The sequence below is a fragment of the Sedimenticola selenatireducens DSM 17993 genome (assembly GCF_000428045.1).
GTDB classification, from domain to species: Bacteria; Pseudomonadota; Gammaproteobacteria; order Chromatiales; family Chromatiaceae; genus Sedimenticola; species Sedimenticola selenatireducens.
The window spans coordinates 97,691-142,666 of sequence record NZ_KE386615.1; the positions used below are offsets into that span (position 1 = coordinate 97,691).

A 44,976-nucleotide genomic window follows, 5' to 3' on the forward strand; every position below is an offset into this window, starting at 1 on the left:
GCCGCTGCGTGAGCATCGGGAGGACGTGCCGGAGCTGCTGGCCTATTATGTGGACAGTTATGTGGCCCATGAAAAACTGCCCTATCGGCGGTTTGATGTGCGGGCGCAGAACTTTCTGCGCAATCACAGTTGGCACGGCAACGTGCGCGAGTTGAAAAACCTGGTGCAGCGCCTGCTGATCCTGGGGGCTGGCGACGAGATTACCCAGGACGAGGTGGAGGCGGCGCTGGGCAGTGTCGGTCTGGCGCTGGAGAGTGGGGCGCGTTTCCCGGTCTCCTTTGACCAGCCCCTGCGGCAGGCGCGGGAGGCGTTCGAGAAGGCCTACCTGGAATATCAACTGGAGAAACACGCCGGCAATGTCAGCCAGATCGCCCAGGCGTCAGGCATGGAGCGGACTCATCTCTACCGCAAACTGAAAACACTGGGCATTGATGTGAAGGACAAACGGTAATAAGCTCGCCGCTTTGCACCGGCTGGCTGCGCCGGCAGATCAGGGAGGGCACGTTTTTTGTGCCCATGTGGATGCGGCCGAACCGAGTGACAGCGTGGGCAGACACGACGTGCCCATCCTGCTGACTCTGTACCGGCCAGTGTTCAGGCGCGCCGTGGTGGCGGATCGACTCAACCCGGAAAGTAACAGAAAGAAATAATGAAAATAATCATCCTAGGCGCCGGGCAGGTGGGGACATCGGTGGCCAACAACCTTGCCTCCGAGGCAAACGATATTACGATTGTCGACCAGGACGCCGATCTGCTCAGGGAGCTGCAGGACCGGCTCGATCTGGGCACCGTGCAGGGACATGCGGCGCATCCGGATGTGCTGATGCGGGCCGGTGCCGAGGATGCCGATCTGATTCTTGCCGTGACCAACAGCGATGAGACCAACATGGTCGCCTGCCAGGTGGCCTACACCCTGTTTCGCACCCCCACCAAGATTGCCCGGGTACGCGCCCTCGGCTTCACCAAGTATCCTCAGCTGTTCTCTCCCGAGGCGATGCCGGTCGACGTGTTGATCAGCCCGGAGCAGCTGGTGACCGACTACATCATGCGCCTGGTCGAGAACCCCGGCGCCCTGCAGGTGCTGGACTTCGCTGGTGGCCGGGTGCGTCTGGTGGCGGTGCGCGCCTATTACGGCGGGCCGCTGGTGGGCAATGAGTTGCGTACCCTGTATGACCACATGCCCAACATCGAGGCGCGGGTAGCTGCCATCTACCGCCAGGGGCGGGCTATTCAGCCGGAAGGCGACACTATCATCGAGGCAGACGACGAGGTCTTCTTTATCGCGGCCAAGGAGAATATCCGGGCGGTGATGAGTGAGCTGCGGCGTCTGGACAAGCCGTTCAAGCGACTGATCTTCGCCGGTGGCGGCAACATCGGTATGCGCCTGGCACACGCCCTGGAGCGCGATTACCAGGTCAAGCTGATCGAGCGTAACCGCGAGCGGGCCCAGAAGGTGGCGGAGGAGTTGCCGAAGACCATCGTGCTGCACGGCGACGTGGCCGACGAAGATCTGCTGATGGAGGAGAACATTGAGGGCACCGACGTGTTCTGTGCCGTCACCAACGATGACGAGGCCAACATCCTCTCCGCCATGCTGGCCAAGCGGCTGGGGGCGCGCAAGGTGATGGCGCTGATCAACCGCGCCGCCTATGTCGACATGGTGCAGAGCGGACCCATTGATATCGCCATCTCGCCCCAGCAGGCCACCATCGGCAGTCTGTTGACCCATGTGCGCCGGGGCGATGTGGTGATGGTGCACTCGCTGCGGCGCGGCGCGGCGGAGGCGATTGAGGCGGTGGCGCACGGCGATCCCAGTTCATCGAAGGTGGTGGGCCGGGCGATCGAGGATATCAAGCTGCCGAAGGGGACCAATATCGGTGCCGTGGTGCGTGGTGACGCGGTACTGATCGCCCACCACGACACGGTCATCGAGTCGGAAGACCATGTCATCCTGTTCCTGGTGGACAAGCGGCAGATCCCGGATGTGGAGCGGCTGTTCCAGGTAGGCATTACTTTCTTATAAGGGGGCGGCTCGGGACGGGTGGCCGGCCGGGGGTCAGGCAGCGCGGTACCGGGATAGCTGAGCGATATGCAATTCAGTGCCATTCAACGCATACTCGGAATCCTGTTGATGGTGTTCAGCGTCACCATGTTGCCGCCGATGCTGGTCTCTATCTGGTATGACGACGGTGCCTACACCTCTTTTCTGATCGCCTTCATCATTATCCTGATGGTGGGTGCGGTCTGCTGGATCATGGTGCGGGACCAGACCCGGGAGCTGCGTCTGCGGGATGGTTTCATGGTGGTGGTAATGTTCTGGACCGTACTGGGCATCGCCGGTTCGCTGCCCTTTACGCTTGCCGTCGACCCCCACATGTCGCTCACCGATGCCGTGTTTGAATCGATCTCGGGTCTGACCACCACCGGTTCAACGGTGATCATGGGGCTGGATGAACTGCCGCGGTCGATTCTCTATTATCGGCAGCAGCTGCAGTGGTTGGGCGGCATGGGCATCATCGTACTGGCGGTCGCGGTGTTGCCGATGCTCGGCATCGGTGGCATGCAGCTGTACCGAGCCGAAACCCCCGGTCCGATGAAGGATACCAAGCTGACACCGCGCATTACCGAGACGGCCAAGGCGCTCTGGTACATTTATTTGGGCCTGACTATAGCCTGCATTCTGGCCTATTGGTTGGCCGGCATGTCGCTATTCGACGCCGTGAGTCACGCCTTTTCCACTGTCGCCATCGGTGGCTTCTCTACCCACGACGCCAGCATCGGCTATTTTGACAGTACCCTGATCGAGATGATCGCCGTTCTGTTTCTACTGCTTTCCGGGGTCAACTTCGCGCTGCATTTCATCGCCATTAACCGGCGTAATCCCCGGGTCTATCTTGTCGACAGCGAGTTCCGTTTCTATCTGCTGGTGCTGTTGTTTGTGGCTCTCGTGGTGAGCGTGACCCTGCACACCACCGGCACTTATGAAGACTGGGGCGAGGCCTTTACCAAGGGGCTGTTTCAGGCGGTCTCCATTGGCACCACCGCCGGCTTCACCACCGCTGATTACTCCCTCTGGCCCGGCTTCATTGCCATTGTGCTGCTGTTTACCAGCTTCATCGGCGGCTGTGCCGGATCGACTGGCGGCGGCATCAAGGTGATCCGCTTTCTGTTGCTGATTAAACAGGGCTTGCGGGAGATCACCCGACTGATCCATCCCAGCGCCCAGATTCCCATCCGGGTGGGCGCAAAGACCATAACCCCACGGGTGGTGGAGGCGGTGTGGGGCTTTTTCGCCCTTTATGTGGCCAGTTTCACCTTCATGTATCTGGCGCTGGCGCTCACCGGTCTGGATCTCATGACCTCCTTTTCAGCGGTCGCCGCCTCGATCAATAACCTCGGGCCGGGGCTGGCCTCGGTAGGGCTCAACTATGCAGGCCTGAACGATCCGGCCAAATGGATCCTCTGTTTTGCTATGCTGTTGGGACGACTGGAGATCTTTACTCTGCTGGTGCTGTTGTCACCGGCCTACTGGCGGAAGTAGTAACCCCCCATGAGCCATACCCCGAATATTGACAAACCCGCGCTGATCAGGGCGCTGCAGCAGCAGCTGCCCGCCGAGCTGATCCTGCATGAACAGGAGGCACTGCGCCCCTATGAGTGCGACGGACTCTCGGCCTATCGCCAGGTGCCCCTGCTGGTGGTGCTGCCGGAAAACGCCGAACAGGTACAACGGGTGATGCAGTGTTGTCACCGGCTTGGGGTGCCGGTGGTGGCCAGGGGCGCGGCGACCGGCCTGTCCGGTGGCGCCCTGCCGCTGGCCGACGGGGTGTTGATGAGCCTGGCCAAGCTGAATCGGATTCTGCACATCGATCCGCTCAACCGCACCGCACGGGTTCAGCCCGGTGTGCGCAATCTGGCCATCTCCGAGGCGGTGGCCGCCCAGGGGCTCTACTACGCTCCTGATCCCTCGTCCCAGATCGCCTGCACCATCGGGGGTAATGTGGCGGAAAATTCCGGAGGGGTGCACTGCCTCAAGTACGGGCTGACCGTACACAATGTGCTGCAACTTAAGTTGGTGACGGCCGATGGTGAGCTGATCACCCTGGGAGCCGAGGCGCTGGATGCCCCGGGTTTTGACCTGCTGGCGCTGCTGATCGGCTCTGAGGGGATGCTCGGTATTGTGGTCGAGGTGCTGGTGAAACTGCTGCCGACGCCCGAGCGCGCCCAGGTTCTGCTGGCCGCCTTCGACGACGTCAGCAAGGCGGCCAACGCGGTGGGCGACGTGATCGCCGCCGGGATCATCCCGGCCGGCCTGGAGATGATGGACGGGCTGGCGATCCGCGCCGCCGAGGATTTTGTCCATGCCGGTTATCCGGTGGATGCCCAGGCTATTCTGTTGTGCGAGCTCGACGGCGCCAATGAAGAGGTTTCGGCCCATCTGGCCCGGGTACGCCAACAGCTGCTGGATTCCGGCGCCACCGAGGTGCGCACGGCGCGTGATGAGGATGAGCGGACCCTGTTCTGGAAGGGGCGCAAGTCGGCCTTCCCGGCGGTGGGGCGGATCTCGCCCGATTATTACTGCATGGACGGCACGGTGCCACGCAAGCGGCTGGCCGAGGTGCTGCTGGAAACCAGCCGGCTGTCCGAGCGCTACCAGTTGCCGGTGGCCAATGTATTCCATGCCGGTGACGGCAACCTGCATCCGCTGATCCTATACGACGCAAACCAGCCGGGAGAGCTGAAGCGGGCCGAGGATCTGGGCGCCGAGATCCTGGAGTTGTGCGTGCGGGTGGGAGGCACCATCACCGGTGAGCACGGGGTGGGGCACGAGAAGATCCATCAGATGTGTGTTCAGTTCAGCAGTACCGAACTGAATCAGTTCCATGCGGTGAAGAAGGCCTTTGACCCCCAGGGGCTGCTCAATCCCGGCAAGGCGATTCCCCAGCCCCGGCACTGCTCCGAGTACAAGGCGTTGGGGTCGGATACCCTCACCGCCCCCAGCGCCCGGGATCAGGGTGCCAGGAAGGGGGTATAGCATGACGATGCCATCCAGTGATATCAGCCAGGCGTTGATCCAGGCCGTTACCGAGGCGGCCGATCGGCGGCAGCCGTTACAGCTTTGCGGTTCGGGCAGCAAGGACTTCCTGGGCCGCACGCCTTCCGGTGCGTCGCTGGATCTCACCGGGCACCGGGGTGTGATCAATTACGAACCACGCGAACTGGTGATCACCGTCCGGGCCGGTACCCGTCTGGCCGAATTGGAGGCCCTGCTGGCCGCCGAGGGCCAGATGCTGCCGTTCGAACCGCCCCATTTCGGTCCGGCCGCGACCCTGGGCGGAACTGCCGCCTGCGGCCTGTCGGGGCCACGCCGTCCCTATGCCGGAGCGCTGCGGGATTTCGTCCTGGGCGTCACCCTGATCAACGGCCGGGGGGAGCGGCTGCGCTTTGGCGGCGAGGTGATGAAGAATGTGGCCGGTTATGATCTTTCCCGTTTGATGGTGGGAGCAATGGGTACGCTTGGTGTGCTGCTGGATGTCAGCATGAAGGTGTTGCCGCTGCCCGAGGTGGAGCGCACTCTGGTGCAGGAGTGCGATGAGCTCCAGGCGATTGAGCGGATGAACCGGCTGGCTGGCAGCCCGCTGCCGCTCACCGCGGCCGCCTTTGATGGGCTGAAACTCTTTTTACGCCTCGCCGGGTCCGAGCAGGGTGTGGCTGCCGCCCAAACCCAGCTGGGCGGAGAGATTCTGCCGGATGGCGAACGATTCTGGCACCGGGTCCGGGAACTGGAACACCCCTTTTTCGGCAATGACCGACCACTCTGGCGGCTCTCGGTAGCGCCCGGATCACCGCCGCTGGCCCTCCCCGGCAAACAGTTTATCGATTGGGGAGGCGCCCAGCGCTGGCTGGTCACCGACCAGTCCGCCGAGCGGGTGCGGGAGCGCGCCATACAGCACGGTGGCCATGCCCAGCTGTTCCGGGGAGGTGAGCGCGCCGGGGAGGTCAATCACCCGTTGGCCGGGCCGCTGCTCCGACTGCACCAACAGCTGAAACAGGCCTTTGATCCGAAGGGGATTTTCAATCCTGGTCGGCTCTATGCGGGGTTCTGATGCAAACTAACCTGCCACGCGATTTTCTCAATACACCGCATGGCCAGGAGGCGGATGCCATCCTCAGAAGTTGCGTGCATTGTGGTTTCTGCACCGCCACCTGCCCCACTTATCAATTGCTGGGAGATGAGCTGGACAGTCCCCGGGGGCGTATCTACCTGATCAAGCAGGTGCTGGAAGGGGCGCCCGTAACCGAACGGACGCAGCGCCACCTGGATCGTTGTCTCACCTGCCGCGCCTGTGAGACCACCTGTCCATCCGGGGTACGTTATGCGCGACTGCTGGATATCGGTCGGGGCGTGGTGGAGCAGCAGGTGGGCCGTCCCCTGTTTGCCGGAGTGATGCGCTGGGGGCTGCGTCACGTGCTGCCCTATCCAAAACGCTTTGCCCTGGCGCTCGGGCTGGGGCAACTGTTTCGACCACTGCTGTCGGCCAGGCTGAAACAGAAGCTGCCTGCCAGGGGTGCCCCATCAGTCCGGCCAATTACCAAGCATGCGCGAACCCTGCTGGTGCTGGAGGGGTGCGCCCAGTCGGTAGCGACGCCCAATACCAACGCTGCCGCTGCCCGGGTGCTGGACCGGTTGGGGATTTCGCTGATCTCACCGACCGGTCAGGGCTGTTGTGGCGCCGTCAGCCAGCATCTGGCGGCGGAAGCCGAGGCAGCCGGGTTCATGCGCCGTAATATCGACGCCTGGTGGCCGCATATCGAATCCGGGGTTGAGGGCATCCTGATCACTGCCAGCGGTTGCGGCACCCAGGTTAAGGAGTATGGCGAGTTGTTGCAGCACGATCCGGCCTATGCCGCGAAGGCGCGGCGGGTCTCCGAGCTGGCCCGGGATCTGTGCGAGGTGCTGGAGACGGAGCCACTGGAGACATTGTCGATTGCCGGGGCTGGCCGGCAAATCGCCTACCACTCTCCCTGTTCGTTGCAGCACGGGCAACAGCTGGCCGGCCGCGTCGAGGCGGTTCTGCTTCGTCTCGGCTTCGAGCTGACGCCGGTGGTGGACAGCCATCTCTGTTGCGGCTCGGCCGGCACCTATTCGATTCTGCAGCCCGCACTCTCGCAGCGGCTGCTGGACAACAAGCTGGCGGCGCTGGAGGCGGCCGGTCCGGAGTGTATTGTTTCCGCCAATGTGGGTTGTCAGCTGCACCTGCAGGGCGGCGCGCAACGGCCGGTAAAACACTGGATCGAGCTGCTGGATGAGGCGATGGTCTGATCCGGGGTGCTCATAGGGCGGGTCGTACCCGCCGCATCGCCGATGGAACTTCGTTTAAAGTGTGTTACGCCCGCCGGGAGCTGTTTAGTCGACCGGCGTTGCAGCATACGACTGAAACAGTCGATGCAGTTTTTTGGCGCTGACCGGCTTGGGTTCAAAATGGCAGAGTGAGTGGTCGCACTCCTCCGCATTGAGATAGCCGCTGCTGAGAATGATCCGCATAGCCGGGTTGAGTGCCCGCAGCCGGCTGACCAGGTCCATCCCGCAGCCGTCCGGCAGATTGTAGTCCAGTAGTCCCAGGTCGACCTTTCCCGACCGGGCGGCCTCGATGGCCGCTGTGCAGCAGTCGGTGGCGGTGACCCGGTAACCCAGCTCTTCAAACTCCCAGGTGAGCATCTGCCGCAGGGCGCGGTTGTCTTCCACGATGAGCAGATGTTGAGTGTGATTCATTCGGTTCAGGCCACCAAGGCTTCCCTAAGTTTGTTGCGCGCCCGGAACAGCCGGGTGCCGACGCCTGCTGAGGTAATGCCCAGTTTTTCGGCGATCTCTTTCTGAGAATAGCCCCCAATCACCTGATGCACCAGCGGTTCCCGGTACTCGGCCGGCAGTTCCTCTATTGCCCGGCGCAATACGAAGGCCTCGGTGGAGGTGTCGTAGTAGTTGTCGTGCGACTCCAGGGTTTCCAGGGGGATGTCTGACTCCTGCAACTGTTTGCGCTCAAAACGGCGGGCATTTTCACGCCGCAGTATGGTGAACAGCCAACCCTTTGCCGCCTTCGGGTTTTGCAGATTATGCAGGGATTTCCAGGCCCGTAGCAGGGTCTCCTGTACCAGGTCCTCGGCGGTGTGCGGGTCGCCGGCAAGCCAGTGCGCGTAGCGTTGCAGGTCCTGGGCGTAGCCACTGACCAGTTCGTTGAATTGGCGATTATTGTCGTGGCCGGTTTCGGTGGCTGCTTCGTTCCAGTTCTGTACCAGGGCGAGATTACTCATCACTATTAATCCTTGCGTGTGTTGTAAGTGGGTGTTTGCAAGGAGATAGAGCAGGAGCTGTGCCAAGATTATAACTCATTGATTAACAATGAATTAATAGAATTATTGGAATGAGTATTGTAATGAAGTGTTGTAACGAAACGTTAAACGTAACGATCTGATGCGGGGCCGGCGGGAGCGGGCAGACACGGGGGCCTGCCCCTACAAGAACCAGAGATCAGGGGAGGGTCAGGTCGTATTTCTTGATCTTGCGATCCAGGGCGGGGCGGGAGATGCCCAGTATCTCGCAGCTGTTGCCCTTGTGTCCCCCGGTATGGTCAAGCACCCGCTGGATATGCTCGGCCTCCACTTCATCCAGCGTCCGTTCCACCGGGGTGGTGCCGGAGCCGGTGGTTGTGGGCGGGGAGCCGGTGGAGCCCTGTTGCCTGAACAGCAACAGATCAGGTGTCAGGACATTGCCCCGGGCATGCACCAGCGCCTGGGTCAGCAGATTCTCCAGTTCCCGTACATTACCCGGCCAGTCATAGCCCTTGAGTGCCGCCAGGGTGGCGTCGGTAAGCTGGGCGGCCGGTTTATGGATCTTGCGGGCGATGCGTGCCACCAGCGCCTCGGCCAGCAGTGGGATATCCTCCAGCCGCTCGCGCAGCGGCGGCAGATGGATGGAGATGACCTTCAGTCGGTAGGTCAGATCCTCGCGGAAACGGCCGGCGGCCGCCTCGGCGAAAAGGTCCCGGTGGGTGGCGGCGATAATGCGGGCGCTGGAGCGTATCTGCTGACTGCCGCCGACCCGCTCAAAGGTTTGCTCCTGCAGTACCCGCAGCAGTTTCGCCTGTAGCGGGGGAGCCAGTTCCCCAATCTCGTCCAGAAACAGAGTGCCGTCCTGGGCCAGTTCAAATTTTCCCTGCTTGCGTTCGCTGGCCCCGGTAAAGGCCCCCTTCTCGTGACCAAACAGCTCGCTTTCCAGCAGGGTGTCGACAATGGCCGCGCAGTTGATCGCCACAAAGGGACCCGCTACCCCGGAGTGGGTATGGATCAGTCGGGCGACCACCTCCTTGCCGGTGCCCGACTCCCCGGTGATCAGCACGGTGGCATTGCTGCCGGCGCTGAGTGCGATCTCCTTGCTGACCTGGAGCATCGCCTCGCCACGGCCGATCAAGTCCTGGTGTGCTTTGGGTTCCACGTCGCTGGATTGCAGCGCCTTGACCTCGCGCGACAGGCGTTGGTTCTCCAGCACCCGCTCCACCACATGCTGCAACTCTCCGAGTTTGACCGGCTTGTGGATGAAGTCGGCGGCCCCCAGCTTGATCGCCTCGATGGCCAGCTCCAGGTCGTGCTGGCCGGTCATCATGATCACACTCTGGTTCAGCGACTCTTCCCCGATGCTGTGCAGCAGATCGATGCCTTTGCCGTCCGGTAACTGCTGGTCCAGTAGCAGCAGGTCATAGGCGGATGCCCTGATCCGGTCGAGTCCCTCAGCGCAACGGTCGGTCCCTTCCACCAGAAAGCCCTGCTCCTCGAAGTGGAGTTGCAGCATCTGGTTCAGTGCGTCGTCGTCCTCGATAATCAGCAGTCGGGTGGTCATGGGTTAGCGTGTGCCTCCTGGCGCCTAGCATAGCGTAAACAGGCGGTGGCGATCTGGTACCTATGGGCCATTTGTTCGGGGTAGCCGGTAAAGGGCATAGCCGAGTGCGGTCCAGCCGGCCAGCAGGGAGAGGCCGCCAAACGGCGTAATGGCGCCGAGCATTGTGATCCCGGTAACGGCCATCAGGTAGAGACTGCCGGAGAACAGCAGTATGCCCAGCAGCATCAGCCAGCCGGCACGCTTTATCCAGCGGGCGTCCGGCAACTGGATGCTGAGCAGGCCAATCGCCAGCATGGCCAGTGTGTGCAGACCCTGGTATTGAATCCCGGTCTGCCAGACGGTCAGCATGTCACTGGTCAGGGTGTTGCGTAGAGCATGGGCGCCAAAGGCCCCCAGGGCAACCGTGACAAAGCCACTGATGGCGGCGCAGAGCAGCAGGCGGCGGCTTGCAGTGATGGCGTTCAATGGGCCTGCTTCCGGCCCAGTTCGCTGAGGATGTCGAGGACCAGCTGGCGGGTCTGCTCATTCATCCCCTTGCACAGTTTGTCTGCGTCCCGCTCACCGTTGATCAGCGGCCGGATCACCGCTGCCAGCCGGGACATCGGGCCGCCGGCGCGGCTCATCTGCTCGGCCATGTTGGAAATCAGGGTCAGGGCCTCCACGTTGCCGCTGGCGGCGGCCTGGATCATGCCGGCCAGCCCGGGGGCCGCGAGGGTCGGTTCCGGTCGTGCGTTGGGGTCGGGCAGGGTGGCCGGGTCCTGCAGGCCGCGCAGGATCGCCTCGGCGATCACCCGGTCCTCCTCATCCAGTCCGTGCAGGGCGCCGGTGTCGCGCTGACCGTCGGCGATTCGCCGCACGGCCCGCACCAGGGCACTCCAGCCGCTCGTGTCGGCCTGCTGCAACAGCGTTGCCAGTGCGGCCCGGTTGTGGGGCTGCTGGGCCAATTGCACAACCTGGCAGATAAAAGGGGCGTGCAGGGTGATGATCTGTTGATGCTTGGGTGGCAGATTTTTCATGGCAGTCAGTGCGTTAAATGGACATTCCCCACCATAACCGAGGCGCGGGCGGGAGGGAAGTCCGGCTACGGGCGGGGCGTGTCATCAGTTGCTTATCCAGCGAATAAACAGGGCTTATGCACCGCCCAAAACTATTGTTTGGCACTTTTATTAGCAAATCTTTATGTTGTCACTCCTGATTTCTGGAATGCTCCGCTGAAAGTTGCCTTCTCTGTTTGTCTTGCAGGGTTATCGAGAGAGTTACCAGAGTAAAAATCCGCAGGGTCAGCGATCCGAGAAAGGTCGCTACCTTCAGGGATAACACAGATTGAGATTCTTCCCGGCAATCCGGGTATCGACTCGAGAAAACGCCACTGAAGTCTGGTGGTGATTTTAACACTGCAGTGAAACTAGGAGAAAAAGTACCATGCCTACATTTGTGCGTACTGATAAGTGTGATGGCTGCAAGGGTCAGGACAAGACCGCTTGTATGTACATCTGCCCGCATAACCTGATGAAACTGGATATGGACGGTTCATTGACCGGTCATGCCATGAAATCGTTCAACCAGGAGCCCGATCAGTGCTGGGAGTGCTACTCCTGCATCAAGATCTGCCCGCAGCAGGCCATCGAAGCGCGTCCTTACGCCGATATCGTACCGCTGGGCGCGTCTGTTCAGCCACTGCGTGGTACCGACTCCATCATGTGGACCATCAAGTTCCGCAACGGCACCATGAAACGCTTCAAGTTCCCCATCCGTACCACCCCGGAAGGTTCTATCGATCCTTACGGTGGCAAGCCAGAGGCTGATATTTCCAAGATCGCTGAATCCGGCTTCTTCGTACAGGTCAACGGCTACCGTGCTGGCGACCCCAGCGAGCTGATCAAGAAGTAAGCTGCGGCATAGCCGAACTGTATTTGTAAAGTTTTTAGAATAAAGAGGAAATTCAAATGGCTGGTGAATTCGGAAATCCTGAAGTCATCGAGGAAGAGGTAGACATCCTCATTATCGGTGGTGGTATGGGCGCCTGTGGTGCAGCTTATGAGATCGGCCCCTGGGTCGACGCTGCCAAGAAACAGGGCGTGGATATCAAAGTCAAACTGGTCGACAAGGCCGCCATGGATCGCTCCGGTGCCGTGGCACAGGGTCTGTCCGCTATCAACACCTACATCGGTTCCGAGCAGGACCCCGCGGATTACGCCCGTATGGTCTCCAACGACCTGATGGGTATCACCCGTGACGATCTGACCTACGATCTGGGCCGCCACGTGGACGAGTCTGTGCACCTGTTCGAGGAGTGGGGTCTGCCGATCTGGAAGACCGACGAGAACGGCGAGCGTTTCGACGGATCCAAGGGCATGACCCCGTTGAAAGACGGTGGTAAGCCAGTACGTTCCGGTAAATGGCAGATCATGATCAACGGCGAATCCTACAAATGGATCGTTGCTGAGGCGGCCAAGAAAGCCCTGGGTATCGAAAACATCCAGGAGCGTGTCTTCATCGTCAAGCTGGTCAACGACAAGAACGACAAGAACCGCGTTGCCGGTGCTGTCGGTTTCTCTGTACGTGACCACAAGCTGTTCGTCTACAAGTTCAAGGCCTGTCTGCTGGTTGCCGGTGGTTGTGTCAACATCTTCCGTCCCCGTTCAGTCGGTGAGGGTCAGGGTCGTGCCTGGTATCCTGTATGGAATGCCGGTTCCACCTACTCCATGGCTGCAGAGGCTGGCGCTGAGCTGACTCTGATGGAAAACCGCTTCGTACCAACCCGCTTCAAAGACGGTTACGGTCCGGTCGGCGCCTGGTTCCTGCTGTTCAAATCCAAGGCCACCAATGCGTTTGGTGAAGTCTACATGGACCGCAACAAGGAGATGCTGGACGACTATCCTCCTTACGGTCAGGCGGCTGTTCCTGCTTCCTGTCTGCGTAACCACCTGATGCTGAAAGAGATGCGTGAAGGTCGTGGTCCGATCTGGATGGACACCGTCACCGCACTCGCCAACCTGCGTGAGACCCTGACCCCCCGTGAGGTCAAGCATCTCGAAGCAGAGGCCTGGGAAGACTTCCTGGATATGTGTATCGGTCAGTGTGGTATCTGGGCCGGTGAGAACATCGAGCCGGAGAAGAAAAACTCCGAGCTGATGCCGACCGAACCGTACCTGCTGGGTTCACACTCCGGTTGCTGCGGCATCTGGGTTTCTGGTCCTACCGATGTCGGCGCGCCGACTGACGAGGCCATGGACGGTGTGCCCGAGCATCTGCCGAAGGGCTGGAACTGGGGCTATCGTGGCATGACCACGGTACAGGGTCTGTTCACCGCTGCTGATGGCGTGGGTGCATCCGGTCACAAGTTCTCCTCCGGTTCACACGCCGAGGGTCGCATGTGTGCCAAGTCCATGGTGCAGTTCGTCATGGACAACAAGGACCACACCCCGGAGCTGGATACCAGTGTTGAGGACCTGGTGGCCGAGATCTATCGTCCGGTACGTAACTTCCTGGAATTCAAGGATTACACCACCGCGATCGACGTCAACCCCAACTACATCACTCCACGTATGCTGCAGTTCCGTCTGCAGAAGATCATGGATGAGTACGTTGCCGGTGTGGCCACCTACTACACCACCAATGAGCACATGCTGGAGCTGGCTGAAGCCAAGCTGGGTATGCTGAAGGAAGACTCCCTGAAGATGCGTGCGAAAGATCTGCACGAACTGCTTCGCGCCTGGGAGAACTACCACCGCATCCTGACTGCTGAAGCACACATGAAACACATTCAGTTCCGTGAAGAGTCCCGTTATCCCGGTTTCTACTACCGCATGGATAAGAACTTCGTGGACGAGGAGAACTGGAAGTGCTTCGTGAACTCCGTCTATGACAAAGAGACCAAGACCTGGACCTGCTTCAAGCGTGCCCATGTCGACCTGGTCGACAAGTCCAAGCTGTTCAAATAAGCTTTATTTGACAGCCTGATGGCAAGGAAGTCCGGGTGTCGCAAGGCGCCCGGACTTTTTTTGTCCAGGATGGACTTATGCCGCGGACGACTCCAGGGATGGCAGCCAGCGGCTCAAGGCCTCCCCACGGGGTGGCAAACCGGTTACTATCAGCGGTCTGTTGGTAGGCCGTAGGTTGGGGTGAGGAACGAACCCCAACAACATAGCTGAACACTGACGTAATGGTTTAGTATTACCGGAGAAATCAGGACGCATCGGCCCACTCCGTCCCCGCCGGTGGATTTCTTGTCCCTGTTGATTTACACGCTGCAAACCGAGGCTCCCATGAGCGAAAAATTCGATGTTCCATTTCAAAGTAACGTAGTGCCCACCATTCTGGAGCTGGGCTCCACCCTCCAGTTCAAGTGCCACAAGGGGATCTCCTGCTTCAACGCCTGCTGCCGCAATGCGGACATCACCCTGACCCCCTACGACATTATTCGCCTGAAACAGCATCTCGGAAAAAGCAGTACCGAGTTTCTCAAGGAGCACACCGTACCGTTCCAGATGGATCAGGACGGCTTGCCCGGCGTCAAGCTGCGTACCGATAATGACGGTGCCTGCCTGTTCATGACCGACGAAGGCTGCAGCGTCTACAAGGACCGCCCCACCGCCTGCCGTTACTACCCGCTGGGTAACATGATCCGCCTGGATACTGGTGCCAAGACCGAACACGTCGACTACGTTCTGATCAAAGAGGATCACTGCAAGGGGCATGAAGAGGATCGGAAACTGACTGTGCAGGAGTACCTGATTGAGCAGGAGACCGCCCAGTACGACGAGATGAACCGTGAGTGGCAACAGCTGATGCTGATGAAACGCTCTGGTGGCCCCAGTGTCGGCAAGCCGCCCGAGGCGACTCTGCAGATGTACTTCATGTGCTCATTTGATATGGAACGTTTCCGCCGCTTTGTGCTGAGTGACAACTTCAAGGCCACCTACGACCTGGAGGATTCGCTTTATGAAGTGCTGGCAAAAGAAGATGTCTCCCTGATGCAGTTCGGTACCCGGCTGATGAAACAGGTGTTCTTCGGGCTGCGTACCATCCCCGAAAAGAACGGGGTGTGGGAGAAACGCATGGATGAGCGCCAGGAGGTGTGGGAGGCGCGTCGCCAGGCCGAGATCCAGCGGCAGCAGCGGACTGAAGATGAGCGGTACAGTGGTGATGATTGATATGCAGGCCGCTATTTAAGCGATCTAGACGACCCCACAACAAACGGCCCTATTACGGGCCGTTTGTTGGTCTGGGCCGACATGTTCGGTGTTATGTGCGGTTTAAAGAGCGTAGGCCTAGTCTATAAGTTGCCAGTATTCCCCTTCTAATACCGGAGAACGAGCGTTTTATCAGCACGTCCGATACAGGTTCGAATCTCAATTCGCTACCACTCTTGTGGGGCACAGACCGGCAACCCTATTTTTTTCCTTTTTATAGTTGGTCCGTGAGTTGCCCTAGTATGGGAATTGTGCTGTTCAGCTAATATTCATATTCAATACGATATTCTGAACGCCGGAATCGGACGCAAACTTCAAAAGGAATAGTTATGGATAGAAGAGCCTATAATCCTGTATTGATCGCCACCCTGTTAACCTTGTGCTTTAGCTTAAATGCACAGGCATATGATCGGGATGACAATCCACCCGGATGGCGTGGCGGTCCTGGCACGAACTGGGAGAACCCGCCAGGGCGAACCGGTGGTCCCGGGGCAACACCTGATCGTAAAAGGTATAAAGAGTACGGTTACCAAAAGCCAAGAGTGATTCACCGTGGCCACGACTACAAAATACCGGCCAATCGGATAAGGCATTATCGTGATATTGTTATTGTTCGTCCCCATGGCCATCTATACCCCGGTTATGGGCACTTCTCCCGCGACAATGATGCTTTCAAATGGCTCGCGTTTACAGCCATTACTATAAAACTGCTTGATAACCTGAACGAAGCTCAGCAGCGAGAGCATGAAGCGGCTCAAGTCCGGGCGACGTCGGCTCCGATAGGTGAAACTATTTATTGGAAAGAGGGGGGTGCATCAGGAAGTGTGACTACAACGCGGGAGGGAACCAGCACTTCCGGGCGTTACTGCCGTGAATTTCAACATGAAGTTACCATTGGCGGAAAGAAAGAGCGAGCCTATGGCACAGCCTGCCAGCAACAGGACGGTAGCTGGGAAATAATCTCTACAGGGGACTAATCGGCCAGCATAAGGGAGTTGCTTGTAGTAGTCGCAACCTGATCTGACGGTCACCGATTTTTAGGGTGACTGTCAGGTCAGATTCAGCCTGTGAACTTTTCCTGACATATTTGTTTCCGTCTTTCAGCGTGGCCGACGGTGATCAATGTGGAGGACTCGATAGAAGCCATTTATATACTTTCAATAGAGTCCGACCCCTTCCATGACCCAAGGTATACTGGGTGACTTGCTTCTGGTCTATCCGGCCTTGATACTGGGATTCAGGAAATCAAGCAGAAAGGTAGGCCGGGTCAAAACTTCACGCCGCTATGCTGATTGGGTGGAGTATTGGCTGTTTCGGGGGGTTACAAGGAAAACAAGTTTGCGAATAGTGGATAACTTGAGGGAACTCGTGCGGCCCAGGGAGGCGAGCTGGTTCGAGTTGTATGTTCCCAGAAACCAGACTGTCTACGCAATCGAGTCGCTTGCCGCTACCGGTGAAGTGCAACTCGAACCCGGTGCGCGACAGGCGTCCCACCTTCATCTGGAGAATATTCGCCAGTCGCTGTCAGAACTGGATGAATTCTGCAAGACCCATCAGATTGCACTGCCTGTTTACCAGGTTGCACCTTCAAAACTGATCTCATCACCAGAAGAGACTGCAGAGCAGGCGCTTTACTACGTGCGCCACTGGGGTGAACGTCTTGTTTCATTGCAAGAGGAGATGCACCGGCTGCAGCAGGAAAAGGAGAATCTGAGATTATTGCAGAAACTGCTGAAAGCGCTCCATGAAGATGACACTGGAATCGAACTGTTTGCACACCACGGTGATTTTCTGTGCAAGGGAATCTATGCCTGTCCGCACAGTCACCCGATGAATCCGGTTTTGAGCAAGATCGTAATTCGCTCGTATGTCCAGGACGAAATGGTGTTTTTCCTGTTTGCCGCACTTCCCGACCAGCAGACCGATGTCAATCACTTACTGGAGCAATCGGACTGTATCGAAGTAGATATTCCTGACTGGCTTTCTCCCGGAAGACCCGCACAAGAACAAGGCATTGCAGAGCGGCTGGCCACTATCGAGCACCTGTACCACGATATTCAGCACAAAATCGAGCTGCATTGGGCCAGTAGCGAGCTGAAAAAGACTCTGGCGAATGCCACGGTATTGCGCTGGTTTGTCGACAATGCCAAGGAGGTGACCGAGCACGGGGAGTACTGCCATGTAACCGGGTGGAGCTCCCTGGAAAAACCCGCCTCGGTGGAATCGGTTCTGGAAAGTGCCAATATCCATGCAATTGTTCGCCATCCGTTTCCGCCTCTGAACTCCCTGCCACCGGTGCGTATGCTGGAGACCTGGTGGAGTCGGCCGTTTCACCTGTTCCAGGCCTTCTCAGGCACACCGGGAAGCAACGAAATCGACCCGGGCTTTATTATACCGATCGTCGTACCCCTGCTTTTCGGTTTCATGTTTCCGGATGTCGGCCACGGGTTGATACTGCTGTTGGTCGGAATCTTTTTTGGCGTCCGACAGCGAAACATACGTTTCCTGATCCCCTGCGGTGCCTCCTCGATTATCTTCGGCATATTGTTCGGTGAACTTTTTGGAATGGAAGGGTTATTGCCGGCGTTATGGTTTCGTCCGCTTGATGAACCTCTGCGGGTATTCGGGGTTTCCCTGCTATTTGGCTTTGGGCTGATTTTGACCGGTATGGTTTTTTCCGCGATCGAGGCGAGGTGGCGCGGGTTGGGCCTTGAATGGTGTGCCAGGGAAGCGCCGATAGTGGGATTGTATATCACAGCCGCTATCGGCATATTTTTTCACACAGCATTGGTAGCAATGCCAGTTTTTCTGATCTGGTATCTGGCCGGTAGCTCCTGGGTGCAAAGCCGGCGTGGGAAAATAGAGATTTCAGTGACCATCGGAAGTCTGTTGCAGACTGTTTTTGAACTGTTGTTGAACAGTGTTTCATTCATGCGAATCGGCGCGTTTGCTCTGGCCCATGCCGGACTCACCATTACCGTCATCATGCTCGCAGACAAAATAGATAACGAGGCGGGTTATCTCCTGGCTCTTGTTATCGGCCACCTGCTGGTAGTCGGAATAGAGGGATTGGTCGTCTTTATCCAGACCACACGTCTTATTTTCTTCGAGTTCTTTATCCGCTTCCTGCGCGTTGACGGCAGACCGCTAAAGCCACTGGCGCCACCGGGGATGAATAGAGTGGATACGAAGATCAAGAGTGTCAGATTCGATAAATAACAGACTAAAGGCGCAGCGAGGCAGGCCGGTCGCTTCTTACCTGCCTTGATCGATGAAAGCAAGCATGGGAAAAACGGGACAGATCTATTTCATCCGAAATCTCGGGCGGAGCAGCGCTCCTTAGTCGCTACATCACCCCAGTGAGCCATTCCCCCAGCTTCATATCAACAACCAGGATGTGCTCGGTCAGCCAGTGCTCCAGGTACTCGAAGTCCCCTTCGCTCATCTTTCCCCCATCCTGCAGGTACTTCTGCTGAAATGCGCTGGCACTTTCGATCAGTTCCCTGTGTTCGGCCTTGTGTCCGGCGAATTTCGGGTAGTTGTATTTCAGCATCAGGCGTTCTTCATGCCGGAAGTGCCAGACGGTGCAGGCGAACAGCTCCTCAAGTAAGGCTTCCCGGTATTCAGGGGGTTCATCCTCCGCCACGGAACGGTTGAAAAGGTTAAGCAATTCCACCAGCCGTCGATGATCCTCGTCTATCTCATCAACCGTGACACTCAGCGTTTTGTCCCAAACCAGTTCTCTCATGGCACACCTCTAAACCGGGTAGATGTTCAACAGGTCACTGGCGGTCATATTACTCTCCCTGCCCACTGGTAGGAAGGGTATGGGGTTTCTCCAGATTTAAGGGTGATATGTGAGGTCCGATTGATCTCCCCCGCATGCCGGGGTTGGGTCAGCCAACAACTGGGGGATTTACGTCGGGAAATATTGTCCGCCGACCCGATTACCCGGCTTATTTAAAGTGCTTCTGGTAAGTTTCCATCTGGCCTTTCAGTCGGATTGCGTTCTCTCTGGCTGATGCATAGTCGTCAGCTTTGGCCAATGCATTGATCGTCGGGACGTGCTCGTTCAGAAACACATGTAGCTGCTCATGAGCTTTGCCGGTCATGGTGCAGCCGGTGATAAGTTTCTCCATTTGCTGTTCAAGTGCCGTGCCTGCCGCATTCAATCCCCCAAGTGTTGAGTGATCAGCGGCAAAAAAGGTTTGCTGCATCATCTGTGACATGGTGCGGGTGTGATCGTCCATCTCCCAGCGCTCGCCATTGTTCAGACTCAGACCTGTTTGTGTGGCGACTGACCCATGACTGTCATGTCCGTGACTGTGTTCTTCAGCGGTATACCCATGGTTGGCGAATGTGGCGGAAAGGGCCATCAGCGCTACCAGAATTGATTTCTTCATACTATCTACTCCTGAAAAATATTGGTTTGCTTACACCGGATAAAACGTTTTAGAAGTTGGTATTGTGACAAGTGAAATAAATATTTTTAGCCATAACAGACCCGGCCATATAATTCGGCATGCGAAAAATACTTTTGTCACAAAATGACCGGCTGCCCCGTATTACTGGTTGGGGGATGTGAATGACAGATGAGGAGTTGATGCGGGCTTACGTAGAGGGTGATGTGGAAGCGTTCCAGTTACTCTATAGCCGGCATAAGGCAAGAGTATTCGGTTTTCTTGTTGCCAGGTTGAAGAGCCGTGCGGAGGCAGAAGAGGTGTTTCAGGAGGTTTTTACCAAACTGCATGCACATCGTTTGAAATACCGCAAGGATGCCCCTTTCCTGGCGTGGCTTTTTACTATCGTGAGAAACAGTCTGGTGGATCACGTCCGTAAACAGAATACGCGAGGAAAGTACCTTGAATTTAGTTCTGAAGCAGTAAATGCCGCTATGCATGAGCAGAGAGCCAATAAGGATGAGAGTGAAGCAATTGCCGAGTTGTCGAGTCTCAGTAGTGAACAACGCATGCTCTTGAGTATGCGTTTCAATGAAGATCTCTCGTTTGCGGAGATTGCCGAATCGATGGAGATCTCCCAATCCAATGCCAGGAAGATTGTCAGCCGAGCGATACAGAAGCTGCGGAGCCTGATGTCAGGCGAGGAGCAATAGCGTGAAAAATTCCCGCCTATCCGATATTGAAATAGAGACGCTGCAGGAGTTCTGTGAATTTGTCGAAGCTCAACCCGTGGAGCCCTCTCCCTCTGCTGATGCGCGAATTACAGCCCGGGTGAAACAGGATCTGCAGCCGTCAATCGGGTGGCTGTATGCGAAGTTCGCCACCATAGAGGCGGGTGCCGGTGTTGCCACCCTGTTTTTCTGCCCCCAGTTTGGATTTGCTTTTAGTGGCCATAATGCGTTCTTTCATGCCCTGCATGAGCAGACCGGTTTTTTCACCTTTTACCTGATCTGTGGCCTGCTGTTTGTGGTGCTCGGGGCAGCGATGAGTGCGCTGCTGCTCAGTTACAATGAGCTGAAGTCGATCAAAATGAGCAAGTATCTCTACTACCTGATGTTTGGTGTTGTTGCCTTCCTGTCATTTTTTGTGGCGGGTGCGGAGATCCTGTGGCTCAGCGCAATGCCTTGGATACTGGGTGCCTACCTGGGCAACCTATTGGGCTTTGGGGTGGTTGCACGTGTTCGCGAGACACGCCGGAGCGCTTATTGAGGAGTCGTGAAAAGTAGCCGAGTAACCACGTGGGCACAATTGAGGTGCCTACCTTGCATGACTTGCAAGACTGGAAAAAATGATCCAGGACGATCATAAATACGTTTTACTTCAGCGATTTGTTATCCTTGGTCCGATGACCAGCGTTACCAGAGCTGGAGCTTCTTACCCCCCTTGCACCATTCGACCCCGAGGTAGTGCTGTTTATGTCCGAACATAAAATAGATCTGGAGTGGCAGGGTAGTTCCCACTCACCCAAAGAGTCCAACTACACCCGTAACCATGCTGTTTCTTTCAGCGACACGGTTCAAGTCACGGTATCCTCTGCCCCGGAGTACAAAGGAGATCCGAACTGCCCGGATCCGGAACAATTGCTGACCAGCGCCCTGGCCAGCTGTCATATGCTGACATTTCTCGCCATTGCGGACCTCAAGGGCTTTCGCGTGGAGAGCTATCGGGATCGCGCCACCGGCTTTCTGGAGAGGGGTGACAGTGGCCGCCCGCAGATTACCCGCATCGAGCTACGCCCGTGCATTGTTTTTGGCGGAGAAAAACAACCTGATGCAGCCGCTATTAAGCGAATACATGCCAGTGCGCACAAGAACTGCTTTATTGCGAATTCAATCAAAGCCAAGGTTGACGTGCTTGATACATAACGCCGGGAGAAATCAGGGGCATGTATATTTACCATGAGCGTCAATGCCTGCCCTGAGGGGAATGTTTTTTCACCAAGGCGGGAACTAACTGACTCAACCACTCCGTGCCTCGTAAAAGCAGAATATTGAGTCAGTAATTCGCTATGGACTCTGATCCCATTCGTCCAGTCCCCATCTGTCCCAAGGGCCTTATAACCAGCCCAGCAGACGCCACCAGAGATAATCCAGCGGCAGTAGCAACACGATAGTGACCAATGCCAGCAGCAGCGCCAGTACGATAGCCGGGCGCGTGTTTTCACCCGACAGCCGCATCGCGATCACCAATGGCGGCGCCTGGAAGAGCAGCAGCGTGGTGGAGAAACCCAATACCTGGGTCATCAATACGGTCTTGATCGGTAGCCCCGAGGCGAGGGCGATTTGATCGGCCAGCGGCGTCAGTACGGCCGGAACGCCAGGCTGTGTCGTTGCAATGCCGGTAACCAGCGAGATGAATGCCAGTGAGGTATAGTTCAGCAGGTTGTTCCCGGGTTCCAGCGGCAGTATCGTGGCCAATTGGGTGGCGGCACGCGCTCCCAGTCCGGAGTGCGAGATCAGGGCTCCCATGCCCAGCACCCCGGCAATAAAGAACAGCGGGCTGTAATTGATATCGTTACTGAACTGCTGCGCGCTGATCAGGCCGATGCGCGGCAATAACAACAACATTGCCGCGCTCAGGGCGATCCATGCCGGAGAGATGTGGTGAACAAAATCGGTTAGCCAGAATGTCAGAGCCAGCAATAGTATCCCCGCCATTTTCCATTCGATGCGGGAGAGTGGCGAGCTGCTGTCGGTCCTGCCGGTGTAGGGTTTCGGCCGGTCGGGAAAGCGCCAGACGATCAGACCGACGATCACCACGGACTTCAACAGTCCAAGCACCGGAAAATGGAGCAGCAGATACTCGCCGTAGAGCGGGGCGATACCGAACAGGGTCTCGGATGTACCGACCAGGATCATGTTCGGTACATTGGCCGGCAGAATAGCGAAAGTGGGTACGAAAGAGCCAAAGGTGGCGGCCAGCAGCGCACCAATCCGCCCATTTGAACCGGCGGCAAATCCGAACGACTCCGCCAACGCCAGGATGACCGGAACCAGCAGCACCACCCGCCCCATGGATGAGGGCATCAAAAAGCCAAGCAGCACGCCCACCAGCATGACGCCGCTGATCAGGCTGAGATAACTACCGTTCAGCTTGAGAGCGATGCTGTGTGCCAGACGCTCGCTGAGCCCCGAACTTTTTGCCCCCAAGGCAATTACCAGGCCGGCGAATACCATCCAGAATGCCGATGACGAAAAACCGGAGAAAATCACACTTGATGGCGCTACCCCCACTAACATGGCCAACAGGAAAAACAGCAGTGCAGTGAGGTGCTCAGGCAGTTGTGCAGTGGCCCAGAGGCCGATGGCGATGATCGCCATGCCGGCCGCTCTTCCCTGTGCCGTTGGCAACTCCAGCGGCGGCCAGCACAGTAAAATCAGACCGGTGATGGTGGTTACTCCTGCTATCACCAGAGGCATGCGGATACGTGGCAGTTTGTGACGAAGTGCCCCGGCGTGTTCTGCGGGCGGCGGTGTATGCATGTTGGATTTCCCGGCACTGTTGCTGATGGATCTATTCTCCACGAATCTGGTGCGGCGGGTTTGCGATAAAATGCCAATAATTATCGGTAATCCGACAATTTTATCCTCTATCCAAAACAACAGCCGTCCGTATGTCAGACTCCAGTTGGTCCACTACCTTGCCATGCGGCTCGATTATTCCCGGGAAACGGAAACAGACAGGCGGTAAATCCGGGATCAAATCGATCACGCAGGTATGCCGGTGTGATCGTGGACAGTTGTCAGCACCGGATGGAACCGATAAGACTGCCGTTGGAATCCGATGCGGATTCCTGTTTCGGCGCCTTCCATGGTTTTACTCTGCTGATGCTGGCGATTTAGCGGGGCAATCAGGTCAGGTTGCCTGTTGTTGCCGACCGAGTCGCATAAAAACAAACGGCCCTCAAGTGAGGGCCGAAACTTCTTGTTATATTGATTGCTTTTTAGTGGAACTATTTACCGGCAATGTCTTCCAGTGACTTGGCGCGGATGATCTGGCCATCCAGTGCCGAGTCCTTGCTGTTGCGGCCGAAGGCGACGCTCATCAGCTGGCTGTAATAGACTACCGGCATGTTGAACTTGCTGCCGAAGCGGGCGTTGATCTGATCCTGGTAGATCTCCACGTTGGCCTGACACAGCGGGCAGGGGGTGGCGATCAGGTCGGCGCCATGATCATAGGCCGCCTCGATAATACCGTGGATCATCTCCTGGGACTTCTCCGGCTCGGAGAAGGCCAGGGCGCCGCCGCAGCACTGCACCTTTTTCTCATAGGTGGGGATGGAGTCGGCGCCCACGCTCTCGATGATGTGATCGAGATAGACCGGGTTCTCGAACGACTCCTCGGCAATGCCGAACGGGCGGTTGGTCTGACAGCCGACGTAGCTGGCGATTTTCAGACCTTCCAGCGGCTTCTTCACCTTCGCCTTGATCGCCTCGAAACCGATATCCTCCACCAGCACTTCCACCATGTGGCGCACCGGAGTCTGGTTGTTCAGTTTCAGGTTGATCTCGTTGAGCGCGGTGTTGGCGTCGCGGAACATGTTGGCGTCTTCATGCAGGCGCTCTTTTGCCTCGCGGGTGGAGAGCCAGCAGGCGGCGCAGGTGGCGATGATCTCCTGGCCGGGGTTGTGCTGCTCGGAGAGTGCGATATTGCGTGCCGACAGGGTCAGGCGCGGCAATTCGCCACCGCCGCCGTAGCCGATGGAGGCGCCGCAGCAGTTCCAGTCCGGGATCTCGTTGAGCTGGATATCCAGCTCGTCGCACATGGTCTGGGTGGCGCGCATCATGTTGGATGATGAGGCCCCTGTCTGTGAGGAGCAACCCGGGTAGTATGAGACTTCTTTCTTAGCCATCTTGGTCTGTCCTCACTTAGCTGTTGCCCTGGTATTTCGCATCTTCGATCTCCTGGGCCTTCTTGATCATCTTCTGCAGACCGCTGGTGTCCTTGATGCCGTGACCGCCAAAGAACTCCATGGCGTTCATGCGCTTGGCCTTCATCATGTTCTGGCCCAGCTGCTTGTTGGCCATGGCATTCTTGATGCCCTGGCCGAAGCCGTCCTTGAAATACATGGACAGCCCCAACTTAAGCTCATTCACCCGGCCCTTTTTCATCAGGTTGTCCCAGAAAATCTGCGAGAACTGTTGGGTCGGCTGATTTTTCGGCACCAGGCCCAGGCGTTTCGCATAATGCGCCAGGCCGTGCATGATGTGGGTGATGGGCAGGCCGCGCGGACAGCGTGCGATACAGTTGTAGCAGGAGGTACACATCCACATGGCGTCGGAAGAGAGTACTGCCTCACGCTTGCCGGCGCGGATCATCATGAACAGCTTCTGTGGAGTGTGCTCCCAGGCGTTGCCCAGCGGACAGGAGCCGGCGCAGACCCCGCACTGCATGCACATCTTGACCCACTCGCCCTCTTCGACGTTGGCTTCAACCTCCATCAGGAAGCTGTTGCGGTACCTTTCGGTCATTGCGGTATTTAAATCGCTCATAATCCGTATCCCCTAGAACTTGAACGGGCTCAGGCCGATCTTCTCGACCGTCTCTGCCATATCGTTGATCAGTTTGGGTGCACGCTCTATGTCGGTGATCGCCACCTCGTAGACCACGACACGCTCCGGCTCCAGGTTAAGCGAGGAGAGGGTGTCTCCCACCTTGCCCATACGCTCATGGGCCATGGCCGATCCGCGCACGAAGTGACACTGATAGTCGTCGCCCTTGGCGCAACCCATCAACACAATGCCGTCATAGCCGCTGTTGAGTGAGTCGGTGATCCAGGAGAGGCTGACCGAACCGAGACAGCGTACCGGGATGACGCGGGCCCAGGGGTTGATCTCCACACCGTTCATGCCGGCCTGGTCGAGTGCCGGATAGGCGTCGTTTTCGCAGGCCAGCACCAGGATGCGTGGCTTTTCGTCAAACTCTTCAGGTACATCGACATTCTTGATCTGCTGATTGACAGTCTCAACCGAGTAGTTCTCGAACGAGATCACGCGCACCGGGCAGGCGCCCATGCAGGTGCCGCAGCGGCGGCAGCGTGACTCGTTGAACATCGGATAGCCCTTCTCATCCTCGTTGATGGCGCCGAACGGACACTCCACGGTGCAGCGCTTGCACTGGGTACAGCCATCCATACGGAAGCTGGGGAAGGAGAGGTCGCCGGCACGCGGGTGGGCGGCCATGCCCTTGCCGGCATTCTCGGCGGCCTGAATAGCCTTCATCGCGGCACCGGCCGCGTCGTCCTGGGCCTGGCGCATATCCATCGGACGGCGCAGCGGCCCGGCGGCATAGATACCGGTACGACGGGTCTCGTAGGGGAAACAGATGAAGTGGGAGTCGGTAAACCCGTTCTTCAGGTGCGGCAGGTCAGTACCCTGGCGGTAGTCCAGGTTGAGGATCGAGTCGACGCTGACGCTGGGCGGCGGCGGGGTATCCTCCGCGGCCTCGTCCTCTTCGTCGATCACCATCGGCACGGCGTAGGGATCGGGTCCGGAGTTGGGGATCATACCCACGTCCAGTACCACCAGATCAGCCTGCATGCTGGTCTCTTCGTCCAGGATCAGGTCCTGGAATTTCACCTCGAGGCTGTCACCAGGAACCACTTCGCTGACATTGCCCTTGGAGAAGGTAATCATCTTCTCCTGGCCGGCACGGTAGAAATCCTCGCCGGCGGCACCCGGGGTGCGCAGGTTGTTGAACAGGATGGTGGTGTCACAATCGCTGTTCTGGTCCTTGAAATACATTGCCTGCTTGATGGCGATCAGATCACCGATACCGGAGTGGTAGGGGAGTTGTCCCTCTTCGGTGGAACTCTGTCCGACGTTCTGTACAAAGGCGACCGCCTTGACCTCTTTGCCGTCGGACGGACGCTTGATCGGTCCGCCGTTGGCATCCTTAACCAGCTTCTCCAGCTCGGCATTGGTGACAATGTCCGGACTTTTGCTGTAGCCGTATTGTGGCAGGTTAGAGGGATCGTACAGCTTGAAACCGGTGGCCTGTATGATGGCGCCAAAGGTCTCGGTGTTGACGGTGCCTGACTCGGTGGCGATATCCACGCTGAAGCGGCCGGGTGCGCCGGCGGTCCTGGCAACGGTGCTGTTGAGATGCACGGTGATCAGGTCGTTGGCCTCGATCGAAGCGATCATCTCGGCGACGCCGGTGTCCCTTGGCTCTTTATAAGGCGAGCGGGTGGGAATGGCCTTGCTGTAGTCGGCTGCCTGACCGCCCAGTGCGCCCTGTTTCTCAACAATATGTACCGGATAACCGGCCGCCGCTGATTCGATTGCCGCGCTCATGCCGGTGATGCCACCGCCGACCACCAGGATGGTCTTGTTCAGGGTCTGCTCACCCGAGGCTTTGGGCATTTTCATGGAGCGCAGTTCGGCGCAGGCCATGCGGATGTAGTCATCCGCCATTTCCTGGGTGGTCTCCTGGTGCTCGGGTTCATCCGGGCGGACCCAGATAACACCCTCGCGCAGATTGGCGCGGGTCATGGCTACTTCGGTGAAGTTGAATGCCTCCACCTTGGCGCGGCGTGAGCAGGCGGCGATCATGATGTGAGTGGCGCCCTCATTGCTGATATCATCACGAATCAGCTGCACGCCCTCGCTGCTGCAGAGCATTTCATGCTGTTTACACGACTGCATCTTCCCTTCACGGGTGGCAATCATCTCCAGCTGACTGGAATCCAGTCGCTCACCGATCCCGCAGCCTGTGCAGATATAACCGGCAAATTTCTTTTCGTCAGACACGTTGTTAACCCTCCGTTCCGGCGACTCGGTTGACTACCTGAATGGCGCGCAGAGCAGCGCCTGTGGCCTGTTGGACTGCGCGGTTCACATCCAGGGCATCGGAAGAGCAGCCAGCGGCGAAGATACCGCCGTTTTCCGTGGCTGGCTCAATAAAGCCCTCTTCGTTGATCACGATATCCACCGGGAAGCTCGACTTGTCGACGCTGGGCTGCATGCCCACCGCCAGTACCACCAGGTCATGTTCATTGGCGTAACGGTGATAGCCCTCGGTATCCACCCCGTTCAGAACCGGATTGCTGTTTTCCCGGTTCTGGGTGATCGAGGCGACCTTGGATTTGATGAAGGAGACGTTGGGATTCTCCCGCACCGTCTGGTAGAAATCCTCAAACCGGTCGATGGCGCGGATGTCGATGTAGTAGATGGTGGATTTGCCCTCGTCGCCCAGCGCTTCCTGCACGTAGTGGGTCTGCTTCAGGGTGGCCATGCAGCAGATGCGTGAGCAGTGCAGCAGGTGGTTCTTGTCACGGGAACCGGCACACTGGATAAAGGCGATGTTCTTCGCCACCTCGCCATCGGACGGACGGACGATCTTGCCGCCGGTCGGTCCGTTGGGATCGGCCATGCGCTCGAATTCCACATTGGTGATGACATTCTGGAAGCGGTCGTAGCCATAGGGCTGGATCTTGTTGGCATCGTACGGCTGCCAACCGGTGGCCCAGACCACGGCGCCGGCCTTGAAGGAGACTGTCTCTTCCTGCATGTCGAGATCGACCGCGCCTGCCTTACAGGCAGTCTTGGCCTTCTCCGCATCCTCGGTACCGAGAATGGCCGGGTCAATGACATAACGCTGGGGATGGGCCATGCGGTGCGGCAGGTAGGCACCCTTGCGCTTGCCCAGACCGTAGTTGTACTCATCGTCAAACTCGGCACTGACCGCCTTGGCGCAGTCGCCGCAGCCGGTGCAGTTGTCATTCACATAACGGGGGCTGATCTTTACGCTGGCGGTGTAGTTGCCCGCTTCGCCCTGAATGTCGGTCACCTCGGCCATGGTGAGGATAGTCAGATTTGGGTTCATCTTGGCCCGGCGCTGATTGATCTCCAGTCCGCAGGTGGGATAGCAGAGTTTGGGGAAATATTTGTACAGCTGAGTGACACGACCACCAACATAGGGACGCTTTTCAACCAGAACGACCTGCTTTCCGGTTTCGGCGGCTTCCAGGGCAGCGGTAAGACCGCTGATACCGCCACCGACCACCAGGATGGTCTGATTGGTTGCAATTACTTCCGTCATGGATTTTCCTCCGTCGCGGAAAGGGTTCAATCGAATAAGCTGGGCTTAGGATTCTGTCGGGCCTAACACCGATCTACTGCGGCTTTCCCTCGCTACGATCGGTCAAGCCCGGCAGATTCCTAGGGGTCCCGTCTGGGATGTTCAGTCACCATAACAGGGTACGTAGAAACCCATAATTTAGAATTTGGTAAGATACTCTTCTTGGTTCCATCCCGCCAGATCAAACGGGCGATCTATCAATCGAAATTTCCAATGACTCCATAGGCATGTTATATGAAGAATCTGCTGCATATAAACGGAGTTGATGGCATGAACCGGGCTATACTTTTAAGTGTGTAGGAAGCTTAATAGGATAGAAGCTGGCAGACCGGAAATGGTCGGGCTGTCGCGAGTCCTTTGATCTGGATATGCCCGGAAGCAGAATAACACAGGGCTGCGTAGAGTGAGCGGAACTTTCGCAGTACGCGGAAACATAACAAACGCGCTTATATCAAGAATGTAAAAGGTGAGCGGCTGTGGTCAATCATAATAATCCCTATCTCCTCCCCAAGCGTGTCCCGCCGGCCAGCGGTGACGATACTTTTGAACCCAAGCGATTCAGGCAACTGATTGAGCAGTTGCCGATCGGCAATATTGGTCAGGTATCCCAGAGTCTCTATCATCTGCTGAAACAGATGAATGCCACGGTGGTGCCTGTATCCAGTCGGGCAAACAACCTGGAGTTGATGATCAAGCCGTTGTTAGTAGCCCTGGATGTGTTGGCCAAGGGCTTTTCCAGAGAGCCGTTACCGCTCAACAAGCGGGCCGCCATGTTGTCCGAGATGCACGAGAGCCTGTGTATTCTGGCGACCCAGGGTTACAAGGTGGTCCTCGATCAGTATCACCATAAATCCTTCACTAGTCAGTTTTTACACAAGTCCAGCCGTGCCATTGCCCTGCATCGGGTACTCTATTTTCTTGGCCGGAGCCTGTTGCATGCCTACCAGCTTTATCGGCCGGCCCCCCCGTACATCTGGCAGGAGATTCATGGAATCCATCGCTATGCGTTTGACCTCAAGCTGGCCGAGCGCGAGATGGACAATGAGGACCAGAGCCTGCGCCAACAGTCGTCAGTAAGCGATCTCTACAAACAGATACTGCTGCTCTCCCTGGCGGGCCCCTACCGACTGATGCAGGGTGAAGTGATACGGGTTTATCAGGCATTGTCGCGCTGGGCACCGGATGCGCAACTGCTGGACCTGGGTAAGTCCAATGGTGATGCCGGCCCCTTTATAGTGGATATCGGTATCGATGAGGCACCGCGCTATATGGGGGCTGAGCGGGATCATCAGGTGCTGCGCGGGTGGGTGCTCGACACCGGTAACATGGCGGTTCGGTTGGCTGATGAGTTGCAGGCAACCGCCGCCCTGCACGGTGCCATGCGGCCACAGGATTCACCGGATAAACTCTCTCCTGATCTGCTGGCGCGGTTGATGCTGACCTGGGGAATCGGCTCCAGGCGTGTGGCCGAGCGGGATGAAACTCAGGGTGAGGTTGCGCTGATCTGTGGTCTGCAGATGATCTATAACGAACTGGGCGGTGAGCCGTTGCCCAATGCCGCCGGTAAGCCGGGGGCGTTTGGTATGACGAAGCCCGGGGAGGAGGCCGAGAAACCCGGAGGCATACCACAAGCCCTGCTGGAGTCTGATGAGTATGTCATTCAGGACGATCCGCAGCTACTGAGCATCCGGCGCTGGATTGCCGACAACAATGCGCCTGCCATGCTGGCGGCTACACCGGCACCAGTGCCTGCAGCAAAACCCGGAGATGAACAACCGGCCAAGCCTGTTTTGCGGATCTGTCCGGTATACAACGAGAGCAGCAGCGGTTACCACCTGGGATGGGGGCTTGGCGAGGAAGCGTCTATCAGCGTGGGTGAACTGGTAGCGGCGCCCCATCGGGATGCCGACGGGTTGGAGTGTCTGCGCCTGGGCGTGATTCGCTGGATGCGGGTTGAACGTCCGGATGTGATCGACTTCGGCGTGGAACTGATCATGGGTGATGCGCAGCCGGTTATTTTTTACCGGCAGTGGGGGCGGGGCAAGCAGGACGGGTATTGGCCTGGCCTGCTGCTACAGCGTCCAAACGAGGATCAGACGGTTATTACCGCCCCGTTCTATTCCGAACAGGGACAGCGCACCTGGCTGATCTCACAGGGTGAAAAGCGTCAGATAACGCTCAGCAGAGAGATCGAAGCCACGGCGTCCTTTATTCAGTTTTATTATCATGATTCAGCTCGGCCCAAACGCGAAGAAAGCGCTGACGACAAAACAGACGAGGCGGATTTTGAGCAGCTCTGGACCAGTCTCTGATGTCGCTCTGCCCTCCATGCCTGACAGGTGAACAAGTCCGGAGTTGAACTCCTGCCATCTGCGCAATGTCTGCAGATAAGGTCAGGTTGTAACGGGTATTGGTGGAGGTGTAATGAACCACGGGCAGGGTAGAGAGACTGGTGGTATCGGGAGATGGATGATGATTCTCTCCTGGGTTTTACTGCTGGCGCTGATGTCATACCTGTTCAGCGATATCCTCGAGCGACAGCACAATCCCAATGAAGCGCCGGTGACCCTGCGTGATGATCAGGGCAATACTCAGGTTGTATTGAAACGCAATCGGGCCGGCCATTATGTGGCCAGTGGTCGCATCAACGGGCATCCGGTGCTGTTTCTGCTGGACACGGGAGCAACCGATGTGGCCATCTCCGATGAGCTGGCCGAGCGACTGAGTCTTCCCAGAGGTCGACAGGTGTTCAGCCAGACCGCCAACGGCACCGTGGTCGCCTGGCAGACGCGGTTATCTGAAGTCGGATTGGGTGAGATCACTCTGAGCGATGTCAGGGCAAGCGTCCTGCCCACCATGGCGGGCAACGAAGTATTACTGGGTATGAGTTTTCTGAAGCGACTGGAGTGGACGCAGCGAGGCGACGAGCTGACGCTGAAGAAACTGTGACCGGCGCGACCGGGATCACGACAGGTTGAAATGAAACGGACGGCTACTGCATGACAGGCCGTCCGTTTTTCCTATCAGGCGACGGTATCTTTCAGTGCCTTCAGGGCGGTGACCTTGACCACCGTGGTTGCCCGCTTGGCGGCAATCTTGATCGGTTCACCGGTCGCCGGGTTACGACCCATACGGGCCTTGCGCGCCGGTTTGACCACGCGGCGGACTTTCACCCCGGTTTCAGGAATGGCGAATTCACCCGATCCACGACGAATCATGTGGCCCTTGACCAGCCCGCCCAGTGAGTTGAAAACATCCCCAACCTGTTTGCGGGTAAGGCCGGTCTCTTCGGCAATCGACTGAAGGATCTGGTTCTTGGTCTGTTTGGCCGCAATGGCTTTAGGTTTTGCCGGAGCGGCAGCTTTCTTGGCTGGAGCCTTTTTCGCGGCGGCTTTCTTGGCGGGTGCCTTTTTAGCAGCGGCTTTTTTGGCGACAACCTTCTTCTTTGCTACGGGTGCTTTTTTAGCAGCAGTTTTTTTTGCAGCTTTTTTCTTGACGGCCATGGAAAACTCCTGAGTTAGACCTGATGAGTGCGCGCTAAACATAGCATAGATTTAAGGTTTTCCAAGTGTTTCAAGACAGAAATGCGCTAAAAACCGGTCTTTTTCACGTTTTACAGGTGCCATGGCCAGCTGTATATGGGTTGGACACGCGAGCAGCTCTTGAAAACCAGTGATCAAAATGATTCAGCAATGGCAGGCGATAGTGGATCCAGCAGTCGACGACTCGGGTATCTGTGCAGGGCGGGGTTTGATATTTACGCTGCCCCTCGCTTACCCAAGCATGGGTTAGGGCCTATACCCGATAGCAGACCCCGCCCCTGCGGCTGTCGCCGCTGCCTGAAAGCTGTCCATTGCGTTTACGCATCACCGAGTGAGCCCCGCCAAAAAACAGGTTCTTGTCGGGCCAGCACCGAATGTTGGCAAACTCCTTTCGCAGCGCCTGGATGGCGTGGGTGGATGGTCCCGCTTCAATGTTCAGCAGGTCGGACTCGAAATGCATGCGTGGCTGTTCAACCGCCTGCTCGATCTCCATGCCGAAATCGATCAGGTTGACCAGTACTTGCAGAATGGCGCTGCGAATCCGGTTCGAGCCTCCCGAGCCGACGACGATGGTGTCGCCGTTGGGCGTGGTGACCAGGGAGGGAGACATCATTGAGGCGATGCGCCGATTGAGGGGCCACTGATTAAAACCATGCGGATTGATATCTTCCTCGCCGAGCATGTTGTTCAGCATGATGCCGCAGCCGGGCAGCACATAGCCGGAGCCTTCCCCGTTTGACAGGGTCATGCTGGCCAGGTTGCCTTCACTGTCGGCGATGCTGATCTGGGTGGTGCCACGGGAGAAGCCTTTATGATTGCGCATCACCTCGCGATAGCTTTCGATAAACTCGCTGGAAAGGATTTCGTGCTCGATGTTTGTGGCCGGGCCTGAACCGAGCTCCCGGTCGTTGCGCAGTTGCTGGGTCAGCTTCATGGCATGACCGATGCGGCCCAGATGGTCTGCGCTGTTTACCGGGTACCGCCCCAACTTCTCCTGCTCCAGCAGTGCCAGGGTGAAGGCGACCAGGATGCCGCCGATGGCGGGTGGCGGGTTGGTGAAAAGTTGGGTGTTGTGATAGTTCAGAGTCAGCGGAGAGCGTCGCGCTACCCGGTATGACTCCAGGTCGGTCCGGGTAAGGCAGCCGCCATGGGCATGGCAGTCGCTGGTCAGTTGATGTCCCATCTCACCCTGGTAAAACAGCTCTTCCCCTTCCAGGGCCAGAATCTCGAAGCCATCCGCCATGGCGGGATTGCGCACCGTTTCATCCAGTTCAGCGATTGCCCCGGGTTTCCGGCTGCTGGCATGCAGCTGTAACGCCTGTGGGCTTGACTGGATGATGGGTGAAACAATCTCAGCAATATAGTGCTGAAAGCTGTTCAGCCGGACGCCGCTACGGCCTGCCTCGCAGGCCGGTTGGATAATTTCTCGCAGTGGTATTCTGCACAGGTCGCGGTGGATGGCGAAAGCTCCCTTGATAGCACCTGGGGTCGCAATCGATCCCATGCCGATATGAAACTCCTGCTGGGCCGTGCCGAAGTCGGCGACAATGGGGTAAAAATCGAGTTCGGATTCAACCGGTCTGCCGTGAGGTGTCTGGGCAAAAAAATCATACAACAGCGGCTTTGCTCCGGCAGTCCGAGCCGTCAGAAAACCACCTCCGCCAAGAGACGCCAGTACCGGTTCCGCAACACAGCCGGCAAACATGGCCGCCAGGGCAGCATCAAAGGCATTGCCGCCGGCCCGCAAAATTTCTGTCGCGGCGCGGGCGGTGACTGGATGGCCGGCTGCCACGATTCCTGCTGCTTTCTTCATTTATGCTGTTCTCGGGTTGAATCTGTGGCATCTGTTCAAGTATTGGTCTAATAATGCCGATAAACTCAGCGATTCCACTGGGTAGTTTCCATCCTGAAGCGGCTGTAGGCAAGGCGGTGGGCGAGAGTTTCGCCAATTATTCAGTGATGTTCGGCTCAATGAAAATTCAGCAGCGGAAAACTGTATTGTCGATGCTGTCCGGGAGATGCACAGATTGCCAGGCCGTTTTGATTGCCCGTCGATTCAGTATTTACAGGGTTTTCCGGCGGGTTGGCAACAGTGGGTTTTATTCCGGGGGGATGGCTTCCTCGGTGGTCCGGAAGCCGGGATAGTCTGTTCTATGCTTTGTCCGTGGCCAAGTGCTGCAATACGCAATGTGGGGCGATTGGGAGTGATGCGTCGCATTGTGATTTGAACCTGTCATCTGGCAGTCCAGGGTGCATGACGTGTGGATGTCATCCGGGTGAGCTTTCGAGGGATTGGGTATGGCGGTAGTGCCAAAACAGAATGGCTTGAATATATTGCGGAAACTGGTTCCGCTGAACACGCTCACAGAAGAGACGCTGGCCGAGCTGATGGAGGTGGTTGCGTTTGAGAAAATTGCCAAGGGCGATTTTCTGTTTCGCGCGGGTGATACCGATCCTGAACGGATCTATCTGCTGTCGGGAAAAGTTGCCCTGCTGGAGCACGGCAAGGAGATCGACATCGTCACCGCCGACAGCAGTATGGCGCGCTATCCCATTGCCCACCATATTCCACGCAAGTTTTCCGTCCAGGCCACAACCAAGGCCGAGATTGTGCGCATCGACAGTCACCTGCTGAGCGATCTGTTGACCCGTGGCGGTAATGTCCTGTACCAGGTAGAAGAGCTGAATGCGGATGCGGACGATGACTGGATGAGTCAGTTGTTGCAGTCACCGGTTTTTCAGCGCATACCGGCGGCCAATATCCAGAACATCATGATGCGCATGGAAGAGGTACAGGTTTCGGCCGGAGAGATGGTGATTCGCCAGGGTGATGAGGGGGACTACTTCTACCTGATTAACCGGGGACGGTGTTCAATCACCCGGCAGCGGGGCGATGGCGAAATCGAAGAGATCGCACAACTCGGTGCAGGCTACTGCCTGGGGGAGGAGTCACTGCTCTCCGGGCAGCCGCGAGGCAGCACGGTATCCATGCTCACGGATGGCGTTCTGTTTCGCCTGGGGAAGAAGGATTTTGTTGAATACATCAAAATGCCGCTGGCCAACGCCATCAGCTATGACGAGGCGCTGAACCGTGTGGAGAAGGGCGCCGTCTGGCTGGATGTCAGATCCCCACATGAGCATCAGCGTATTCATATTAAAAAAAGCAAAAATGTTCCATTCAATAACCTGCGTTCTGCATTACCGGAACTTGATACGGATAAAACTTACATTGTTTATTGCCAGGACGGTCTGGTCAGTTCCACGGCCGTGTACCTGCTCATGGAGCAGAGGCTGGATGCCCTGGTGCTGGAGCGTGGCCTTGAGTCGGTTCCTGACGATGCGGTGAAGCGGGACAAGTCCCATGATGGCGCGGAGATAATTAATCTGCGACCGGAAAAGGATAATTTGCCGATAATCGAACATGGTACCGGTTCAACACCGGACGATGAGGCCGGGTTGCTGCGGGAGCGTCTGCAGAAAACCGAAACCCAGGCCCAGGAACAGTTGCAGCGGGCGCGCAAGCTGAAGCTGATGCTGGAAAAGCTGAAAGGGCGCCTGGCCGAGGCGGAAAGCGGTGAAGCGCGGGCGAGTGAAGAGAGTCGCCGGTTGGCGGCTGATATAGAGAAACTTCAGGACCAGCTTAAAGAGCAGGAGAAAGCCGGCGCGACATTGAAAAAGCAGCAGTCGTCCATAGAGGCCCGGCTGGCAGGGGTGACGGGTGAGCGAGATCAGCTGCAGGAAGAATTAAGCAAGGTGTGTCAGCAGGTCGGCAAACTTGAAAAACGCCTGGAGACGAAACAACAGGATGAGATGCAGCTGAAGGCATCCCAGACCGAGGCCGAGGCCGAACTGGAGCGGATTGGCGGCGAAAAGAGCGCGTTGGCTGAGGAGACTGAAAGGCTTCAGGGTGCGCTGGATGGGGCCGAGGCTGAACTGCAGAAACGCTCCGCCGAGCTGACACAGGCGCNACAGGCGATGGAGGAGGCGCTGGCGAAGCAGCAGGATGAGTCGCAGTTGAGGGCATCCCAGGTCGAGGCCCGGGAAGAGCTGCAACGGGCACTGACAGCCAGCCAGGCCGAACTGGAGCGGATTGGCAGCGAAAAGAGTGCGCTGGCAGAGGAGACTGAAAGGCTTCAGGGTGCGCTGGATGGGGCCGAGGCTGAACTGCAGAAACGCTCCGCCGAGCTGACACAGGCGCAACAGGCGATGGAGGAGGCGCTGGCGAAGCAGCAGGATGAGTCGCAGTTGAGGGTATCCCAGGTCCAGGTACGGGAAGAGCTGCAGCAGGCACTGAACGACAGTCGCACCGAGCTGGATCAGCTCAGTGCGGAAAAATCCGCCCTGGAACAGACGGCCGGGCAACTTAAGGGGGCGCTGGATGGAGCGCAGGCCGAGCTGGAAAGGTTGCGCGATGAGCTGGAGCAGTTTCAACAGTTGTCCCGGGAGGCGTTGGCGAAACAGCAGGCCGTGGAGAGTACCCTGCAGGAACTCCAGGAAGAGGCGGCGGCGCTACGCCGTGCCAATCAGGCGGTGCAGCAGGAAGCGGAGGAACAGCGGGGTTCCCTGACCGAGGCGTTGGCGGAGGCCAACAACCGGATCGAATCACTGGAAGAGAGCCTGGCGGAGCGTGGCGACGATGATGCCGCGCGACTCGAGGCACTGGAAACGGCCAAAAAACAGCAGCGTCTGGATCATGCGGAACTGGAGCAGTTGCGCAATGAGCTGGAGGGAGCCAGCGCCCGTATCTCGGAGTTGGACGCTGAACGGCAGGCCCTGCAACAGGCGCAACGCCAACGACAGGGCGAGCAGGAGGCCAAGCTGCAGCAGTCACTCTACGAGGCGGTGGAGGGGCGCAGTCACGCGGAGTCCGAGCTGCGGATCGCAACCGATGAGCGGGACAGGGTAGCAGCGGAGTTGAGGGTGCTGCAGAAGAGCTTTGGCCAGCTGCAGCGACTGGTCGATGAGCGTGACAACATGCTGGTCGAACTGCAATTGCAGATACAGCAGAACAAGCATACAGAAGTTGAGGATCATTTGGCGGTTGGCCAGCAGCAGGTTGAGCTGGACCGGCTCACCGCGGCGCTGGATGCGGCGAACTCCGAACTGGAATCAGCCCGGCAGTCGGTTCAGGACAAGGCGCGGTTGCTGGAGGACCTGCAGCAGACGCTGGATACGGAAAAGGCCGCGGCGGAGAGGATGAATGCCCAGCTGGAGGCGTCGGAGCAGGCGCTGCTGGGGGTGCAGCAAGAGCAGGAGCGGCAGGCTGAAAGTATCGCCAGCCTGAGCGACGAACGAAACCGCCTGGAACAGCAGCTGGAGAGTGACCGGCAGCGCATAGACGAGCTTGAAACCCAGCTGGCGGCGGTGCAGCCTGATGCCTCAGAACTGGATGCATTACGCGAAGAGCTGGCAGAGGTGACTGCGGCAAGAGTTGCTACCGAAACCGCGCTGGCAGAGTCTGTCCGGATGAGCGACAGCAGCCCGGCAGAACGCAACGAAATCAAGGCGGTTCAGGCTGAACTGGAAACCCTGAATGATGCGCTGGATGAGGCGGACAAGGCCTACGAGGCGCTTGACCGGGAGAAGGCTCAACTGCAGCAGCAGCTTGAGCGGTTGCAGGTCGAGGCGTCAGGGACTGGAGACCATGCGGGGCTGATTGCGCAGAAGGAGGCGGCGGAGCAGGAGGTGACGCGACTCTCCCGGGAGCTGGAGCAATTGCGTGAACAGGCCAAGGCTGACGTGACCGCGGCGGAGAGTGCCACTGATGAAGCGCCGGCGGTGCTAGTTGTGGAACTGCAGGCGGCGCTGGAGCAGGCGCATATCCGGCTCAAGGAGCTGGAACTCGGCAGCTCCGCCGATGCGGCGGAGTGTGAAGTACTGCGACAGGATATCGACAAGCTGAAGCGTTCGCTGGATGAGCGCAGCGCGGAGCTGGAGCGGACACGCAAAGAGAGCCTGTTGCTGGAAGAGAAGACCGAAGAGCGTAATAGCGAGATAGATCGCCTCAAGCTGGCACTGGAGGCGGCCCAGGTGGACGCCGATGAGGCGGCATTTAAAAAGGAGGAAGCGCTGGCGGCGCGCAAACAGGTAGAGGAATCACTGTATGCGCTGCAGAAACAGGTTGAGCATGGGCGACCCAGGGATGATCTGCTGGACAAGCGGCTGGCTGCGTCGGTGGATGGGCTGGATGCCGCGCCGGGTGGTACCAAACAGAAGCTTGTTGGTGCTCTGGTGGGCGCGGTGCTGGCGTTTGGGGCGGCGGAAGTACTCTCCATGCTGGGGGGCAATGGTGAGATCATCAGTGCACTCCTTGATAAAACAGGCGTCGAGACAACTGCCGCGCCTGGGCAGGCTGCGCCAGTTCAGCAGATCGCTTCGCTGGCTACATCGGATTCAGAAAAGATGCCGGCACAAATCCCCTCCGCTGCGGCGCGGCAGGAACCCGACAAACCAGCGGCATCACCGCCCCTGGTCGCTGAACAGCCCCAGATTGCCCCGGCACCGACGGTTGTGGCCAAACCTGCAGCGGTTGTAACCAAACGTGAACCGGTTGTCGCCAAAGCGCCGCCCAAGCCCCGGGGGCCGGTTACCGGGGCGCGGATACAGGATCGGCTGGCTGATGGCGGAAGCGGTCCGGAGCTGGTCTATATTCACGGCGGTACATTCCAGATGGGCAGCCGTATCAACCAGCTTGCCAGTGAAGAGCAGCCGGTGCACGAAGTGAATCTGAACAGCTTCAGTATCGGGCGCTATGAAGTGACCTTTCGTGATTATGAACAGTTTGCTGCCGCCACTGAGCGTGCCTTGCCGGATGATCTTGGTTGGGGCCAGGGTCCGCGACCGGTGATCAATGTCAGTTGGAACGATGCCCGAGCCTATACCGAATGGCTGAGCGAACAGACCGGCCAGCGCTATCGCCTGCCGACCGAGGCGGAGTGGGAATATGCCGCGGCGGCGGGTACCGATACGCCTTATTGGTGGGGGTTTGAGTTGGGTTCCGGTAATGCCAACTGCTTCAATTGCGGCAGTGAATGGGATGGGGCGTCAACCGCGCCGGTAGGTCGCTTCGAGGCCAATCCGTTTGGTCTGCACAACACCGCCGGAAACGTCATGGAGTGGGTGGAGGACTGTTATCACAACTCCTATGACGGGGCACCGGTGGACGGATCAAGCTGGCAGGAGCCGGTGTGCCGCGAACGGGTGGTCCGGGGTGGTGCATTCAACAAGCCGGGAGAGAGTCTGCGGGTTACCCGACGGGGACGGCATGATGTGGATGCCCGACTGCTGGTGCTTGGCTTCCGGGTGGTCAGGGAGGTGCGTTAGGAGTCTGTCGGTTCAGCCCCTTCATGACCAAGTAAAAGACCCGTGACGCTGCAGCATCACGGGTCTTTTTTACGCCGGTTAGCGCACTGTTTGATTATTCAAAGAAACTATCGATAGGTTTCAGCATGAGATCGGATTTCAGCCATGCCGGCTCATGTTTTTGCACAAGCGGGACCTCCTGAAGTTGAAGTATGGGGTGCGGGATGTCGGCTGGTCCGTCTCTGAAGACCGGGGCTGGCCGCTCGGTGGAACGTTTCCGCTGGAGTCGTTCGCTGCCGGCCATGTCATATACACAGATCATTTTGCACTCCCCTGGAGTCGGTGGACTGATTGATCTCACTATATTTAGCGGACCCTGAGAGCAAACCTTTAGGGTTTTATTCATTCTGCGGTGCTGACCCACCGACCTGTCGCGGGAGCAACGGGTGGCGCCCACGCCACCCTGATCACCTATACTGTGACTGAAGCAGTCTCGCGGGCGCGGAGCGGATATGGCAACAGAGCGAATCAAAGTCACGGCAAAAGGCAGCGGACGGGCGCGTTTGCTGGTGGCCGCCCTGATCGGAGCGCTGATGCTCAATCCGCCTCTTCTGGAGATATTCTCCGGCGTCACGGCTATACGTCCGCTGGGCTGGCCGTTGGTGATTTTCTATATCAATCTGATCTGGCTGTTACTGATTCTCCTGGTGGTCTATCCGAAAGCCTGGCGCTTGCTCAGACATGCCTGGCGATCCAGGTTGCGGGCGTTGCGTAAAGGGCGGGGTTGATGCCATTTGTCTGGCTGGCCTTTTTTACTTCCCTGGCCTACCTGGGGCTGTTGTTTCTAATTGCCCACTATGCCGACAGGCGCGCCAGGCAGGGGCGCAGTATCGGTGCCAATCCCTATGTCTACTCGCTCTCCCTGGCGGTCTACTGCACCTCCTGGACCTTCTACGGCAGTGTCGGCCGGGTAGCGACCGATGGCATCGGTTTCCTGCCCATCTATCTGGGGCCCACCCTGCTGTTTCTGGTGGCGCCGTTTCTGTTGCGGAAGATTCTGAAAATCGCCGAGGCGCAGCACACTACCTCGATTGCTGATTTCATCTCATCCCGCTATGGCAAGAGCCAGCGGCTGGCTGGTCTGGTGACGGTGGTGGCGGTAATCGGCATCATGCCCTACATCGCGTTGCAGCTGAAGGCGATCTCCACCAGCTTCGACATTCTGGGCAGCTATCCGGTCATCAGCACCTATCTTCCCCACACCACCAGTGTGCTCAATGACAAGGCGTTCTATGTCACCATCCTGCTGGCCCTGTTCACCATTCTTTTCGCCACCCGCCGCCTGGACGCCTCGGAGCACCATGAAGGGCTGATGGTGGCGATCGCCTTCGAGTCGCTGGTGAAGCTGTTTGCCTTTATCGCGGTCGGGGTCTTTGTCACCTATTTCATGTTTGACGGCTTCGAGTCGATCTATGACCGGGTGGCGGCGGATGCAGAGCTGGCGTTGCTGATCTCCGGGCAGGCGTTGTTCGATAACGGCAGCTGGACCTTTCTGATGATACTCGCGGCACTGGCGATCTTCTGCCTGCCGCGCCAGTTTCAGGTCACGGTGGTGGAGAACACCGATCGTTCACATCTGGACAAGGCGATGTGGCTGTTTCCGCTCTACCTGCTGGTGATCAATTTCTTTGTATTGCCGATCGCTATTGCCGGTCTGGTCACCTTCCCGCTAGGGGCGGTCAACCCCGACACCTTTGTGCTGGCGCTTCCGATGTCGGCGCAACAGCCGGCCTTGACGCTGCTGGTCTATATCGGCGGTCTTTCGGCTGCCAGTGGCATGGTGATCGTGGCGGCGGTGGCACTGAGTACCATGATCTGTAATGACCTGATTGTGCCGCTGCTGATACGTCTCGGCCTGTTCCATTTTGGCCGCGAGGCATCTGACACGGCGACCGGTATGCTCAAGGCGCTGCGGCGGATCAGCATTTTGGGGGTGCTGTTTCTGGCCTACAGCTATTTCAAGATTATCGGTGACTCCTATGCCCTGGTGACGATCGGACTGGTCTCCTTCGCGGCGGCGGCCCAGTTCGCGCCGCTGATTATCGGCGGCGTGTTCTGGAAAGGGGCGACCCTGGCCGGCGCGCTGGCCGGTCTGACGAGCGGTTTTCTGGTCTGGGGTTACACCCTGGTCTTGCCATCCTTCGCCCAATCGGGCTGGCTGCCGTTGTCGATCGTCGAGCAGGGACCGTTCGGCTTTACTTTGCTTAAACCTCAGGCGCTGTTCGGGGTGAGCTGGGACAACCCGCTGATACACAGCCTGTTCTGGAGTGCCTTTTTCAATATCGGCTGCTATCTGATGGTGTCGCTGTTTACCCGTCAGAGTCTGATCGAGCGGACCCAGGCGAGAGCGTTTGTGGATGTGTTTTCCGCCAAGAGTGATTATGTGACCCGCCCCTGGGAGGGACAGATCAGCATCGCCGATCTGCAGCGGACGGTGGAACGGTTCGTCGACCGCGATCGGGTGGTGCGACTGTTTGGCCGTTATCGTGATGGCGGCGTTCCGGGTTACTCACCCGGTATGGATGCCCCGGCCGATCTGCTGACCCAGGTGGAGAAGCTGCTGTCCGGGGTGGTGGGTTCGGCCTCCGCCCGGGTGCTGATCAATACCAGTCTGCGCCGCACCAATATCAATCTGGACAGCGTGTTGGATATTATCGATGAGGCCTCCTCGGCCGTGGAGGGAAGCCGCGAGGTGCTGAAGTCGGTGATTGAAAATGTCGATCAGGGCATCTCCATGTTCGACCAGGAGACGAATCTGGTGGCCTGGAACCGGCGTTTTGTGGAGATCTACGGGATTCCGGAGCAGATGTTGCGCAGTGGCGTCACCCTGGGGGATATCTGCGGCTACAACATCGATCAGGGTGAATACGGCATTGTCGAAGACCGCGAGGCCTTCATCCGGCAATACATCAAGGATACTTTCCGGCCGCAGCGCGTGGTGTTTGAAAAGGTACGGCCCAACAAGACCGTACTGGAGCTGTGCCGCATCCCCCTGGCGGCGGGTGGTGTGGTGACCACCTACACCGATATCACCCAGCGCAAACAGGCTGAACTGGAGTTGACCCGGCTGCGCAACCTGCTCGGCAACATCATCGATTCGATGCCGTCGGCACTGATCGGTATCGATGTGGCGGGGTGCATCACCCACTGGAACCGGGAGGCGGAACGGATGAGTGGCATCAAGGCGGCCGCCGCCATAGGCGAGCCGCTGTCCCGGTTGATTCCGCGGTTCCCGGACGTGTTGCAGAAGGTGGAACGGGCCATCGGGGAGTTGTCGCCGACCCAGGAGACCAACCTGCGCTGGGAAGATGCCAAGGGTGAAGTCCACTACATGGATGTCACCATTTATCCCCTGCTGGCCGAGTCCGTGGAGGGGGCGGTGATCCGTCTCGACGACGTGACCGAGACGGTGCGTATGGAAGAGATGATGGTGCAGTCCGAGAAGATGCTCTCGGTGGGCGGGCTGGCGGCCGGTATGGCTCATGAGATCAATAATCCGCTGGCCGGTATCGTACAGAGTGTGCAGGTGATGAACACCCGGCTGGGACCGGACATGGCAAAGAACCGCCAGGTCGCCGAAGCCTGTGGTACGTCCATTGAGGCCATCGATAACTACATGGAACAACGGGGTATATCGCCACTGCTGGAGATGATCTCCGAGTCCGGCAAGCGGGCGGCAAAGATCGTCAGCAGTATGCTCAGCTTCAGCCGCAAGAGTGATCTGAAGTTTGAACTGCGGGATCTGCGTCTGCTGCTGGATGAGACGGTGGAGATCGCCTCGAATGATTACAATCTGGACAAGCATTATGATTTCAGGAAAATTGCCATTGTTCGTGAATATGCCGAGGAGCTGCCGGATGCCTGGTGTGAAGGGGGGCAGATCCAACAGGTGCTGCTCAACCTGTTGAAGAATGGCGCCCAGGCAATGTTTGAAGCTGCCTCAAGTGCGGGGCAGACAGGACGTAATGACCGCTTTATTCTGCGCGTCTACCGCGATCGCCAGTGGGTTTGTGTCGAGATCGAGGACAATGGTCCGGGTATGAGTGCCGCCGTGCGGCGGCGTATCTTTGAACCGTTCTTCACCACCAAGGAGGTCGGTTCCGGCACCGGCCTCGGCCTGTCGGTCTCCTACTTCATCATTACCCAGAATCATCGTGGCAGTATCGAAGTGAAACCGGTGAGAGAGGGAGGCAGCTGTTTCGTTATTCACCTGCCGATCGACCCGCCAGAGCGGGTCTGATTCACACCCGATCCGCAGAAAGTGGCTGTGCGGCTGGATCGGCTCCGTCGGCTGTTGTATTGTCGTCGGCGGGATCGCCGGACCGCGTGATCCCGTATCTGCAGAATGACAGGAGGCTCCTTTGAGCTGGTGGGGAAAATTGGCCGGCGGCGCGTTCGGCTTCATGGTGGGCGGGCCGATCGGCGCGCTGCTCGGGGCCGTGCTGGGCCATAATCTGGATAAAGGTCTCAAGGGGCTGGGCGGTGATGAACGACTTCCCCCGGGTGACCAGGAACGGGTTCAGACCGCCTTCTTTACCACCACCTTCTCGGTTATGGGGGCCATTGCCAAGGCGGATGGACGGGTCTCCCCCGATGAGATCGCGCTGGCCAACTCGGTCATGGCCGAGATGGATCTCAGCGAGGAGATGCGTAAGACCGCCATCAATCTGTTCAATCAGGGCAAGGCGGCAGGGTTCCCCCTGGATGAGGTGCTGGAGCAGTTCCGTACCGAGTGTCACGGTCGCAACACCCTGATTCAGATGTTTATCGAGATCCAGCTGCAGGCGGCCTATGCCGACGGCTCGCTGCACAGGGCGGAAGAGCAACTGCTGCTGAATATCTGCAAACGGCTGGGCATCCCCGAGTTTGTCTTCCGGCGTCTGGAGCGGATGATTCGCGCCGAGGGCCATTTCAGTGGCCGACAGCGGGCCGAAGCGAAGCCGGCCGGGCCCTCCCTGCCGGATGCCTACGCCATACTCAATGTCCCGTCCGGAGCGAGCGACGCGGAGGTGAAGAAGGCCTATCGGCGTCTGCTCAGCCAACATCACCCCGATAAGCTGGTTTCCAAGGGCCTGCCGGAAGAGATGATGAAGATGGCAACCCAGAAGACCCACGAGATCCGCCAGGCCTATGAGCGGGTTAAAGAGGCACGCGGTATTTAGCCCGTAGGATCGTAGCGAGACCGTAGGTCGATGAGATGGCCTCCTCCCCCCGTACTGGCGTCGATGCGCCATGATGGAAGAGAACCAACCATCAAAGGTGGAGGAGAAGGCCATGAAACAGCTTATGACAATCGGTTTGGATTTGGCAAAGNATACGTTTTTTATGGTAGCACTGAACAGTGCAGGTCAGCGGCAATGGCGCAAGAAGCTCCGTCGCAAGCAGCTGCTGAGCCACTTTGCCCAGCACCCCCCATGCCGTGTGGCGATGGAGGCCTGCGC

34 protein-coding genes (1 of these 34 running past the window's edge) are annotated in these 44,976 nt (G+C 58.0%); 20 read left to right on the forward strand and 14 right to left on the reverse strand.

Annotated elements, in window-relative coordinates; all coding sequences use genetic code 11:
- The 6 genes from A3GO_RS0119870 to glcF all read left to right on the forward strand — a co-directional run.
- A protein-coding gene (locus A3GO_RS0119870) for a sigma-54-dependent transcriptional regulator (RefSeq protein ID WP_029134881.1) crosses the window boundary here: on the forward strand, positions 1-451 show its 3' portion. 917 nt of this gene lie to the left of the window's left edge; 451 of the gene's 1,368 nt are visible here — the last part of the coding sequence; its start codon lies off the left edge, out of view; it ends in the stop codon at positions 449-451.
- 198 nt (positions 452-649) lie between these two features.
- Positions 650-2,023 (forward strand): Trk system potassium transporter TrkA, encoded by a 1,374-nt coding sequence (gene trkA / locus A3GO_RS0119880; protein WP_029134882.1) that lies wholly within the window; start codon positions 650-652, stop codon positions 2,021-2,023.
- A gap of 66 nt (positions 2,024-2,089) precedes the next feature.
- Positions 2,090-3,541 (forward strand): TrkH family potassium uptake protein, encoded by a 1,452-nt coding sequence (locus A3GO_RS0119885; RefSeq protein ID WP_029134883.1) that lies wholly within the window; start codon positions 2,090-2,092, stop codon positions 3,539-3,541.
- Between the two features lie 9 nt (positions 3,542-3,550).
- The gene (gene glcD / locus A3GO_RS0119890) at positions 3,551-5,035 is read left to right on the forward strand and encodes a glycolate oxidase subunit GlcD (protein WP_029134884.1); all 1,485 of its coding nucleotides are present in this window, start codon (positions 3,551-3,553) and stop codon (positions 5,033-5,035) included.
- Positions 5,036-5,042: 7 nt separating this feature from the next.
- Entirely contained in the window at positions 5,043-6,107 is a 1,065-nt protein-coding gene (gene glcE, locus A3GO_RS0119895; protein ID WP_051302712.1) for a glycolate oxidase subunit GlcE, read from the forward strand.
- A complete protein-coding gene (gene glcF / locus A3GO_RS0119900; RefSeq protein ID WP_029134886.1) occupies positions 6,107-7,324 on the forward strand; it encodes a glycolate oxidase subunit GlcF in 1,218 nt (405 codons plus the stop codon). Before glcE ends, glcF begins: the two co-directional genes overlap by 1 nt.
- A gap of 84 nt (positions 7,325-7,408) precedes the next feature.
- Here glcF and A3GO_RS24765 read toward each other — a convergent pair whose 3' ends face one another.
- The 5 genes from A3GO_RS24765 to A3GO_RS0119925 form a co-directional block, all read right to left on the reverse strand.
- A complete protein-coding gene (locus tag A3GO_RS24765; RefSeq protein WP_029134887.1) occupies positions 7,409-7,774 on the reverse strand; it encodes a response regulator in 366 nt (121 codons plus the stop codon).
- A gap of 5 nt (positions 7,775-7,779) precedes the next feature.
- The gene (locus tag A3GO_RS24770) at positions 7,780-8,313 is read right to left on the reverse strand and encodes a sigma-70 family RNA polymerase sigma factor (protein ID WP_037376142.1); all 534 of its coding nucleotides are present in this window, start codon (positions 8,311-8,313) and stop codon (positions 7,780-7,782) included.
- A 217-nt stretch (positions 8,314-8,530) separates the two neighbouring features.
- Complete coding sequence (locus A3GO_RS0119915; RefSeq protein ID WP_029134888.1) at positions 8,531-9,895, reverse strand: sigma-54-dependent transcriptional regulator; 1,365 nt, start codon at positions 9,893-9,895, stop codon at positions 8,531-8,533.
- 60 nt (positions 9,896-9,955) lie between these two features.
- Positions 9,956-10,360, reverse strand: a complete 405-nt coding sequence (locus A3GO_RS0119920) for a DUF423 domain-containing protein (RefSeq protein ID WP_245621803.1) — start codon at positions 10,358-10,360, stop codon at positions 9,956-9,958.
- Positions 10,357-10,911: a hypothetical protein gene (locus A3GO_RS0119925; protein ID WP_029134890.1), complete on the reverse strand. Its 555-nt coding sequence runs from the start codon at positions 10,909-10,911 to the stop codon at positions 10,357-10,359. Before A3GO_RS0119925 ends, A3GO_RS0119920 begins: the two co-directional genes overlap by 4 nt.
- Before the next feature lie 406 nt (positions 10,912-11,317).
- Between A3GO_RS0119925 and aprB the strand changes: the two genes are divergently transcribed.
- From aprB to A3GO_RS0119950, 5 genes are all read left to right on the forward strand, one after another.
- Entirely contained in the window at positions 11,318-11,785 is a 468-nt protein-coding gene (gene aprB / locus A3GO_RS0119930) for an adenylyl-sulfate reductase subunit beta (RefSeq protein WP_029134891.1), read from the forward strand.
- Positions 11,786-11,841: 56 nt separating this feature from the next.
- Positions 11,842-13,839, forward strand: coding sequence for an adenylyl-sulfate reductase subunit alpha (aprA, locus tag A3GO_RS0119935; protein WP_029134892.1), 1,998 nt, complete (start codon positions 11,842-11,844; stop codon positions 13,837-13,839).
- Between the two features lie 324 nt (positions 13,840-14,163).
- Positions 14,164-15,051: a YkgJ family cysteine cluster protein gene (locus A3GO_RS0119940; protein WP_029134893.1), complete on the forward strand. Its 888-nt coding sequence runs from the start codon at positions 14,164-14,166 to the stop codon at positions 15,049-15,051.
- A gap of 368 nt (positions 15,052-15,419) precedes the next feature.
- Positions 15,420-16,067 (forward strand): RT0821/Lpp0805 family surface protein, encoded by a 648-nt coding sequence (locus A3GO_RS25515; RefSeq protein ID WP_335340066.1) that lies wholly within the window; start codon positions 15,420-15,422, stop codon positions 16,065-16,067.
- 370 nt (positions 16,068-16,437) lie between these two features.
- Positions 16,438-18,309 carry a V-type ATP synthase subunit I gene (locus A3GO_RS0119950; protein ID WP_037376144.1) on the forward strand — a complete coding sequence of 624 codons (1,872 nt, stop codon included), beginning with the start codon at positions 16,438-16,440 and terminating at the stop codon, positions 18,307-18,309.
- A gap of 127 nt (positions 18,310-18,436) precedes the next feature.
- Here A3GO_RS0119950 and A3GO_RS24780 read toward each other — a convergent pair whose 3' ends face one another.
- On the reverse strand, positions 18,437-18,838 hold the full coding sequence (locus A3GO_RS24780; protein ID WP_051302700.1) for a bacteriohemerythrin: 402 nt from the start codon (positions 18,836-18,838) through the stop codon (positions 18,437-18,439).
- Between the two features lie 208 nt (positions 18,839-19,046).
- Positions 19,047-19,493, reverse strand: a complete 447-nt coding sequence (locus A3GO_RS0119960) for a hypothetical protein (protein ID WP_029134895.1) — start codon at positions 19,491-19,493, stop codon at positions 19,047-19,049.
- Positions 19,494-19,675: 182 nt separating this feature from the next.
- Here A3GO_RS0119960 and A3GO_RS0119965 point away from each other — a divergent pair, with 182 nt between their 5' ends.
- The 3 genes from A3GO_RS0119965 to A3GO_RS0119975 all read left to right on the forward strand — a co-directional run bounded on the left by A3GO_RS0119965 (position 19,676) and on the right by A3GO_RS0119975 (position 21,415).
- Entirely contained in the window at positions 19,676-20,203 is a 528-nt protein-coding gene (locus A3GO_RS0119965; protein WP_029134896.1) for an RNA polymerase sigma factor, read from the forward strand.
- 1 nt (position 20,204) lies between these two features.
- The gene (locus tag A3GO_RS0119970; RefSeq protein ID WP_029134897.1) at positions 20,205-20,759 is read left to right on the forward strand and encodes a hypothetical protein; all 555 of its coding nucleotides are present in this window, start codon (positions 20,205-20,207) and stop codon (positions 20,757-20,759) included.
- Between the two features lie 206 nt (positions 20,760-20,965).
- Entirely contained in the window at positions 20,966-21,415 is a 450-nt protein-coding gene (locus tag A3GO_RS0119975; protein WP_029134898.1) for an OsmC family protein, read from the forward strand.
- Between the two features lie 189 nt (positions 21,416-21,604).
- On the opposite strand, the gene A3GO_RS0119980 is transcribed toward A3GO_RS0119975, so the two are convergent.
- From A3GO_RS0119980 to A3GO_RS0120005, 5 genes are all read right to left on the reverse strand, one after another.
- Positions 21,605-23,032: an SLC13 family permease gene (locus A3GO_RS0119980; RefSeq protein WP_051302714.1), complete on the reverse strand. Its 1,428-nt coding sequence runs from the start codon at positions 23,030-23,032 to the stop codon at positions 21,605-21,607.
- Positions 23,033-23,502: 470 nt separating this feature from the next.
- On the reverse strand, positions 23,503-24,402 hold the full coding sequence (locus A3GO_RS0119990) for a CoB--CoM heterodisulfide reductase iron-sulfur subunit B family protein (RefSeq protein ID WP_029134900.1): 900 nt from the start codon (positions 24,400-24,402) through the stop codon (positions 23,503-23,505).
- Positions 24,403-24,418: 16 nt separating this feature from the next.
- A complete protein-coding gene (locus A3GO_RS0119995; protein WP_029134901.1) occupies positions 24,419-25,042 on the reverse strand; it encodes a 4Fe-4S dicluster domain-containing protein in 624 nt (207 codons plus the stop codon).
- Positions 25,043-25,054: 12 nt separating this feature from the next.
- Complete coding sequence (locus tag A3GO_RS0120000) at positions 25,055-27,301, reverse strand: FAD-dependent oxidoreductase (protein ID WP_029134902.1); 2,247 nt, start codon at positions 27,299-27,301, stop codon at positions 25,055-25,057.
- Between the two features lie 4 nt (positions 27,302-27,305).
- Positions 27,306-28,592: a CoB--CoM heterodisulfide reductase iron-sulfur subunit A family protein gene (locus A3GO_RS0120005; protein ID WP_029134903.1), complete on the reverse strand. Its 1,287-nt coding sequence runs from the start codon at positions 28,590-28,592 to the stop codon at positions 27,306-27,308.
- A 515-nt stretch (positions 28,593-29,107) separates the two neighbouring features.
- On the opposite strand from A3GO_RS0120005, the gene A3GO_RS0120010 reads away from it, so the two are divergent.
- Both A3GO_RS0120010 and A3GO_RS0120015 read left to right on the forward strand, forming a co-directional pair.
- Positions 29,108-30,943 (forward strand): hypothetical protein, encoded by a 1,836-nt coding sequence (locus tag A3GO_RS0120010; protein WP_029134904.1) that lies wholly within the window; start codon positions 29,108-29,110, stop codon positions 30,941-30,943.
- A gap of 112 nt (positions 30,944-31,055) precedes the next feature.
- Positions 31,056-31,580: a retropepsin-like aspartic protease family protein gene (locus A3GO_RS0120015; RefSeq protein WP_029134905.1), complete on the forward strand. Its 525-nt coding sequence runs from the start codon at positions 31,056-31,058 to the stop codon at positions 31,578-31,580.
- Positions 31,581-31,654: 74 nt separating this feature from the next.
- Here the strand turns inward: A3GO_RS0120015 and A3GO_RS0120020 are convergent, their stop codons facing one another.
- Together A3GO_RS0120020 and A3GO_RS0120025 are read right to left on the reverse strand one after the other, a co-directional pair.
- Positions 31,655-32,134 (reverse strand): HU family DNA-binding protein, encoded by a 480-nt coding sequence (locus A3GO_RS0120020; RefSeq protein WP_029134906.1) that lies wholly within the window; start codon positions 32,132-32,134, stop codon positions 31,655-31,657.
- Between the two features lie 292 nt (positions 32,135-32,426).
- Positions 32,427-33,986 (reverse strand): gamma-glutamyltransferase family protein, encoded by a 1,560-nt coding sequence (locus A3GO_RS0120025; protein WP_029134907.1) that lies wholly within the window; start codon positions 33,984-33,986, stop codon positions 32,427-32,429.
- Positions 33,987-34,561: 575 nt separating this feature from the next.
- Here A3GO_RS0120025 and A3GO_RS26735 point away from each other — a divergent pair.
- The 4 genes from A3GO_RS26735 (at position 34,562) to djlA (ending at position 44,697) form a co-directional block, all read left to right on the forward strand.
- A complete protein-coding gene (locus A3GO_RS26735) occupies positions 34,562-39,496 on the forward strand; it encodes an SUMF1/EgtB/PvdO family nonheme iron enzyme (RefSeq protein WP_470406617.1) in 4,935 nt (1,644 codons plus the stop codon).
- Positions 39,497-39,987: 491 nt separating this feature from the next.
- Positions 39,988-40,263 (forward strand): hypothetical protein, encoded by a 276-nt coding sequence (locus tag A3GO_RS24790; protein WP_037376145.1) that lies wholly within the window; start codon positions 39,988-39,990, stop codon positions 40,261-40,263.
- Positions 40,263-43,775 carry a PAS-domain containing protein gene (locus A3GO_RS25525; RefSeq protein WP_051302704.1) on the forward strand — a complete coding sequence of 1,171 codons (3,513 nt, stop codon included), beginning with the start codon at positions 40,263-40,265 and terminating at the stop codon, positions 43,773-43,775. The genes A3GO_RS24790 and A3GO_RS25525 overlap by 1 nt, the downstream gene beginning before the upstream one ends.
- A 121-nt stretch (positions 43,776-43,896) precedes the next feature.
- Positions 43,897-44,697, forward strand: coding sequence for a co-chaperone DjlA (djlA, locus tag A3GO_RS0120050; protein WP_029134909.1), 801 nt, complete (start codon positions 43,897-43,899; stop codon positions 44,695-44,697).
- The last annotated feature ends 279 nt before the right edge of the window (positions 44,698-44,976 follow it).

Coding starts and splice junctions, on each gene's coding strand:
- A3GO_RS0119975 (WP_029134898.1), top strand. CDS start 20,966: ATGTCCGAACATAAAATAGATCTGGAGTGGCAGGGTAGTTCCCACTCA.
- aprB (WP_029134891.1), top strand. CDS start 11,318: ATGCCTACATTTGTGCGTACTGATAAGTGTGATGGCTGCAAGGGTCAG.
- A3GO_RS24780 (WP_051302700.1), bottom strand. CDS start 18,838: ATGAGAGAACTGGTTTGGGACAAAACGCTGAGTGTCACGGTTGATGAG.
- A3GO_RS0120015 (WP_029134905.1), top strand. CDS start 31,056: ATGAACCACGGGCAGGGTAGAGAGACTGGTGGTATCGGGAGATGGATG.
- glcF (WP_029134886.1), top strand. CDS start 6,107: ATGCAAACTAACCTGCCACGCGATTTTCTCAATACACCGCATGGCCAG.
- A3GO_RS0119995 (WP_029134901.1), bottom strand. CDS start 25,042: ATGAGCGATTTAAATACCGCAATGACCGAAAGGTACCGCAACAGCTTC.
- A3GO_RS0119980 (WP_051302714.1), bottom strand. CDS start 23,032: ATGCATACACCGCCGCCCGCAGAACACGCCGGGGCACTTCGTCACAAA.
- glcD (WP_029134884.1), top strand. CDS start 3,551: ATGAGCCATACCCCGAATATTGACAAACCCGCGCTGATCAGGGCGCTG.
- A3GO_RS0120020 (WP_029134906.1), bottom strand. CDS start 32,134: ATGGCCGTCAAGAAAAAAGCTGCAAAAAAAACTGCTGCTAAAAAAGCA.
- A3GO_RS0119965 (WP_029134896.1), top strand. CDS start 19,676: ATGACAGATGAGGAGTTGATGCGGGCTTACGTAGAGGGTGATGTGGAA.
- A3GO_RS25515 (WP_335340066.1), top strand. CDS start 15,420: ATGGATAGAAGAGCCTATAATCCTGTATTGATCGCCACCCTGTTAACC.
- A3GO_RS0120025 (WP_029134907.1), bottom strand. CDS start 33,986: ATGAAGAAAGCAGCAGGAATCGTGGCAGCCGGCCATCCAGTCACCGCC.
- aprA (WP_029134892.1), top strand. CDS start 11,842: ATGGCTGGTGAATTCGGAAATCCTGAAGTCATCGAGGAAGAGGTAGAC.
- A3GO_RS0119885 (WP_029134883.1), top strand. CDS start 2,090: ATGCAATTCAGTGCCATTCAACGCATACTCGGAATCCTGTTGATGGTG.
- A3GO_RS0119925 (WP_029134890.1), bottom strand. CDS start 10,911: ATGAAAAATCTGCCACCCAAGCATCAACAGATCATCACCCTGCACGCC.
- A3GO_RS24770 (WP_037376142.1), bottom strand. CDS start 8,313: ATGAGTAATCTCGCCCTGGTACAGAACTGGAACGAAGCAGCCACCGAA.
- A3GO_RS24790 (WP_037376145.1), top strand. CDS start 39,988: ATGGCAACAGAGCGAATCAAAGTCACGGCAAAAGGCAGCGGACGGGCG.
- A3GO_RS0119940 (WP_029134893.1), top strand. CDS start 14,164: ATGAGCGAAAAATTCGATGTTCCATTTCAAAGTAACGTAGTGCCCACC.
- A3GO_RS24765 (WP_029134887.1), bottom strand. CDS start 7,774: ATGAATCACACTCAACATCTGCTCATCGTGGAAGACAACCGCGCCCTG.
- A3GO_RS0119960 (WP_029134895.1), bottom strand. CDS start 19,493: ATGAAGAAATCAATTCTGGTAGCGCTGATGGCCCTTTCCGCCACATTC.
- A3GO_RS0119990 (WP_029134900.1), bottom strand. CDS start 24,402: ATGGCTAAGAAAGAAGTCTCATACTACCCGGGTTGCTCCTCACAGACA.
- A3GO_RS0120005 (WP_029134903.1), bottom strand. CDS start 28,592: ATGACGGAAGTAATTGCAACCAATCAGACCATCCTGGTGGTCGGTGGC.
- glcE (WP_051302712.1), top strand. CDS start 5,043: ATGCCATCCAGTGATATCAGCCAGGCGTTGATCCAGGCCGTTACCGAG.
- A3GO_RS0119915 (WP_029134888.1), bottom strand. CDS start 9,895: ATGACCACCCGACTGCTGATTATCGAGGACGACGACGCACTGAACCAG.
- A3GO_RS25525 (WP_051302704.1), top strand. CDS start 40,263: ATGCCATTTGTCTGGCTGGCCTTTTTTACTTCCCTGGCCTACCTGGGG.
- trkA (WP_029134882.1), top strand. CDS start 650: ATGAAAATAATCATCCTAGGCGCCGGGCAGGTGGGGACATCGGTGGCC.